Here is a 57,671-nt window from a genome sequence, read left to right as displayed (position 1 = left end):
GAGAAATTAAGGAACGGTGGAGCTGCAACTGACAGAAGAAAAGATGGTGTCCAGTTGCAGCAGTCCTGTTCTATTTTTTAGAAATGGACAATTCCTATTTCTCCAAAAGTTGCTGGATATCACCTTCTAATGCTTCCGGCTCTGTGCGCGCTGAGAATTGCTTAATGACATGACCATGACGATCAACCAGGAACTTCACGAAATTCCATTCAATATCTCCTGTGTGATAAGGAGCAGGAGTGTTCTCAACAAGATATCTGAACAGAGGATGTGCATTCTCACCTTTAACATCAATTTTTCCGAAGAGCGGGAAGCTTACTTGATAATTTAATTCACAGAAATCTTTTATTTCAGCTTCAGTACCTGGCTCTTGCCCCGCAAATTGATTACATGGGAAACCAAGAACAACGAGACCTTGGTCCTTATAGGTGCTGTAGAGTTGTTGCAGTCCTTTGTAATGTGGAGTTAAGCCACAACCGCTGGCCGTGTTCACGATAAGTAGAGTCTTACCTTTATATTCTTCAAGTGTTGTCATTTCCCCAGTAATTGTTTGAACCTCGAAATCATAAATATTTTCGTTTGATAAACTCATATTTATCCCTCCTAAAAATTTTGATAGTGTACCCTCAAAATGTCTATTATGTTGAGCAAATAACAAAATAGAAGTAAACGCTTACTAAGTAAGTTCTATTGTACTTCATTTGTTTGATGAATCTCAAATTTGAATTATTAGGGGGAAGAATATTACAGTCTACTGTTTGCATATGCTGTAGAAAACTAGATTTAAATTGATTTGACCTCTGTTTAATAACTTCCCACCTATACTTCTAAAAAACAACCAAGATTCAGGCAACGTATGAATCTGAACTCCTTTTTTTACACTCACACTTCATTGTGACACAGTACCAAAGTGAATATGCACATGTGTCCTTTCAATGAGAACTCTTTCACAAATTATGTCGAATTTTCCATCTAATAAAAAATGACAACATAAACTTCAATCAATTACAGTGGCAGATCCAATAAACACACATGTCGTTTATTTGCGGACATGATATTTCATGAAAAGAGGATACGGCTATGGTTGAACCTATTTTGCGAATCGAGAATTTGTGTACACATTTCTTTACAGATCGTGGAGAAATCCCAGCGGTTGATGGTGTGAATTTATATGTTAATCCTGGAGAGGTGTTAGGTATCGTTGGAGAGTCTGGTTGTGGTAAAAGTGTTACCTCTTTATCCGTTTTGAAACTTATCCCAGACCCACCAGGCAAAATCGTTAGGGGATCTATTTATTTCAAAGGATGTGATGTCGTCCCCCTAAAGGAGCACGAGATGAGGCGAATACGTGGGGATGCGATAGCCATGATTTTTCAGGAGCCAATGACCTCGCTAAATCCACTATTTACAGTAGGACAACAAATTGGGGAGACGGTTCGGCTTCATCGTGGGCTGAGCAAGAAAGATACAAAACTCCATACGATTGAAATGTTAGCAAAGGTAGGTATCGCCAGACCAGAAGCGATTATCAATGAATATCCCCATCAATTATCGGGAGGGATGCGGCAACGGGTCATGATAGCGATGGCTATCTCGTGTAATCCGGAGCTACTCATTGCGGATGAACCAACGACTGCGTTGGACGTCACCATACAGGCACAAATCCTAGATTTGATCCGGAAATTAAATGAAGAGAATGGTACTGCGGTGATGTTGATTACACATGATCTAGGAGTTGTTGCAGAGATGTGTGATAGGGTAGCGGTCATGTACGCCGGTAAAGTAGTAGAAGAAGGTTCAGTCCACGATATATTTAAAAATCCACTTCATCCTTATACGCAAGGATTAATTCAATCGGTCCCACGCATGAGCGAAACAAGAGACAGACTGTATTCTATTCCTGGTAACGTTCCTGTTTTGAATACAACCATGATCGGGTGTCGGTTTTCTGAGCGCTGTCCTAGCAGGATGCCTGTGTGTATAGAGCGACTTCCAGAGCTTAAAGAATACGCCTCAGAACATAGTTGTCGATGTTGGATACACGAAACCTTACAGGAGGATATCGTATGAGTGAACCCTTACTTCAAGTCGAGCATTTGCAGAAATATTATCCCATTTCCAAAGGATTTTTTAGTAAGTCTCAACAGTTTGTAAAAGCGGTCGATGATATTTCCTTTTCAGTTCTTAAAGGAGAGACGTTTGGGTTGGTAGGAGAGAGTGGTTGTGGTAAGTCAACAACGGGTCGTTCGTTACTTCGCCTTATAGAGCCTAGCTCCGGTCGAGTTGTATTTGATGGAGAAGATATTACCGCTTTATCTACAGAACAACTTCGCCAGAAACGTAGAGATATGCAAATTGTATTTCAAGATCCTTTCTCATCACTTGATCCAAGACATACCGTACAACGAATTTTGGAAGAACCGCTAATTGTGCATCGGATTGGCAATGCTGAGGAGCGGAAGAAGCACATACATCGTTTAATTGAAGTAGTTGGATTAACTAAAGTCCATCTTCAGCGCTACCCGCATCAATTTTCAGGAGGACAACGTCAGCGAATTGGCATTGCTAGAGCTTTGTCTATGCAACCGAAGCTGATTGTCGCTGATGAACCAGTCTCTGCACTAGACGTGTCGATTCAATCACAAGTGATTAATTTGATGCAGGATCTGCAGAGTGAATTCAGTCTAACCTATATTTTCATAGCTCATGATCTCAGTGTCGTCAAACATATTTGCGATAGAGTGGCTGTCATGTATTTAGGGCGAATCGTGGAGATAGCTGACAAGGAGAAGCTGTATGCTTCTCCGCAGCACCCCTATACTAAAGCGCTACTTTCCTCCGTGCCAGAGCCGGATCCTGACTTTAGACCGGAACGGATCATTTTACAAGGAGAAGTACCAAGTCCAGCTAATGCACCAGCGGGTTGTGCATTTCATACACGGTGCCTAGAGGCAATGGATATGTGCAAGATGAATCGTCCTCAATTAATAGAGACCGAATTAGGACACCAAACGGCCTGTCATTTATTTGGCGAGTGATCTGGAAATAACCTTTGGTTTAAAGCTGACCTAGGTACAGCTTCAAATAAATCTAATAAAAGGGAGTGAGCAATCAATATGAAGAGATGGAGAAGTCTTGTATTCATCTTGATCTTAGGAGCAGCGTTTGCCCTTAGCGGATGTGGTAACAAGGACAATGGCAAGAATGAAGCAGGCACCAATAAGGGTAGCACTGCTACAAAGTCGTCACAAGATACTTTAATTCTTGGTCGTGGGGGCGATTCGGCATCACTAGATGCTTCAATCGTAACCGATGGCGAGTCGTTGAAAATCGCACATCAAGTATTCGATTCTTTGCTTGAATATAAGGAGGGGACGACGGAGGTTCAAGGTTCTTTGGCAGAAAGTTGGAATGTATCTGATGATGGACTGAAGTACACTTTTAAACTTCGTCAAGGTGTCAAATTCCACGACGGTACGGAGTTTAATGCAGACGCGGTGGTTTTTAACTTTAATCGCTGGAATGATCCAAAAAGCCCATATAAATTCGAAGGTGACTCATTTGATTATTATGATTCTATGTTTGGCCCGGATGGAAAGCGAGTCATCAAAGAAGTCAAAGCAATCGACGCATCTACGGTTGAATTTACACTTAATCAACCGCAAGCCCCGTTCTTACAAAACCTAGCCATGACTTCGTTCGGGATTGGCAGTCCGAAGGCTATTGAGGATAAGAAAGAGAACTTTAAGAATGAACCTGTAGGTACAGGACCATTTGTATTCAAAGAATGGAAGCGTAATGATTCTATCACACTAGAGAAAAATTCGAGCTATTGGAAGGCAGGACTTCCTAAGCTAAACAAAGTGATTGTTCGCTCTATACCGGACAATTCGGCACGTTTCAATGCTCTGCAAAATGGAGAAATCGATCTGATGGAAGACTTGAGTCCAGATGATCTAGCTTCATTGAAAAGCAATACTGCTTTACAGTTAATCGAACGTCCATCGAATAATGTGGGATATCTTGGTTTTAACTTGAAGAAGAAACCATTTGACGATGTCAAAGTAAGACAGGCATTGAGTCATGCTGTGAACAAGCAAGCTATTATTGATGCCTTTTTCGCAGGTCAGGCAGTGTCGGCGGTCAATCCGCTGCCACCATCACTTTGGGGATATAACGACAGTATAAAGGACTATGACTACGACTTAGATAAAGCGAAACAATTACTAGCAGATGCTGGGTACCCGAATGGGCTACCAGGAGTAATAACGTTCTATGCGATGCCGGTATCTCGCCCTTATATGCCAGACGGGAAGAAAGTAGCTGAAGTTATCCAAGCGGATTTCGAGAAAATAGGAGTTAAGACCAAGATCGAATCCCCAGAATGGGCTACTTATCTGGATGATGCTCAAGCAGGTGAGAAAGACGATATATTCATGTTGGGATGGACCGGAGATAACGGTGACCCAGACAACTTCTTGTATACGCTACTAGATAAGGATGCTATTCCTTCTAATAACTATAGTTATTACGCCAATGATAAGCTTCACGAACTTTTGACTGGGGCGCAACAAGAGACGGATCAGGGCAAGCGAGCTGATTTGTATAAACAAGCGCAAGTGATCATTAAGGAAGATGCACCTTGGATACCATTAGTCCATACCACACCTCTTCTCGCGGCAAAGGCTAATTTGAAAGGTTATGTTCCAGCTCCAACAGGTACCGAGTACTACAGTAATATTTATTTTGAATAACAGGTGACACATTACGTCTGTGGCAGGTGAACCTTCTTGAAGTCTTATATATTAAAACGATTATTGATCATGGTTCCTGTTCTGATTGGAATGACGATTATTGTGTTCTCCATTATACATGCCATCCCAGGAGACCCTGCAGAGACGATTCTTGGACAAAAAGCGACGGCGCAGTCTAAGGAGGCTCTACGTGAACAACTCGGCTTGAATAACCCGTGGTATCAGCAATATTTCTCCTATATGGGTGATCTAATCAAAGGAGATCTTGGGCAGTCTATCCGTACAAAGATTCCGATTACCAAAGAGATCACGCCCTATATGGCAGCAACAGCTGAATTAACTATAGCCGCAATGTTGTTTGCAATTTTCTTTGGAGTTAATGCTGGGATTATAAGTGCTTGGAAGCAAAATTCTTGGTTCGATTACATCTCAATGCTAGTTGCACTTATTGGGGTATCGATGCCGATTTTCTGGCTCGGACTGATGGAGCAATGGATATTTGCATTAAAATTACATTGGCTCCCCTCCATTGGACGGATGGATCAAAGAAACCCAGTGGAATCCATTACTAATTTGTATGTACTCGACACGATCATCTCTGGACAATGGAATCAGTTGTGGACGGTAATCAAACATTTGATTTTACCCAGCGTTGCGCTTGGGACAATTCCGATGGCGGTCATTGCCCGAATGACTCGTTCTAGCATGCTGGAGGTTATGGGTTCTGATTTTGTCAGAACGGCCAAAGCCAAAGGTTTATCTCAGTTTATTGTTGTTTATAAACATGCACTGAAAAATGCATCTATCCCGGTGCTGACTGTAATAGGCCTCCAGACAGGCGCTTTGCTAGGTGGGGCAGTACTCACTGAAACGATCTTCGCTTGGCCAGGCGTAGGGCGATATATTTATGAAGCGATCAGTTCACGTGATTATCCGGTCATTCAATCCGGGATTCTGATTATTGCCTTTATTTTTGTCATGATCAATCTAATAGTGGATTTGTTGTATGCTGCGGTTGATCCGCGCATTCGCTATCGGTAAGGAGGGAAACCATGGCTCAATTAATGACAAATATTAATAACGGTAACCCTCTTATAACGGAGGAGAAAGTTTCTGGACCTTGGCGTGATGCGTGGAAGGCTTACCGCAAGAATAAAATTGCGATGATTGGACTTATAATGATTGTCCTGTTTATTGTTATCGCCATCTTGGCCCCTTTGATCGCACCTTATGACTACAAGGCTCAGGAGTTGAGTAGTCGCTTGAAACCACCATCTTGGGCGCATTTATTTGGAACAGATGACCTTGGACGCGATTTGCTTTCAAGGGTATTGTATGGGGCAAGAATCTCACTATGGGTAGGAGCATTTTCGGTTTTGGGCTCTATCATTATGGGGACATTACTCGGGATATTAGCGGGATATTACGGAAGATGGATCGATATGATCATCTCTCGTGTATTTGATATCTTACTTGCTTTTCCGAGTATATTATTAGCCATTGCGATTGTAGCTATATTGGGACCTTCTCTGCAAAATGCACTTTATGCTATCGCGATTATTAATATCCCGACGTATGGTCGGTTAGTGAGGGCTAGAGTGCTTAGTCTCAAGTCTGAGGAGTTTATTACCGCAGCGCGGGCGATTGGTATGAAAAACAGCGGGATCCTGATCCGTCATATCCTGCCCAATAGCTTAACGCCGATTATCGTTCAAGGTACGTTAGGTATTGCCACAGCGATCATTGAAGCGGCTGCACTTGGTTTCCTTGGACTGGGTGCCCAGCCACCTGCGCCAGAGTGGGGAAAAATGCTCTCGGACTCCCGTCAATTCATCCAAACTGCGCCGTGGACTGTTATTTTCCCAGGGGTATCGATCATGTTAACCGTACTAGCTTTTAACCTTATGGGTGATGGTCTACGTGATGCTATGGATCCACGAATGAAAAGTTAATTAGTTGTAATTGAATACCAAAAGAGCTATCCTCACAGCAAATATTCCTTTGCTGAAGGGGTGGCTTTTTTGTTTGTAGTAATTTTTCCAGTTTTAATACGTGTGATGGATTAGATATTGCTTGGATAGATTTTGGTTCAAAATGTAAAAGAAGGAGGTGTAAGTTATGAGCCAAATGGAAGAATATAAAAAGGATTTACTATCCTTAGTTGAGTGGGAGCCCTATTTAATGCTTCATTCGGGTCTACCGGGCCCCCGTGCGAACCTAACCTTGCTCTACACCGTGGTTAAAATGGGCAATAAGGAGCATTTTCAAAGGTTCTTGAATTTTCAACAAGGGAACATGAGTGGAGATTCACCAAATGACTTTATTGTGATGTGTGGAGTTGTCGGTTTAGGTAAGTTGTTAGCCCAGGGTCAAGCAGAGGTTCTGGTTCATTTGAAACAGTATGCTGCAGACTCTCGTTGGAGAATCAGAGAGAGTGTTGCGATGGCATTACAAATTTATGGTGAGCATCATATGGATCAGCTTCTATCTGAGATGATGTTGTGGAGCAGTGATGGGTTGCTTGTACAAAGAGCAGTGGCAGCGGCACTGTGTGAGCCAAAGCTGTTGAAAGATAAGGGGCACGCGGAGCAATTATTTGTTATATTAAATCGACTGACCTCATCTTTATTAGTAGAGGAGAATAGAAATCAAGAGGGTTCTCTAGTTTTGAAAAAGGCACTTGGTTACTGTTGGTCGGTAGCTATAGCTGCATACCCTACAGAAGGAAAAGTTGAATTTGAGCAGTGGATAAATTATGACAACAAGGATATTCGCTGGATGTTAAAGGAAAATCTATCTAAGAACAGATTACATAAGCTAGATATGGAATGGGTGGAGTGGTGTAAGGATAAGATGGCGTAAAATGACGAGTCTCCTATGTTTATTTCAAAAGATGAATTTAGCTGTATAAAATACAACTAACGTACCATCGGGTAACCGCGTACGCTGGGGTACTCAGGTACTCATCCCCTGGAACGTCAAACGTCCCAGTCGGGGTACTCTCCCTTCGGTCGAGACTGCGATGTAACTGCTAACGAGGTTCATGCTCCGACGAACCCCGAATTGGGGTTCTCATCCCCTGGAACGTCAAAAAGAGCCCACAAAGTGGACTCTTTTTTATTACGTCCCAGGAGGGATTCGAACCCCCGACCGACGGCTTAGAAGGCCGTTGCTCTATCCAGCTGAGCTACTGAGACATATGCAGAAATAAAAAATTCAAGCAAAAAATACTTTATCATATCTATCTGGAATAAGCAAGGGTAAATTTTCTTTTTGCATTGGTTGCTTATGTAATGGAAGCTCCTGGATGGGCGAATATGTTGGAGTAGGCGTGAATTTTCATCTGGGTAGGTGTCTATGCTATAATCTACAATTGAAATTACAGTCGAAAAAAGGGAGGTGTCCTTATCAGCAGCATTCAATCGGAAGACAAAGATAATGTCGTCTTGTTTCCCAAAACACTGGATTATTACCAGATTGAGCTTACACGGATGTTGGAAACGGAAAGATACGGAGAGGCCATTGAATTGCTCCAATTCTTATTGCATTGCCAGGGCCAGGACCCTAAGCACTACGAAGAATGGCAGGCATTACTGGAATGGCTGATGAGCGCTTTCCCAAAGTCTCTGCATACAGATGAACAAGAGCTTGCGGAAGAAGAGGAAGGCGAGGAACAGTTAGCTAGAAGACATGTGGAGGCTAAAATTGCCGAGGATAAAAACTATCCTAAAAAGTTGCTGCAGGCAGTCATGGAGAGGCCCATGTCAGAGAAAAGCTTTCTAGCGCTGGAGCAACTTGCCTTTGTGGATTTGTCGGAAATTGATGATGCCCTTCATATATGGTTGAATCGTAGTGATTTGCACCCACTGTTACAGTATCGCGTCCTACAAATATTGAACCGTAGAGGTTCCCAGGGTTTGATTAAATTTCAGCGCGGAGGCGAAGAAGTTGAAATCGAACTGGACCAGGTGCCATTGAAGCCCACAGATTTTCCATCACAGATACAAGATGTATTGGAGAGGATTGAGCAACATACAGGAATTCATAATCCGACTTTATTTTATTTTGCTCAAGAGTTATGGTACCAATTTATAATGGGTGTGTACGGTACGATGAATTATCGTTCGATGCTTAGTGAGGAAGATTCCATATTGGATGTATGGGCCGCAGCTCTGCATACGATTGTTGCGGAAACTCTTCAGGATGATCAGAGTGATGAGGAAATACGCAATTTGTACGGGATTACGGACAGTTTGCGACTACGGTACGAACAGGCTTACCGCTCCATGAAACAATTTATTTCGATTGGGATCAAGTCCTGATTTTGAGAAGAATCACTTAATCTGGTAGTTCTAGTGCTTGCTCTTGTAAAATGATGTATTGTTGATTATAATATAATGGTTATTCTGATCGTGTTATAAGGACAGCTATACTGAAACCTTGATAGCTGCTTTATCGCGATTCGGTTTCAGTATTTCAGTATAGTGAAATTTGGAGGGGAAGGCATAAAATGAAAGCAACTTGGGAAAAAATAGAAAAGAACCTTGGCGTTCTTGAGGTCGAAGTGGAAGCGGAACGCGTTTCCGTTGCACTGGATAAAGCGTTTCAAAAAGTAGCAAAGAAAGCAAACGTACCTGGATTCCGTAAAGGTAAAGTACCACGGCCAATTTTTGAAGCTCGCTACGGCGTTGAAAGCTTGTATCAAGATGCGATCGATATTTTGCTTCCTGAAGTTTATTCTGAAGCTATTGATCAAACGGAAATCTTTCCAGTTGATCGTCCAGAAGTAGACGTTGAACAGTTTGCTAAAGGCGAAACTTTCAAGTTCAAAGCAAAAGTAACTGTAAAACCTGAAGTTACACTTGGCGACTACAAAGGTATCGAAGTACCAGCACAAGCTGTAGAAGTTACCGAAGAAGAATTGAGCCAAGAGCTTGAGCGCTTGCAACAACGTCATGCTGAACTCGTTGTTATCGACGAAGAAGCATCCCAAAATGGCGATACTGTAGTAATCGACTTTGATGGTTCTGTTGACGGTGTTCCTTTTGAAGGCGGCAAAGCAGAACGTTATTCGTTGGAACTAGGAAGTAACACATTTATTCCTGGGTTCGAAGAGCAAGTAGTTGGTATGGCAACCGGAGATTTCAAGGATGTTACTGTAACTTTCCCTGAAACTTACCATGCAGAAGAACTGGCTAACAAAGAAGCTGTCTTCGCTGTTAAAGTTCATGAAATCAAACGCAAACAACTTCCTGCACTTGATGATGAGTTTGCTAAAGATGTTAGTGAATTTGATACACTTGAAGAATATAAAGAAGATTTGAAGAAACAATTGTTGTCCCGTAAAGAGAAAGAAAGCATCTCTGTTCGCGAAGGACTTATTGTTGACAAAGTAGGCGAAAACGCTGAAGTAGAAATTCCAGAAGCAATGGTACAAAGCGAAGTTCAAAACATGGTGCGTGATTTCGACAACCGTCTTCACTCCCAAGGAATGAACCTTGAAATGTTCCTTAACTTCTCGGGTCAAACGATTGAAGATCTTCAAGGTCAAATGCAAGGCGATGCTCAAAAACGTGTTCGTAACAACCTCGTATTAGAGCAAATTGCTAAAGCTGAAGGTATCGAAGCTACTCAAGAAGAAATCAACAAAGAAGTAGCTGACATGGCAGAAGCGTACAAACGCACTCCAGAAGATATCCTTAACATTCTAGCTGCTAATGGTTCATTGAACAGCTTGAATGAAGATGTAACATTGCGTAAGACGATTCAGTTCTTGCTCGAAAACAGCAAGGAAGTTCCAGCAGAAAAAGTAGAAGCTACTGAAGCTGTTGAGTCTGCTGAATAATCGTCACAAACATCAAGTATAGCGTTAAGGCACGTATATATAATGCGTGCCTTAATTTATCTCTTTTTTTGGATACATATATTTCCATATGTACCTCGGACAGGCCAAAGGGTATATATTATGTTCCGGGCGTCATAAACTGTATCATGTGAAAAATGACATGAGTCTTTGAACATGATAGAATACTTTTGTAAGCGCAGAATTTGAATAGGAAAAGAGGTTGGTCACATGAGTCTGGTGCCTATGGTTGTGGAACAAACAAATAGGGGAGAACGGTCTTACGATATATATTCGAGACTGCTCAAAGATCGCATCATCTTTCTTAGCAGCGCGATTGACGATGAAGTTGCCAATCTCGTAATTGCTCAACTGTTGTTTTTGGCAGCAGAAGATCCTGAGAAGGATATCCACTTGTATATCAATTCACCTGGTGGTTCAGTTACTGCTGGAATGGGTATATATGATACTATGCAGTATATCAAACCTGATGTTTCTACGATTTGTATGGGGATGGCTGCAAGTATGGGTTCGCTTCTGCTTACGGCAGGTGCGCCAGGTAAGCGGTTTGCACTACCAAACAGTGAGGTGATGATTCACCAACCACTCGGAGGTATAAGTGGTCAGGCATCGGATATCAAAATCCATGCAGATTGGATCATCAAAACGAGACAAAAGCTGAACCAGATATATGTGGATCGTACGGGTCAACCCCTTGATAAGATTCAGCGCGATACAGACCGCGACTTCTTCATGAGCGCGGAAGAGGCTAAAGACTACGGGATCATCGACCAAGTCATCATTAAGCCCATCAAATCATAAAGGGGTGTATACATGTTTAAATTTAACGATGAAAAAGGACAATTGAAATGTTCCTTTTGCGGTAAATCGCAAGAGCAAGTGCGCAAGCTTGTAGCCGGACCTGGCGTTTATATATGTGATGAATGTATTGAATTGTGCACGGAGATCGTGGAAGAAGAACTCGGACACGAAGAAGAGCTCGATCTCAAAGAGATTCCAAAACCGAAAGAAATTCGTGACATTCTTGATCAATATGTTATTGGGCAAGATCAGGCGAAGAAGTCTCTTTCTGTAGCGGTTTATAATCACTATAAGCGTGTAAATACAGGAAGCAAAATTGAAGACGTTGAATTGCAAAAGAGTAACATTTTGTTGCTTGGTCCAACGGGTTCAGGTAAAACGCTATTAGCTCAAACCATGGCTAAAATTTTGAACGTACCGTTTGCAATTGCAGATGCTACTTCGCTCACTGAAGCTGGTTATGTCGGTGAAGATGTAGAGAACATTCTACTGAAGCTGATTCAAGCAGCTGATTATGATGTGGAAAAAGCAGAGCGCGGAATCATTTATATCGATGAAATTGATAAAGTGGCCCGTAAGTCTGAGAATCCATCGATTACCCGTGATGTATCTGGTGAAGGTGTACAACAAGCTCTTCTCAAGATTCTAGAGGGCACTGTGGCATCCGTACCACCTCAAGGTGGTCGTAAACATCCACATCAAGAATTTATCCAAATCGATACGACGAATATTTTGTTTATTTGCGGTGGAGCATTTGATGGCTTAGAGCAAATGATCAAACGTCGGGTTGGTAAGAAAGTGATTGGCTTCAATGCGATGAGTGATGGACAAAAGGATCTGAAACCAGGCGAACACCTGTCGATGGTTCTTCCAGAAGATCTACTCAAATTTGGACTAATCCCTGAGTTTGTAGGCCGCTTGCCGGTCATTTCGACGCTAGAGCCACTAGATGAACTTACACTTGTACGGATTCTGTCTGAACCAAAGAATGCTTTGGTGAAGCAATATCAGAAATTGCTTGAACTGGACAATGTAACCTTGGAATTTGAGCCTAAGGCTCTTGAGGCGATTGCCCGTGAAGCGATTAAACGGAATACGGGTGCTCGTGGTCTTCGTGCGATCATTGAAGGCATAATGCTTGATGTGATGTATGAGGTACCTTCTCGGGAGGATATTACCGACTGCGTTATAACGGAGAAAGTCGTTATAGAGAAGACGGCTCCTGAACTGGAAACAAAGAAGAATAAGAAGCAAGAAGAGAGCGCGTAGAGCTGCCTGCACTTTACGTGACAAAATAGATGTTGAATTCTCCACCTTGGCAGGACTTAAGCCCTTGATTGGCTTTACTTGCAGGGGTGGAGCTTTGACGTTATGGGGGAGGTCTGAAATGACATTCTTGAGACAAGATACACGTCCTGTTAAAGTTGGTAATTTGACAATTGGCGGAAGCAATGAAGTGATCATTCAGAGTATGTGTACTACCAAAACGGCTGACGTGAAAGCGACAGTCGCTGAAATCCTTCGATTGGAAGAAGCGGGCTGCCAGTTGGTTCGTGTGACGGTCAACAACGAAGAAGCGGCTGCAGCGATCAAAGACATCAAGAAACAAATTCATATACCACTCGTAGCAGATATTCATTTTAATCATAAGCTTGCCTTGTTGGCCATTGAGAACGGCATTGATAAAGTTCGAATTAATCCAGGTAACATCGGCCGCCGCGAGAAAGTTGAAGCTGTAGTTAACGCATGTAAGGAAAAGGGAATCCCGATTCGTATTGGTGTTAATGCAGGTTCGCTTGAGAATCATCTGCTTGAGAAATATGGATATCCAACCCCAGAGGCGATGGTAGAGAGCGCATTATTCCATATCGGTATCCTAGAAGAGCTAGATTTCCATGATATTATTGTTTCATTGAAAGCATCTGATGTACCAATGGCAATTGAGGCTTATTCCCAGGCGGCTAAAGTTATTCCTTATCCGTTACATTTGGGGATCACAGAGGCTGGAACTTTATTCTCTGGTACAGTGAAGAGTGCTGCTGGGATTGGTGCTCTTTTATCCATGGGAATCGGATCAACGCTACGCATATCTCTCAGTGCTGACCCTGTGGAAGAAGTAAAAGTTGCTCGTGAGTTGCTTAAGACATTCGGGTTAATTACGAATGCTGCAACGCTTGTATCTTGTCCGACTTGTGGACGATTGGATATTGATCTCTTCTCCATCGCAAATGAAGTGGAGGCATACATTGCCAATCTGAAGGTACCAATCAAAGTTTCGGTGCTTGGATGTGCGGTGAATGGACCAGGCGAGGCACGTGAAGCTGATATTGGTATTGCTGGTGCTCGCGGTGAAGGTCTATTGTTCCGTTACGGAGAAATGATTCGTAAAGTGCCGGAAGATGAGCTGTTGTCTGAATTGAAGAAAGAGATCGATCATATCGTCGAGGTATTTGAAGCAACAGGAGAAATTCCCGGGCGAAGTGAACATCGAGCTGCAACACAAAGATAAAATAGATTAGGGCCACAAGCCGCACATAACGTGCAGTTTGTGGCTTTTTTTATTCTTATTTGGAAATAAAAAGAGGGAACTTTATAAAATGCGTTTTATGATGGAGTGAAACGGCAATACTACCAAGTATCAGTCGAAGTGTGGGAGGCTCAATATGATGGACATAAATGTAATCCTTATCTCCGTGCAAATGTTTTTTGCTGTGGTGATCGGCCTCTATTTCTGGAATCAGCTTCGTAGCCAGAAAGGGAACCGCACGGCGGTAGACCGAGAGTCACGCAAGGAAATGGAGAAGCTGCGCAAACTACGTGCAGTATCTTTAACCAAACCGTTGTCGGAAAGAACAAGACCATCTACATTAAATGATATTGTAGGCCAGAAAGACGGACTTCGGGCATTGAAGGCGGCACTGTGTAGCGCTAATCCTCAGCATGTCATTATTTATGGACCGCCGGGTGTAGGTAAGACCGCGGCTGCGAGAGTTGTTATGGAAGAAGCTAAGAAAAATCCGAGCTCTCCATTTAAGAACGATGCTAAGTTTATGGAGATTGATGCAACGATCGCCAGGTTCGATGAACGTGGAATCGCTGACCCGTTAATTGGATCAGTTCACGATCCCATATATCAAGGTGCGGGAGCTATGGGGGTTGCAGGTATTCCTCAACCGAAGCCAGGAGCTGTTACAAAGGCGCATGGTGGCATTTTGTTTATCGATGAGATCGGTGAACTTCATAGCATTCAAATGAACAAACTACTGAAGGTGCTAGAGGACCGCAAGGTATATTTGGAGAGTGCTTATTATAGCTCTGAGGATACTGGAACCCCGGCATATATTCATGATATTTTTCAGAATGGATTGCCAGCAGACTTTCGTCTTGTGGGTGCAACAACGCGCTCGTCGCAAGATATTCCACCTGCGTTACGATCTCGTTGTATGGAGGTTTACTTTAGACCCCTACTCCCTGAAGAAATTGCACAAATTGCAGAAGACGCTGTAAAGAGAATCGGCTTTCAGCCTTGTCCTGAGGCTATAGATGTCATTAAGAAGTTTGCAACAAATGGTCGCGAGGCCGTGAATATGGTGCAACTTGCCGCGGGATTAGCATTAACCGAGAAACGGGACCATTTATTAGCCTGTGATTTGGAATGGGTTGCGACTAGCAGCCAGCTAACGCCGAGGCCCGATCGAAAAGTACCTGAACAATCAGAAATTGGCGTAGTTAATGGTCTTGCAGTATATGGGCCGAATATGGGTACTTTACTTGAGATAGAGGCTACAGCTGTTCAGGTTGAGAAAGGTAAAGGGACCTATAATATTACCGGAGTTGTAGATGAAGAAGAAATCGGTGGAGGAAATAGGACACTTCGCAGAAAAAGTATGGCAAAAGGGTCAGTGGAGAATGTGTTGACGGTATTAAAGCGGATTGGGCTCGATATATCCGGGTACGATCTTCATATTAACTTTCCTGGTGGAACACCGATTGATGGACCTTCAGCAGGTCTTGCTATTGCCACTGCGATTGCTTCAGCAATGAAGAAGGTTCCAGTCGATTGTCGTATCGCGATGACAGGGGAAGTGGGTATTCACGGAAAAGTGAAGCCTGTTGGCGGAGTTGTAGCCAAAGTGGAAGCAGCCTTTCAGGCAGGGGCGAACACGGTGCTCATTCCAAAGGATAACTGGCAGAGCTTGTTCGAGGGTCTAGAAGGTTTGAAAGTCATTCCGGTTGAAACGGTTACTGAAGTATTCCGGCATGTATTTGGTCCAGAAGCGGCGAAGGATTTTGGTTTGTCGGTCGTGGCGGACTTGTTTGCTCCAGCACCTGCACCATTTCTCCATGCGGAATCGCCGCCTCCAAGTGGGAGTTTGTAGTTTCTTGATTGAATAGCATGAATACGATGTTGCTTACATCTTCGGGCGGCTGCATTTTGCAGCCGCTCTTCGTTGGTGTTTTAATGTAACATTTGCTAAAATAGGAATGATCTTTAACGAGAACGTTTGGGGGTGCAAAAACGATGGGAACACATAAATCCAAAGGCCGTCGTTTTCCATTGCTGCCTTTACGCGGCCTTCTCGTCTACCCGAGCATGGTTTTGCATTTAGATGTAGGGCGGGAGAAATCCGTGAAGGCACTGGAAAAGGCGATGGTTGATGACAATTTAATTCTCCTATGTTCTCAATCTGAAGTGAACATTGAAGAGCCAACGCAGGACGATATCTTCCGAATAGGGACAGTTGCAAAAGTACGTCAGATGCTGAAGCTGCCCAACGGTACGATTAGGGTACTGGTAGAAGGTATGGAGCGTGCTGAGATATTAGAGTATTTGGAGAATGAAGAATATTATGAGGTGTTTGCTCAGGAACGGCCAGAGGAAGAATCCGACGATCCTGAAGTGGATGCACTAATGCGCACTGTTCTTTCACAATTTGAATATTATATCAATTTGTCCAAGAAGGTAACTCCTGAGACGCTGGCGGCCGTGTCAGATATTGAAGAAGCGGGACGTCTTGCTGATGTGATTACGAGTCATCTATCGCTCAAAATCAAGGATAAACAGGAAATATTGGAGACGATTGATGTCAGAAAGCGGTTAGAGAAACTGCTGGATATTTTGAATAACGAGCGCGAAGTGTTGGAGCTTGAACGCAAAATCAGTCAACGCGTCAAGAAACAAATGGAGAAGACCCAGAAGGAATATTATTTGCGTGAGCAAATGAAGGCGATTCAGAAAGAGCTGGGCGAGAAGGAAGGTCGGGCGAGCGAAGTCGAAGAGCTTCGAGCGCAGCTTGAAGAGAAAGGCTTTCCTGACAAAGTGCGTGAGAAAGTTGAGAAGGAAATTGATCGACTGGAAAAAATGCCGACAAGTTCTGCTGAAGGTGGCGTTATCCGCAATTATGTCGATTGGTTGCTCAGCTTGCCTTGGAGTAATAAAACAGAAGATGACCTTGATCTCGCTAAAGCCGAACAGGTGTTGAACGAGGATCATTATGGTCTTGATGAACCTAAGGAACGGGTGCTTGAATACTTAGCCGTCCAGAAGCTGGTCAAGAAATTAAAAGGACCTATCCTCTGTCTTGTTGGACCACCAGGGGTTGGTAAAACTTCTCTTGCTCGGTCCATCGCCCGTTCGTTGAATCGGGAATTTGTCCGTATCTCTCTCGGTGGTGTACGAGATGAGGCGGAAATCCGTGGTCATCGCCGCACCTATGTTGGAGCAATGCCAGGACGTATTATCCAAGGGATGAAGAGTGCGGGTACATTGAACCCTGTCGTTTTATTGGATGAGATCGACAAGATGGCTTCTGATTTCCGTGGGGATCCATCTTCGGCACTACTTGAAGTGCTTGATCCCGAGCAGAATAATACGTTTAGCGATCATTTCATCGAAGTACCGTTTGATTTATCGAACGTTATGTTTGTTACGACTGCTAATGCGGTTCACAACATTCCTCGTCCCTTGCTGGATCGGATGGAAATGTTATATATTCCTGGCTATACGGAACTTGAGAAGCTACAGATTGCTAACCGTTACCTGCTACCTAAGCAGAAAAAGGAGCATGGTCTAGAACCGGAGCAACTTGAAATAGGTGAGGATGCACTATTACGGACGATTCGGGAGTATACTCGTGAATCAGGCGTCCGTAATCTAGAGCAACAGATCGCTGCATTATGCCGTAAAGCTGCAAGAAGCATTGTGTCTGAAAGTAAGGAGCAGATTGTAATCTCTCCTGAGAATGTGAAGGATTATCTTGGTATTCCGAAGTATCGTCATGGGGTAGCGGATCTTGAGGATCAGATTGGTACGGTAACAGGTCTCGCTTGGACTGAAGTAGGCGGAGAAACACTGGTTATTGAAGTCACGGTGGTACCTGGTACAGGCAAGTTGACCCTTACAGGTAAGCTTGGTGACGTTATGAAAGAATCAGCGCAGGCTGCGTTTAGTTATACTCGTTCCAAAGCGACTGAGCTTGGGATTGCCACTGATTTCCACGAGAAGAACGATATTCATATTCATATTCCAGAAGGTGCAATTCCGAAAGATGGGCCTTCGGCAGGGATTACGATTGCTACGGCGCTAATCTCCGCACTAACAAATCGTTATGTCTCAAAAGACGTGGCGATGACAGGCGAAATTACGCTTCGTGGTCGAGTGTTGCCGATCGGTGGACTGAAAGAAAAATCGCTTGCTGCTCATCGGGCAGGCTACAAAAAAATACTACTCCCGATGGATAACGAACGTGATCTACGGGATATCCCGGACAGTGTGAAGGAAGACGTTGTTTTCGTGCCGGTGTCTCATATGGACCAGGTATTGAAACATGCGCTTGTGGATCAATCCGGAGTGCACTAGAGAGGAATTATAAGAATGAAAGTAACAAATTCAGAATTTGTAATTAGCGCTGTGGGTCCCGACCAATATCCTGTGGATGGCTTGCCAGAGATTGCCCTGGCAGGTCGTTCCAACGTGGGTAAATCATCGCTAATTAACCGAATGATCAATCGTAAGAACTTAGCACGAACGAGTTCAACGCCAGGTAAGACACAGCATCTTAATTATTATCGGATTAATGATGAGCTGTATTTCGTCGATTTTCCCGGATACGGATATGCGAAGGTATCCAAGACAAAACGTCAGGTATGGGGAGAAATGATTGAGAAATACCTGTTAGAGCGAGAAACACTACGACTAGTAATGCTCATTGTGGATTTGCGTCACCCACCTTCCAAAGACGATGAGATGATGTACGATTGGCTGAAACACTATGATATGCCTGTATGTGTGGTGGCGACTAAGGCAGACAAAATACCTAAGTCACGTTGGCCGAAGCATTTAAAAATAATTAGAGAGTCGCTTGCGATGCGTGCGGGCGATGGATTTATCATGTTTTCATCGGAAGAAGGCCTGGGTAAAGATCAACTTTGGAGCCATATTAACCAGCATATTCGAAGTGAGGACATGAGTTTAGAAGAGAGCGAAGAATGAAAAATTGATCATGGATCACAAAGGGATTTGGAGAAGTTTCGGTAGGAAAGTGAGCATGCAGGGGGATTTTTAGAGCTAAGAACGGCTTAATCCGGTTTTTTCTGAAATATGGCTGGAATTCACGTATTAATCGCTGAGCAATTGCTTGAATGAGTAGTGTATAATATTTTTAAAGGATTGCTAAAAGAATTGAGGAGATTTTTATGGCTCAGCGGTTAGCCACAGAATATGTTAATGCCAGTTTGCGTTTGTCGGAAGATCAGATGTCGCAGTTTATTCACAAAGTGTATGATCCACATGTGCGTCAGCGAGTAAAAGTGCTGGATAACGGCGGGCAAGTGGTGGTGCTGGAGGATGACGGCGGTGAAGAAGTCCATCTGCCCTTTGATCGCAGTGACGGTAATTACGTCTGTGAATTGTCTTTCCGCTTGGAAACACCACACTTAACGAACGTCATGCGGCTCTTGTTTTCCGCTTTTAAGGGTTCAGGTATGGTCACAAGAATTTATAATGGATTCATGATGATGTATTATTATCAAGAAGGTCGAGTTCGCAAAATCGTTGAATATTCACGTGATTCTCATAAATTAGTTTATGAGTACAAAGATACGGTGGGTGAGCTTCAACGAATTTATCGTAATAACGATGTGGAACTAGAGATCGAAGCCATTCATAAAAGCATTAATGCCCTACTCGATTTGCGAATTGTCACGCAAGATTCCAATGAAGTGGTACGAATTGACGGTGAACTACGTCAGCATACTCGGCGACTTTTTGTTTTGGAAGCGTAAGAATAGATTTAGACGATTGTCACAGTTTTACTGAACTGAACATATTGTATGGAGAAAACTACCTGATGATCAGGTAGTTTTTTTAGCACCATGAGGTCAAGGTAAGTAAACCGGTTGAGTTTCCTCTTCTCTGGAAATTTTCCCATCACAATCTTTTAAAAAAAGGGTTGCATTTGTCCCTGATAGATGTTATTTTTAATCTCGTTGAAAAGAATATAGGAACCAGGATTCACTCAGGACATGGAGATGTTGCGAGAGATTTTTCCCTCGAGAAGTGAATGACGTAGGTCCTAGCGGATGAAATTTTTCAAACATTTTATTCCTAGGAAGGGGGAACCGAAAGATGGAATACTCAACTTTCGGAAGACACGTTGCTGTTGATACTTGGGGCGTAGATTTTGATGTGCTGAACAACGCGGAGCTTTTGACAGCTCATTTGGTGGAAGCAGCTGAAGCATGCGGAGCCACTGTGATGTCCATTCAATCAAAACAGTTTGAACCACAAGGAGCTACAGTACTTGTATTGCTGTCGGAGAGCCACCTCTCGATTCACACGTATCCTGAGAGAGGGTTTGCTGCAATTGATTGTTATACTTGTGGAGAGTTTGTTGATCCACAACTTGCGATCGATTACCTGGTGTCCGTATTGAAACCGGACAAAACATTCGCGAAGCAACTTATTCGCGGTTTAGGAGAACTTGAGGTTGTAACGCCCGTTATAAATCAAGTTGAACTCGTATAAAGAAGAGATTAAGCTGGATAGAATAACCATGGATACTCCATGGTTATTTTTTTATAGTATGGAAAGGACAGGTATGAGTAAGGAGTAAATAGGTTTATTCATAAATCGTTCATAAAAAGCTCACGGAAGTCTCAAAATAATAGGATTTTACTGTGATATAATTAACAATGTTTATAAGGTAATAATGCATGTACATTTTACGAGGCAGGTGAATTTCCAATGCACATCGTCGCAGTTGGGTTAAACTATCGAACGGCGCCAGTGGAGGTCAGGGAACGTTTTTCTTTTACGGATAGTGATATGCCACAAGCGTTGCAAGAGTTGAAACACACGAAGAGTGTCTTGGAAGGCGTGATCCTTGCTACCTGTAATCGTACGGAAATCTACGTGGTCGTCGATCGTCTCCATATGTGTGGATATTATATTCGAAGTTTTATGGAGAAGTGGTTCGGGGTTCCTCGCGAAGAATTCACCTCACATTTATATATGTATGAAGATAAACAGGCGATAGATCATTTGTTTCGGGTCACTTGTGGACTAGATTCAATGGTACTTGGTGAGACACAGATTCTGGGTCAGGTTCGTAGCTCCTTTTTATTATCACAAAGTCAGCAAGGAACCGGTACTTGGTTTAATAAGTTGTTTAAGCAAGCTATTACGCTAAGTAAAAGGGCACATTCTGAAACGGCGATCGGTGAGAATGCTGTATCCGTAAGTTATGCGGCTGTAGAGCTGGGCAAAAGCATCTTCGGTAGCTTTAGTGGCAAGAGAGTATTAATTCTTGGTGCTGGTAAAATGAGCGAGCTTACTGCTAAACACCTTAGTGGGGCTGGTGCACAAGAGCTTCTTGTTGCGAACCGTACTTTTGGACGCGCACAGGAACTTGCGTCTAAATTTAATGGGACTCCTTGTACATTACAAGAAGCTTATCAACGGATTCAAGATGTTGATATTCTGATTAGTTCTACGGGGTCAGAGGGGTATGTCGTTACAGCGTCTCAAGTAGCAAATAGCATGAAACAACGGCCCGATCAGCCTTTATTTATTATTGATATTGCGGTACCACGTGATATAGATCCTTCGATTAGTGAATTGCAGAATGTATTTCTGTATGATATTGATGATTTGGAGGGGATTGTGGAGAATAATCTGGAGCTGCGTCGGGCTGAATCGATCAAAATAGAGACTATGATAGCGCAAGAAATGGAATTGTTTGAGGAATGGGTTGAGACATTGGGCGTTTTGCCAGTCATTCGGGCACTACAGGAAAAGTCATCTTCCATTCACGAGAGCACAGTGGAGAGTCTATTTAACAAGCTACCTGAACTTGATGAGCGTCAGCGTAAAGTCATCCGGCGTTTGACGAAGAGTATTGTTAACCAAATGATGCATGATCCAATTAATCGAGTGAAGGAAATGGCAGGAGAAAAGGGAGGCGCTGAAGCGCTGGAGCTTTTCACCCAAATTTTTGGTTTGGAGGAGCAGCTTCATGCGGCTTCGGATTCAGAACAAGAAAATGTTGCTTCCTTGGAGTCTCAAGACGTTCGTGAAGAAGAAGGTTCTCCCCATGACAATACTCCATCGTCCTTGATCTCAGTTTCTGTATAATGTGGTGATTTACAAGTTTTTTTTGCTGAAGTGTATTACGGGAATGAATAATTTATGCCCTGAGCCTTCTGTTTGTTTTTCGGATTGCCTTCGTGGCCTGAAGAGAAATGAACAGATTGCCCAGGGCTTCTTATTTATATCCAATTGAATCAGCCATACGATGAACCATGTACATGGAAAATTGGACGAGTGTAGAGTATGCTATTAACAATATACAATTTCGATAATTACGTAATTTCGGTTGGATCGAGGAGTGAATGAAATGCCTCATTATGTTCCCGTTATGATGAATTGTGAAGGACGTCGTCTTATCATTGTAGGTGGAGGTTTAGTTGCTGAGCGCAAGGTGTCCAGCTTGCTCGGAGCTGAAGCTACGATAGTTGTAATCAGTCACAAGTTATCACCTTGGTTACAATCCTGCTTTGAGGACGGTTTGATCACATGGTTGGAACGAGGATATATGGAGGGAGATCTGGAAGGGGCAGCGTTAGTATTCGCCGCAACCGATCAGGCGATCGTTAATGAGGCAGTCGTTGTAGAGGCAACTAAGCTTGGAATTCCAGTAAATCATGCTGGGGATGGAAAGCGTGGAACTTTCATTACACCTAGTTCCGTTCGTAGGGGGAAATTAATTATTGCTGTATCTTCTTCGGGCGCTGGACCGATTGTGGCAACAAATCTGTGCAGAGAAATTGAGAAGCAGTATGGTGCAGAATATGAGACATATATTGATTTTCTAAGTATTGTAAGAATGGTTATCAAACATCGTGTATCGGATATATCAGAGCGTCATGACTTGTTCAAATTACTGGCTGAAATGGATGTCTTGACTGATATTCGGAATGGGAATTTTCATTTTTGGAGTGAAGAAGAAATCACTTCTTGGATTACTGAATACCGGAGGGAAAAATGATGAAGCGTACGATTGTGGTAGGTACTAGACAGAGCCAACTGGCGCTAACGCAAACAGGACATGTAATCGATGCATTAAAACGCCTTTGTGAGGAGCATTCTCTACCGTTTGATTTCGAAATTCGGAAGATCATTACGAAAGGCGATCGAATTCTGGATGTAACGTTGTCGAAAGTTGGAGGAAAGGGACTGTTCGTGAAAGAAATCGAACAAGCGATGCTAGATGGTGAGATTGACTTAGCGGTACATAGTATGAAGGATATGCCCTCTGAGCTTCAGGAAGGGCTTGTGAATGGTGCGACTCCTTTGCGAGTTGATCCTCGTGATGCATTGATTTCACGTCAGGATTACAGCTTGGAGACCCTTCCGCAAGGGGCAAGGGTAGGAACAAGCAGTTTGCGCCGTTGCAGTCAACTACTAGCATTCCGCCCGGATTTGGTGATTGAGCCGATCCGTGGAAATATAGATTCCCGGCTGCGCAAATTGAATGAGGAAGGTTTCGACGCTATTGTTCTCGCGGCTGCAGGATTGTTTCGAATGGGTTGGGGAGATGAAATCACTACCTTTCTTCCGGTAGAACTGTGTCTTCCAGCTGTCGGTCAAGGTGCGCTTGGAATTGAGTGTCGGGAGGAAGACCACGATGTTCGTCATCTTTTGTCACTATATAACGATAAGAATACGGAGTTAACGGTTTCAGCAGAACGTAAATTTCTTAGTGTACTGAATGGAGGCTGCCAAGTTCCCATAGGAGCTTACGCTACATTGGTGAATGATGAGGATGAGACGAATATGATTAGTTCTCCATGCATTATGCTAACGGGGATGGTAGGTTATCCAGATGGGCGAACCATTCTCAAGGAGACTCTCATTGGAAATGATCCTATCCGACTTGGGGAAGAAGTGGCATGGAAGCTTATTTCTAGAGGTGCGGGCGAAATTTTAGCTGAAGCTAGGGAGTGAAGGCTGTGACGGGGAAAGTCTTTTTAGTTGGTGCAGGACCGGGTGATGCAAGATTGATTACGATCAAGGGTATGGATTGCATAGAAAAAGGTGATGTCGTTGTTTACGATCGACTAGCTAACCCTAGTCTTTTAAAGAGGATGAAACATGGGGCTGAGAAAGTATACGTAGGAAAAAGACCGGACCGCCATACGATGAAGCAAGAGGAGATCAATCAGTTACTTGTTGATTTTGCTCTATCGGGCAAAGTTGTTGTGCGATTAAAAGGTGGCGATCCAACGATCTTTGGACGTGTCGGAGAAGAGGCAGAGCTGCTTCGCAAACACGGCATACCTTATGAAATCGTTCCAGGCATTACAGCGGCTATTTCAGTACCAGCTTATGCGGGCATCCCCGTAACACATCGCGATCTAGCGTCATCTTTGTCTATCATTACCGGTCACGAAAGCCCAGACAAACTGGATGTATCGATCAATTGGGAGAAGGTAACGAATGCAACGGGAACGTTAGTATTCATGATGGGTGTCGCAAAAATTGGTTACATAAGCAAACAATTGATTACCTATGGAAGACCGCCGGAAACCCCAGTAGCATTGGTACGCTGGGGTACACGAGCTGAGCAGGATACAATCACAGGAACGCTAGAAGACATTGAGGAAAAGGTACGAGTAGCTAATTTCCAGCCCCCTGCTGTCATTGTAGTTGGTGAGGTCGTAAATCAACGTGAGCAATTGAAATGGGCTGAGTCGATGCCACTCTTTGGCAAACGAATTCTCGTTACACGTGCAAGATCGCAGGCTAGTGAGCTCGTGAATAGGATTGAAGATTTAGGCGGAGAGCCATATGAATTTCCCGTTATCGAGACCGTCATACCCACAAATGAAGAGCGATTGTTGCACAGCAAAACTGCATTGGAGTGTCTTGCAGAATATGACTGGGTATTCTTCACCAGCGTGAATGGCGTAGAGTATTTCTTCAAGCACCTGGAGAGACTGGGAAAAGACATTCGTTCTCTACATAAGGCACGTATTGCTGCGGTTGGTCCAGCAACGAAGGAAGCGCTCAGATTGCATGGAATTGTTGCTGAAGAGTTACCTGGAAGCTATCAGGCCGAAGGGATGTTCGAAGCTTACGGTGATGAGATGGTGGCGGGGCAACAAGTACTTCTGCCAAGAGGTGATCTAGCTCGAACATGGCTTCCACAGGTGCTTCGTGAGAAAGGACTATCTGTAACAGAAGCTATTATGTACGAGACCGTACCTATTGGTGAAGAAGATGACGAGTTATTGAAGCTGATTGAGGAGGGTGGCATTCATGCGGTGACTTTCACAAGTTCCTCAACGGTGACCAACTTGATAGCTGCTCTGAAACGGATGGGAATTACCGATCCCGCTCAAGCCTTAAGTGGTGCTGAGATCGCCTGCATTGGCCCCCTCACTGCACGTACAGCGCAGGAAGCTGGCCTCAACGTAACCATATTGGCCGAAGAAGCTACGATTGATAGTCTTGTTGACTCTCTATGTGAGTGGAAGGCGAGGACTGCAAATGTAGTTGAAAATGATTGATTGTGATGGAGCTGAGGTAAAAGATTTGCTTGTGATGGAGCTGCGATAACGAAATGTTCTTACGATCGCTGTTGTCCCCCAAATTTCTTGATTTAACTATTCAAAAGGTTGAAATTCGGGGGCCAAAGGCGAACGCTTCGCTTCTTCAGAATCATTTCGCTCTCTCCGCTTTATCACAAACTATAATCCAACTTGGGCAAAATCATCACTCACATCTTCGAGTAGAGGGTAGTAGTAATTAACTTTATTTCTGCTTCACATATGAAATAACGTCTAACCAACATGAAGCGTATCCCCGAAGGGGACAGCGTCTCCGTGCACGTAATAACAGTCCAAGGAAGAAGAAGCGCATCTCCGAAGGAGACAGCTCTCCGAGCAGGTGCACAAGTAGTAGAGCGTGCCCCGAAGGGGAGAAAAGCGGGCTCTAGCACATTCCAGCCCGGTAACGCCGAAAGAAGTAGTATTCCCCATCATGTTTAAAAAGGTAATACAGGAGCACCAAAAGTAAGACGTACCCGAAGGGGGAAAAGCGTTTCCACGCACCAAAGTACAGCGCATCCCCGCAGGGGACAGCGAGTAGGAGCGCCTCTATCCCTCCCACGTTCTCGAAGCGGGTATCCAAAGGGCGGCAGTCCTTGGGGCCCTCCCTTAGGGTAAGGGAGGGTTTGGGAGGGATGAGAATCAAACTTAGGAGGTAATTACAAACTATGACTTTTCCAATTGTAAGACATCGTCGGTTGCGTCAATCGGCTGCCATTCGTGGTATGGTCCGTGAGACTGTACTTACTGTCGATGATTTCATTATGCCGATTTTTGTGACTTATGGTAGTGGAGTAAAAAATGAGATCTCTTCGATGCCGGGTGTATTTCATTTTTCACTAGATACGTTAGAAGAGGAAGTAAAAGAAATTGTAGATTTAGGGATACCAGCCGTATTGTTATTTGGTATTCCAGAGGGAAAAGATAGTATCGGTACCCCAGCTTTTATTGATAACGGAATTGTTCAGGAGGCTACACGTAAGATTAAGTCCCTATATCCCGATCTTCTGGTAGTCGCCGATACGTGTCTTTGTGAATTCACAGATCATGGACATTGCGGGATGGTTCATACGTTCGAGCGTGATGGTCATGTGTGCGGGGATGTGCTTAATGACGAATCCCTCGAGCTGCTTGTGCGTACTGCCGTATCTCAAGCACGTGCGGGTGCTGACATTATTGCTCCTTCTAATATGATGGATGGGTTCGTTCAAGCTATTCGTGCCGGATTAGATGAAGCAGGCTACAATCATATTCCGATTATGTCTTACTCTGTGAAGTACGCGTCTGCTTTTTACGGTCCATTCCGTGAGGCAGCTGATTCTGCACCGCAGTTTGGTGACCGTAAGACATATCAGATGGATCCGGCAAATGCACGGGAAGCGCTGCGGGAAGCAGAGTCTGATGTGCTTGAAGGAGCAGATATGCTGATGGTAAAACCTGCGTTAGCATTTATGGACATCATAAGGATGCTTCGGGATCAATTCGATCTCCCCCTTGTCGCTTATAATGTTAGTGGTGAATACTCCATGGTGAAAGCCGCGGCTCAGCAGGGGTGGATTAATGAACGAGCCATTGTAACGGAGATGCTGCTCGGTATGAAACGTGCAGGTGCGGATATTATTATTACTTACTTTGCTAAGGATGCTGCTCGTTGGTTGCGTGGTGGAAATTAAGAGAATATTAAGAGGTTATGCATGAATATGTAGTACATTAATTCGGATAGGGAGTGGATCTGAAGTGAGTGAAACAATCGGAAGACGTCAGGATGAACTTTCGCGGACAGCTTTTGAGGAAGCTAAGCATTATTTACCAGGAGGTGTTAATAGCCCAGTTAGGGCTTTTAAATCTGTTGGGTTAACACCGATTTATGCGGAGCATGGTGTGGGTTCACGAATATTTGATATCGATGGAAATCAATATATCGACTATGTAGGATCTTGGGGACCTCTCATTATGGGACATGCCCACCCTGAGGTAGTAGCAGCATTACAGGAGACGGCATCAAGAGGTACAAGCTTTGGCCTACCGACGCTACTTGAGACGAAGATGGCTAAATTAGTAGCGGAACGTGTACCGTCTATCGATATTGTGCGGATGGTGAATTCGGGGACAGAAGCAACGATGAGTGCGATTCGGCTTGCTCGTGGGTACACAGGACGTAATAAAATCATGAAGTTTGAAGGCTCCTACCACGGACATGCAGATAGTTTGTTGATCAAAGCAGGGTCCGGTGTAGCCACATTAGGTCTACCAGATAGTCCTGGTGTTCCTGAAGGTGTTGCAGCGAATACGATTGCGGTTCCTTACAATGATCTGGAATCGGTCCAGCTTGCATTTGAACGTTTTGGCGAAGAGATAGCTGGGGTTATTGTCGAACCAATAGCGGGTAATATGGGCGTTGTTCCACCTCTCCCAGGCTTTCTTGAAGGCCTTCGTCGGTTGACTACAGAGTATGGCAGTCTGCTAATTTTTGATGAAGTCATGACAGGATTTAGGGTACATATGAATTGTGCTCAAGGTCTTTTTGGTATTACGCCAGATCTAACTTGCCTTGGTAAAGTGATCGGTGGAGGACTACCTGTCGGCGCTTATGGCGGCAGACGTGAAATCATGGAACAAATTGCTCCTACTGGACCGATTTATCAAGCAGGTACGTTGAGTGGTAATCCGCTAGCTATGACGGCGGGATACACTACGTTGTCGTTGCTAACACCTGAAGTGTATGATCGACTGGAGCATTTGTCAGCTAAGCTTGCGAATGGTTTAGAAGCCAACGCCAAGGAACGTGGGATTCCATGTACGATTAACCGAGTTGGTTCAATGGTTTGTCCTTTCTTTACATCAGACAAGGTTATTAATTACGATACTGCTAAAAATAGTGACTTGGGTGCCTTCCGCAAATATTTTGCCGCGATTGTAGAAGAGGGTATAAACATAGCTCCATCTCAATTTGAAGGTATGTTTGTGTCTGGGGTTCATAGTGATGAAGATATCGAAATGACAATTGAGGCACATCGCCTCGCTCTGCAAAAATTGTGAGTCCACGTATAACTAGCCAGAAGCGTGGAGAATGGCTGGAACTGATGCCGGGTAAGTTGATTCCCCCAGAGAATGGAGATCGCTTTGCAGCGGCTATAATCTGGTTGAGGAATGTGCTCGGAGTTCCTCCAAAACTATTGCTGACCTTGGAGAATGAAGGTGGAATTAAGCTTGCGGGTGATCGCTTACGCCTGCATCTATTTCCGCCCAAACAATCACAATATGAACCTCATGCACATGAGCTTACTGTCCTGTACGAGGACGATTTCTGTCTCGTCGTGCATAAGCCAGTAGGAGTTAAGGTCCATCCGGATGGTGCGGATCGTAGACCTACCTTGGCTAATATGGTAGCAGCCTTATATTCGGAACGGAATGAAGCAGTTGCCCCTGCTCATATTCATCGTTTGGACGAATTTACGTCAGGGCCGGTGCTATATGCTAAAAATGAGTATGCTCATCTTAAGCTAGATGAAGCGATGTCTCGTAAAGAAATTGGACGTCGTTATGTCGCTTTTGTCCAAGGAATTGTTGATCCTACATTAACAATAATCGATCAGCCTATTGGCAAGGATCGACATCATAATCAGCGACGCCGTGTATCTCCTACGGGTAAACCCGCTGTAACACGAGTTGAAGTAGCTGAGCAATATTCTTCAGCAAGTCTTGTCAGGCTGAAGCTTGAGACCGGACGAACTCATCAGATCCGTGTCCACATGAGCTATGCAGGACATCCCCTGCTGGGAGATGATATATATGGGGGCAGTACGGCGCTAATTTCTCATCAGGCGCTTCATGGCGAGAGTCTGTCCTTCAGGCATCCGTTGACTGGAGAAATGATTCATGTGACGGATCCTTGGCCGACCGCTATGAACATTTTACGGGGGCAATTACTAGCCTCAAAAACATAGAAGCAGGATACTGAAAATTAGGCATGCACTCTTCTTTTAAGCATATAGATAAAACGAGCGATGATTTGGATCATGAAAATGTATCGATGCAAAATCATGTTTGGATATGCTGAAAGGAGGTAATTGCTCTTGGTTGATCAATCCTACGGATTGCGATTCGATATTTATGAACGTGTTCATTTATCGGATGATGTGATCGGCATTGAGGAATTGGAAGAAATTGAACTTTACCCGAAAATTCAGGTTATTCCCGGTGAAGAATATGCCGCGCTTCGCGGACATTTGCTGTTGTCGGGGCTATACCGCGGAGAGGGGGAAACTCGCGAATTAGAGCATTGGATTCCTGTGGAAATCACCATTCCACTCAGCCGGGTGAACCGGTTGGAGGATATCGCAGTGGAAATTGAGAATTTTGATATCGATCTTCTTAGTGCCCGTAGCTTGAATATTACAGGCGTTCTTTCCCTGCAAGGAATCGAGACTTCCTCATTGGTAACCGAGACTCAGGACTGGGGGGGGAGAGAATTTGTTGCCGCCCACGATACAGTACCGGAGAATCGGAATGATCAAGATTCTGCTGAGTTTACGGAAGAGTCCTCTGAGGATCGGGATCCGGACGAGCAGGCAGAAGTTTTGTCGTGGACGGAGGATTCCTCTGCTTTATTGTCACCGACATTATGGGCGGACAAGGAATATGATACTTCGGAGCTGGTAGAAGTAACCGCAGTACCAGAGTATGCTCAAGAATCTGGGAGTAATGTCTGGTTTAAGCAGGAGGTTTTTTCGCCAGTCGAAACTACCCCTCGGGTGAATGATTCTGCTGAAGCAACAGAAGTTGCGGAAATCTCGGAGGCAGAGTTAAGCTCTGTTGATATGGAGACCGAGGATGTTGTTCCCGTGGACGCCGAGGTAGATCTAGAAGTGTCAGAAGATGTACATGCGGACTTGGAAGCTGTTGCTGTATTGCAGCAAGAAGAAAAGAAAGAAATGAAAATTGCACTAGGAAGTAAGAAGAATAGTGAAGCCGAACAGGAAAATAGTTTTGGTATAACTAAGTTTTTACCTAGCAAACGTATAGTTGAGGAAGTAAATACTGTACCAGAAAAGGTAGAGGAGCAATCTGAATCTACGACAGAACCTAGGGATACCGAGGAAGTATACTGGAAAAACCTATTTATTGGTAATGTAGATGAGAAGACTCCTTTCCGTAAAGTAAAGCTTGTTATCGTACAACGAGAAGAAACACTGGATGATATCGCACAACGATACCATCTTAGCTTACGTGAGCTTCAACTTTATAACCGTTTGCCTGAACAGAATTTATCAGAAGGTCAAGTGCTTTACATTCCATAATAAGTATCCTCCTGCGCAACATATGCGCAGGTTTTTTTATTGGGACAGGGGGGACAGGCTCTTTGTCTCACTCGAAACATGATCGCAGAACAACAACACGTTCGCAGGTCGTTATATTGACTCAAAAGCCTTTCCAAGTTATGATGTTATAGATAAACTTTGAAAGACTTGGAACGGGAAGAGTAGGCAGTAAACCCTTCAGAGAGCGGAATTGTGTCGCTGAAAGATTCCGTAGGAAATAGCTGATCGAAGTCGCCCGGGAGTCGCCTGTTTGAGCTATAAATGTTAGAATGGGCCGGCAAGCAGCCGTTATCTGCATATGAGTGTCACGAATCAAAATCCGTTATCCTTGTAGAAGGCGGAAATGATGCGTGAAACAAAGGTGGTACCGCGAAAGTAAAGCCTTTCGTCCTTTGAGACGAGGGGCTTTTTGTGTTTTCTGCCTTTGTGAAGCAATGCGGAGACACCCTTTCTCAGGATAAGCTTATTTTGCTATGGTAATGCTTAAATGTAACGGAGGTTGATTAATAATGACAGAAAATCAAGAGCAACATTCATCGGCGGATATGCCAACAACGTATGATCCTAAAGCGGCCGAGCAGAAATGGTATCATTATTGGATGGAAGGTGAGTTTTTTAAAGCCGGCCAAAGACCAGATGCGAAACCCTACACGATCGTTATTCCACCGCCAAACGTAACGGGTATGCTCCATATTGGGCATGCGATGGACTTTACGTTGCAGGATATTCTGATCCGGACCAAAAGAATGCAAGGTTATGACGCACTTTGGCTCCCTGGTTCAGACCATGCGGGGATTGCGACGCAAACAAAAGTAGAGCAGAAATTACGGGAACAAGGTCTGACACGCTATGATCTAGGGCGTGAGAAGTTCCTAGAGAAAGTATGGGAATGGAAAGATCAATACGCTAATACGATTCGTGAGCAATGGGCCAAAATGGGCTTGTCTCTCGATTATTCGCGTGAGCGGTTTACACTTGACGAAGGTCTCTCACAAGCGGTTCGTGAAGTGTTCGTTAAGTTATACGAGAAAGGGCTTATTTATCGGGGCAAGTACATCATTAACTGGGATCCTGCAGCTCGTACAGCAATTTCAGATATCGAAGTTGAGTACAAAGAGGTTAACGGCCATCTGTATCATCTTCAATATCCACTCAAGGACGGAAGCGGCTTTATTACCGTAGCTACCACACGTCCAGAAACGATGCTGGGAGATACGGCTGTGGCTGTACACCCTGAGGACGAACGTTATTCCCACCTCATTGGCAAATCACTAATTCTGCCAATCATAGAGCGGGAGATTCCGATTATTGGTGACGAGTATGTAGAAAAGGAATTTGGTAGTGGCGCGGTTAAGATTACTCCGGCGCATGATCCAAATGACTTTGAAGTGGGACTTCGACATGATCTTCCTCAAATCACCGTAATGGATGAAAGCGGAACGATGAACGGAGCTGCTGGTAAATATCAAGGCTTAGATCGTAGTGAATGTCGTAAGTTGATTGTAAAGGATCTTCAGGACATGGGAGTTCTGATTAAAATTGAAGATCATGTGCATCAAGTGGGCCACAGTGAACGGTCAGGCGCTGTTGTAGAGCCCTATTTGTCAACGCAATGGTTTGTAAAAATGAAGCCGCTAGCTGAGGCTGCTATTGCAGCACAAAAAAGTGGCAAAGGTGTTAACTTCATACCAGAACGGTTTGATAAGGTATATTTGCAATGGATCGAGAATGTTCGCGATTGGTGTATTTCCCGTCAATTATGGTGGGGCCATCGTATTCCAGCCTGGTATAGTGAATCAACCGGAGAAATGGTTGTAGCTCATAGCGAGGAAGAGGCTCGTGCAAAATTAGGCAAGGATGATTTGATACAGGATAACGATGTTCTGGATACCTGGTTTAGTTCGGCTCTATGGCCGTTTTCTACCCTCGGATGGCCAGATGAGAGTAAGGAAGACTTCAAACGGTATTTCCCAACAGATGTCCTCGTTACAGGATACGACATCATTTATTTCTGGGTAGCCCGTATGATCTTTACAGCGCTTGAATTTACTGAGCAAATTCCGTTCAAAGATGTATTGATGCATGGTCTTGTTCGTGATAGTGAAGGTAAGAAAATGTCCAAGTCTCTGGGTAATGGTGTTGATCCGCTGGAGGTTATTGAGAAATACGGCGCAGATGCCATGCGCTATATGATTTCGACGGGCAGTACACCTGGTCAAGATCTTCGTTTCCGCTGGGAGCGTGTAGAGCAAGCGCGTAACTTTGCCAATAAAATATGGAATGCATCTCGCTTTGCGCTTATGAATTTGGAAGGTGTGACATACGACGACATTGACATCAGTGGTGATCTTTCTACCGCAGATCGTTGGATTTTACATCGCTTCAATGAGACAGCAGGTGAAATTACTCGTCTAATCGATGCTTATGAATTTGGTGAAACCGGACGTGTATTGTATAACTTTATTTGGGATGATCTCTGTGATTGGTACATTGAATTCGCTAAGTTGTCCTTCTATGGAGAAGATCTTGATGCTAAGAAGAAAACTCAATCTGTCCTTGCTTATGTACTCGATCGTACGTTGCGCTTGATCCATCCGTTTATGCCGTTTATTTCCGAGGAAATATGGCAGCATTTGCCGCATCACGGCGACACCATTACGTTGGCAGAATGGCCGCAGTATGATTCATCACTAGAAGCACCGGATGCTGTTCAAGAGATGAATCTTCTAATCGACATCATTCGCTCCGTACGGAACATTCGTGCTGAAGTAAATGTACCGATGAGTAAAAAAATCGAGCTATTAGTGAAGCCGGGATCTGAAGAATTACTTGATATTCTTGGACGTAATGGTCACTATATTCGCCGATTCTGCAACACTTCAGAATATGACGCATCGCTTACTATCGCTGCTCCGGATAAGGCAATGACAGCAGTCGTAACAGGGGCTGAATTATACTTGCCTCTGTCTGGTTTGATTGACATTAGCCAGGAAATTGCACGTTTGGAGAAAGAACTTGAAAATTTAAACAAAGAAGTAGAACGAGTGGAGAAAAAACTCGCTAATCAAGGTTTTGTTGCCAAAGCACCTGCCAAGGTTATTGAAGAAGAGAAGGCTAAAATGGCAGATTACGCAGATAAGCGTGATAAAGTACTCGCTCGTATTGAGGAATTGAGAAGCTAAGCTTGCGTATTTCAAATATCTATTGAAGGTGAATTACATGGGGGAAAGTACAGAAAAGGATAGTACTCCGTTACTAAACAGCTATAAAGAAGCAGTAGAATGGATTAATGGTCTGATTCCGTTTGGAATCAGACCTGGACTTGAGAGAATTGAAATTCTGCTGGAACGTTTGGGGAATCCACATCGGAAGCTTAAGTTCATTCATGTCGCAGGAACGAATGGTAAAGGCTCTTCCTGTGCCTTTTTAAGCAAGACCTTGCTAGAATGTGGTTATAGCGTAGGAACGTTTACCTCCCCTTACATCACGAAATTCACCAACCGATTCCAATATAATCTGGAGGATATCCCGGAGGGCACGCTACTTAAGCTATCGAATCGGATCGCTCCCTTTGTAAGAGAGATCGCTGATAGTGAGCAAGGTTCTCCTACGATGTTTGAGGTTAGTACGGCGATCGCGATTTTATATTTCGCGGAGGTTTGTTATCCCGATGTAGTGGTATGGGAGACTGGGCTCGGGGGTAGAATGGATGTAACTAATATTGTGACGCCGATTATTTCCTTGATTACCAATATCGGAATGGATCATACGGACGTACTTGGTGACACGATTGAATTGATTGCTAGTGAGAAAGCCGGAATTATTAAACCCGGCGTTCCGGTTATCAGTTGTGTCCAGCAGCCCGAGGCTATCGCTGTATTGAAAGATACTGCGGACAAGCAGAACTCAACATTATATCTACTGGGAGAACAGTTTCATTTCGATCGTGTTCAAACAAATGATAGATTGCAAAAGCTAACCTTCCACGGACCTTTTCGTGATATTGATTTAGAAATCACAATGCAAGGTGAGCATCAATGTAAGAATGCCGCTGGAGTTATGATGGTTCTGGAAGTGCTCAGACAGTATATGGCTTTTGTATTGGACGAGAAGGAATTGCTGGATGGTTTTCGTAGCACATTCTGGGCAGGACGTATGGAGCAGGTATCGGAACAACCACGTATCGTGCTTGATGGTGCACACAATCCAGAAGGGGCAGAGTCGCTTGTTAAGAGCATTCCAGAAACATATCGTTATCGTAAGCTGAATTTGATGATGGGAATGCTAGCCAATAAGCATCATCGCGCCTACTTGAAGCATATATTACCAATAGTGGATACACTTATTCTGACCGAGCCTGATTTTCGTAGGAAAATGGATGCACAGGCGTTATACGATCTTGTAGAAGAACTACGGGAGAGTTATGGTAAGAAAGATTTAGAGATCATCGTGGAACGTGACTGGAGAAAGGCCCTTTCGCTGCTGGAGTCACGGACGGAACGGGAAGATCTTGGGGTAGTGACGGGCACGTTGTATATGATTTCGGACGTGCGAGCAACCCTTTTGCATCAAACCGATTCTGAAAAAGGCTGGTGACTATTTTGTTGAATATTACGGAACAACATGTACATTTTATCGGTATCGGTGGATACGGAATGAGCGCTATCGCCCGCGTTATGTTGGAGATGGGCTATACTGTGACTGGCTCGGATGTAGCTGCTCAAGAACTGACAGAGAAATTAGCTGCTAAAGGGGCAAAAATCTATATCGGCCATACTGCCGAACACGTTCACGGAGCGGATTTGGTTGTATACTCAACAGCATTGCCGAAGGACAACGTAGAGCGAGTAGAGGCGGAAGAGCGAGGAATTCCGGTTATACATCGATCCCAAATGTTAGCTAGGTTATTAAATGAACGCACGGGAGTTGCTGTTGCTGGCGCGCACGGGAAGACAACAACCTCTTCCATGATCGCACTTGTGATGGAGCATTGTGGTGTTGATCCAACCTACATCATCGGTGGCGAAGTTTTGGATCTTGGAACGAATGCGAAGGCGGGACAAGGACAATGTGTTGTGGCAGAAGCAGATGAGAGTGATGGCTCTTTCTTGCAGTATCACCCTTCGCTGGGCGTTGTCACGAATATCGAAGCCGACCATTTGGAGAATTACGATGGGGACTTTGGTCGTCTGAAAGAAGCATATGTCCAATTTCTTAATCAAATTAAGCCTGAGGGTAAAGCAGTTCTTTGTGGTGATGACAGCAATATTCAAGAATTGTTGCCTAAGCTGCATTGTAAGGCGCTCACATACGGTATTGATAGTTCTTGTGATTTCTCGGCTAAGAATATCGTACTAGGTGATCGTTGTGTTACCTTCACTATGATGCATGGTGAAGAGGAACTCGGAGAAGTGGCTTTGTCCGTACCAGGGAGACATAATGTATACAACGCAATGGCTACGGTTATTGTGTGTCTCGAAGCAGGAATTCCATTTTCAGAGATTGCTGAAGCTATAGGCCATTTCCATGGAGCTAAACGACGCTTTCAAGTGCTTGGGGAACGTGATGGTATTCTAATCATTGATGATTATGCTCACCACCCAACAGAAATTGAGGCAACGATCACTGCAGCTAAATCAACGGGAAAACGCATTATCGCTGTGTTCCAACCGCAGCGTTATACGCGGACATTCTTCTTGCTGGATGCATTTAGTCGCGCATTTAGTGAGGCGGATGAAGTGATTATTACGGATATTTATTCCCCTGCCGGAGAAAAACAGATCGAGGGAATTACCTCTTCGAAACTGGTGGATTTAATTAAGGAGAATAGCAACGCGGGTGCAAGATACCTCCCTACAAAAGATGACGTTATTGCTGATCTCCAAGGCCGACTGAAGTCTGGCGACCTGGTTATTACCATGGGAGCTGGGGATATTTACAAAGTTGGGTATCAACTTGCTAAAGAGCTTTTAAATTAGATTGATATAAACAAAATATAAGCGATCCTTTCCCCAAGTTAAATTGAGGGAAGGATCGCTTTTTTTTGTAAATGGCATATAAGTTGCCCGTTGTTCATATTGTATTTCTAGAAGAATGGACAAGGAGTGTGCGGATCGTGAACAAGGCCAAGATGACATTTAGGTTTGACGGGCAAGGGCGAGAATTGGGAAGTATGCCACCAGTTGAGACTGCTAACGAGTACAGTCAAATTCCCGAACATATAGAGGACCTCTACCCCAAGTCAATACAGACGTCAGCTTCCTATCATGCCATGGAAACGATAGATCAGTGGGGGGACCCGTTTACCGATCATACAGGAGCAGGTATGACTGTATTCCCTCAAGACGAATGGAATAACGAACAGCAACATCAGGCATCAGTGGAAAATGATCCACAGGTAGAAGTTGATTGGTATGATGATTATCAGCGTGGTGATCATGGAAGTGAGGATAAGGAGTTCAAGGATGACTTTTATGTAGAAAATTATCGTTATCATCCTAGACGTACCTCTTGGTGGAAGCTGGGTGGATCACTTACTGGAGCTATTGTGACTGGTTTAATGTTTGGATTCGTGGTGTTATCCATATTTAATAAAGATTTGTCATTTCCTATTCCTGGAATCGGCGTACCTAGCCAGAATCAAGCAGGTCAGTCCGTTGACATCCCTGTACTCGGCAAAATTGATGAGGGAGAGAAAGTTGATGTTCCTCTAGTTGTGAACATGGCTCTACCTGAACAAACTTATTATTTTCTTCAATATGGCGTATTCAGCACAGCGCAAGGTGTACAGTTGGCCCAGGAGGAATTACAAGCTTCAGGAATTGCTGCGGCCAGAGATACGGTTGATGAGAAGAGAGTTTACGCTGGGGTGTCGCCTGATCGTGAACAGGCCAAGCTATTAAGTGGAGCACTCAAAGCAGTGGGAGTCAATTTGATATTACATGAGATCGCTTTGCCGCAAGTTGCCCAGTTAGAATACAGCGGCGACACGCAATCGTTAGAGCGGTACTTGTCACAAAGTGCTGATCTTGTGAGTTTACTGAGTTCCTCCTCAGCATCGTTATTGAGCCAATTGACAACTGAAACTCAGAAGGTTGATGAGATTCAGGAGCTTGGTCAAAGACACCAGCTTTGGACAGAAAGCGCTGCTGCGATTCAGGGTAAGCTATCTCAAGAGAGTGAGCAGGAAATTAATGAAATGGAGAAGGCGATGAATAGCGCAGTGGAGGCAATGGCAGGATACAATAAGAAAGAGGCCAAGACGCTACTGTGGGAAGTTCAGAATCAGATGATGCGGTTTATTCTAGCTGAGCAAAAACTAGTTACTATGGGAAATAATTAAGATTCAGTGTGTGCTAGAAGGCAGGGAATTGGAAATACTTCCCCCTGCCTTTTTTGTGTTTGTATTGGCGGTGAATTAACCTTATAATAATAAAGTGTCAAAAAATGGCGAGGATGACATTGTTATAGGATTCTATTCGCTAATTAGTCATTTTAAATTAGTATTTGTAAACATGAGGAGCGTCCTACGTCTTGGAAACAACATCTGTACGCAAAATTATTCTTGCCTCAACCTCACCCCGCAGAGCTGAATTATTATCTTCTCTACAAATTCCGTTTGATATTATGCCAAGTCATGCAGACGAGTCTACCCCGGATCATTGGACACCGGATAAGATTGTAACGGAGCTAGCAAAACGTAAAGCAACCGCTGTATACGAGTCATTGGATTTATCCAAGCGTAATGCTGTTATTATTGGGAGCGATACGATTGTTGTTAGAGATGGATTGGTTCTAGGTAAACCCCATGATGTAGAAGAAGCGGCGTCTATGCTTCGTTTATTACAGGGGAGAAGCCATTTAGTATTCACTGGGGTGGCTTGTATTGATGGACTGAATGGAACGTCACAGGTAGAGTATCGCGCTACAACTGTTACGATGAAGGCCCTTTCCGAGCAAGAAATTTTAAATTATGCGGGAAGTGGAGAAGGACTCGATAAAGCTGGAGCATATGCAATACAAGGTCTTGGCGCATCGATAGTCACAGGAATTGAGGGTTGTTACTTCAATGTAGTCGGGTTACCATTGTCGTTGTTAAGCGATATGTTAGTCCATTTTGGAATTCGTATTCTGTAGAATTACCAGGTAAGGAAGAGATAAAGCATATCCTTCCGAAATGAATTTGCTTATTAAGTCGTTACCTATGGCTTCGCAAAAACATTCGGAAAGAGGGATTGCATTGGATTCTTCACTATTTATGTTGCGTGACATTCCCCATGAGGAGCGTCCGAGAGAACGGATGATCCAATACGGGGCTGGAGCACTCAGTCACGCTGAATTACTCGCGATTTTATTAAGGACAGGAACGCGTCATGAATCAGCCATTCATATGGCCCAACGCATATTGATCGGAATCGGCGGGATTCGTGGTTTGATAGATTTTAGCCTGGAGGAACTGACCAAGCTGAAAGGAATAGGTCCGGCAAAAGCTGTACAATTGAAGGCGGGGATTGAACTCGGCCAAAGGTTGGCAAAGACACGTCTTCCCGATACCGGAACTGTTCATAGTCCACGAGATGTTGCGGATATGCTCATGGAGCAACTCCGTTATTTGCAGAAAGAACACTTTGTTTGTCTATTTTTGAATACTAAAAATCATCTCATTGCTCAAGAGACACTTTCCATAGGGAGTCTAAATGCATCGATCGTTCATCCGCGTGAAGTATTTCGCGCTGCGATCAAATGCAGTAGTGCTTCTGTCATTTGTGCCCACAACCACCCTAGCGGGGACCCAACACCGAGTCCAGAAGATATCGCGATGACGCGCCGTCTTTGCGAGGCTGGCCAAATTGTGGGGATTGATGTACTTGATCACATCGTGATCGGTGACGGAGAGTTTGTAAGTTTGAAGGAGCAGGGCTTGATGTAATATAATAGCGTAGATACAGAAGGAAAGGGAGATTACATCATGTTTGGTACGAAAGACTTAGGGATTGATTTGGGGACAGCGAATACGCTGGTATATACCCGAGGTAAAGGGATTATTGTAAGAGAACCTTCAGTAGTAGCTATTAACACAGATACGAAAAGTATTGTGGCTGTTGGGGAATCTGCTAAGAAAATGATTGGAAGAACACCTGGTAATATTCGTGCGATCCGTCCAATGAAGGATGGTGTAATCGCCGATTTCGATACGACAGCAACGATGATTAAGTATTTTATTCGTCAAGCTCAAAAGCAGCGTTCGATATTTCAACGTCATCCAAACGTTATGGTATGTGTGCCATCGGGCATTACAGCCGTAGAACAACGTGCTGTAGAGGATGCGACGAAGCAGGCTGGAGCACGCGAAGCTTATACAATTGAAGAGCCATTTGCTGCAGCGATTGGAGCAGATTTACCGGTATGGGAGCCAACAGGAAGTATGGTTGTTGATATTGGTGGCGGGACGACTGAAGTAGCTGTGATTTCCTTAGGTGGTATCGTAACAAGCAAATCTGTACGAGTAGCCGGCGATGAAATGGATGATTCGATCATCCAATATATCAAACGACAATATAATCTAATGATCGGTGAAAGAACATCCGAACAGATGAAAATGGAGATCGGTTCTGCGCTAGCGTTAGAACAGGTTGAAACGCTTGAAATTCGTGGACGGGATCTAGTTACGGGTCTTCCTAAGACGATTACCATCACATCTGATGAAATCTCTGAGGCGTTAAATGATACCGTAGGAGCTATTGTTGATGCTGTTAAAGTAACGTTGGAGAAATGTCCTCCTGAATTGGCTGCTGACATTATGGATCGAGGCATTGTGTTAACTGGTGGCGGGGCACTTCTTCGTAACCTAGATAAACTATTGTCTGGTGAAACAGGTATGCCTGTTGTTGTGGCGGATAATCCTCTGGATTGTGTGGCCATCGGTACAGGACGTGCACTCGATAACATTCACTTGTTTAAATCGAAAGGTAGTTCAGCACTTCGTTCCAAACGATAGTTCACCGTGGAAGAAGACACCCTTATGATAAAGCGGCGCCGTCCTGTTGGACGGCCATGCCGTTTTTCTCTTGTTTTATATGTATTTTTTAATTGAATGATTTGTGGAGAAAAACTGTAAGGTTGGAGGGTGCTTAAACTGTCTAAGCTACTTGGCAACAAAAGATTGTTTATTTTGCTGATCGGACTGATTCTATTTATTTCTGTTATGGGTATTACACTTGGACCACGATCGAATTTATCCTGGCCGGAGAAATTTGTTAAAGACACGGTTGGCTTTGTGCAAAACGTGTTTTACAAGCCCGCTAGTTATGTAGCGGGTTTATTTGAAGACATCTCTAACTTACATTCGATTCAGGAAGAGAACGAACAATTGAAGATCGCATTAGCCCACTATGCCAGGGATAAAGCTATATATAACGGGATTGACCAGGAGAACAAACGACTTCAGGGCTTGCTTGATTTTACAGAAGCCCAGAAGACTCAATATGATTATAAATGGACGATAGCTCAAGTTGTAAGCATCAGCGATGATCCCATTAACCGGACAATTGTCGTGAATATCGGTCTTCGTGAGGGTGTTAAAGAAGGTATGGCGGTCCATTCCGCTGAAGGTTTAGTAGGTGTTATAAGTCACGTGAGTAATTTCACCTCAACAGTGAAGCTGATCACGTCAATGGATGGAAAGGATCCTAACTCCAATGCCATCGCCGCAACAGCTCAAGGTAAAGAGAATAAAGTCTTTGGAATGATTGAGACTTATGACCCGAATAAAAATGTCTTTCTGATGACCAAAATTGAAGATCGTTCGTCCATATCAGAAGGTGATACGATCGTCTCATCGGGTATTGGTGGGGTATTCCCACGCGGGATGATCATCGGTAAGGTCACGGATATTCAGGTTGGCGAATATGGTCTTACTTATACGGCATCAGTGGAACCAGCGGCAAGTTTCATGGATTGGAAGGAACTATTTGTGGTGTTTACACCAGAGGTTGAGGAATAATGAGGGCTGTAAGTAGACGTAAATTCATACTTATCTCCTTGTTGTTTCTACTCTTTATTATCGAGGGAACAATCATTCCTTGGTTGATTCCTGGGGCGTGGCAAACTCGTGTCGTTCCAAATTTAGTTTATATAGTGATTTTGTTTTATGCGGTGTATGATAATCGACATTCGGCGCTCATGCTTGGCTTGATGTTTGGACTGCTACAGGATGTCGTCTATTATGGCGCATTGATTGGGGCCTATTCTTTTGCTATGGGTTTCTCCTGCTATATACTCGGGCTAATATTCCGTTCTCAGCGAGGGCGGGCCCCGATGCCTATGATGATGATCGTGGTGCTGATTGGAAGCATTTTACTGGATTCTATTTTATTTGGAACCTATTCGTTGTTCGAACTTACTCATCAACCCTTCACATGGGCGTTGATGAATCACATTATTCCGAACATGTTTGCTCATTTTATCTTTGCGCTAATTATCTATGTTCCGCTCCGTCGTCAGCTGGAGATCATTGCGAAGCGTCGATCCTCGGAGGATAACGCTTAATCTCTTTGGACATTTCCTCACAAGAAAGCAGGAACTAGGGTACTCCTGCTCGAATTGAATAAGAGGGAGGTACAGGCTATGACGGTTAAATCCAACCACGTTACGATCAAGGGCATCAAAGATGGCCTGGTTTTCTTATTAGATGACAGATGCGAATTCGAAAGTCTTCTGGAGGAACTACGTTATAAATTAGAGTATAGCCATCAGAACATTCTGACTGGTCCAATCATTCATGTAGATGTGAAGTTAGGTACGAGAATGATATCGGAAGAGCAGAAGGAAATGATACTCGATATATTAAAGCAAAGAGGTAATTTGCTTGTTCGCTCTGTAGAATCACCCACTTTGGACGGAGATAAAGTTGCCGAAGGGGCCATCATGACACTCAGTGGCATTGTTCGTTCGGGCCAAGTTCTTCACCATGAAGGAAATCTGCTCTTTCTGGGAGATGTGAACCCTGGAGGAACGATTACTTGTACAGGAGATATCTTTATTCTTGGGGCCTTACGGGGAATGGCACACGCTGGAGTAGATGGCAATGAGGACGCAATAATAGCGGCCTCTTATTTGGCACCAACACAACTACGAATCGCTGAGACGATTAGTCGGCCTCCAGACGAGTGGGAGAATCGGGAAACCAGTATGGAGTTTGCTTGTTTACGAGATGGGAAAATGCAGATTGATAAAATCACGAGTATTACCCGGGTACGTCCGGATTTTAACGTGTTTAAAGGGGTGTAACTAATGGGAGAAGCTATCGTTGTCACTTCAGGCAAGGGGGGCGTAGGCAAAACAACTACCTCAGCCAATATCGGCACAGCGCTTGCGCTGCTTGGCAAAAAGGTTTGTCTAGTAGACACAGATATTGGACTTCGTAATCTGGATGTGGTTATGGGACTAGAGAACCGCATTATCTATGATTTGATAGATGTAGCTGAAGGACGCTGCCGTCTAAATCAGGCCCTTGTCAAGGATAAACGATTCGATGAACTATATATGTTACCTGCTGCACAAACGAAGGATAAAAATTCAATTTCTCCAGAACAGGTCAAAGACATCATCCTTGAGCTCAAAAAAGAATATGAATATGTCATTATCGATTGTCCAGCGGGAATTGAGCAAGGATTCAAGAATGCAATTGCGGGGGCTGATCAAGCGATTGTCGTTACTACGCCAGAGCATGCTGCCGTCCGTGACGCAGACCGAGTTATCGGATTGCTTGAGAGTTCACATATTGCGTCACCGAAGCTGGTTGTGAATCGGATTAGAGTCAATATGATGAAATCAGGAGATATGCTTGATATTGAAGGTATTCTTCAGGTGCTAAACATTGATCTCATCGGAATTGTCCCAGATGATGAACTCGTAATTAAAGCAGCTAACAGTGGAGAACCAACAGTCATGAACCCAGACTCCAAAGCTGCTATTGCTTATCGAAATATCGCTCGTCGAATCCTAGGCGATACGGTACCATTGATGCTGTTGGATCAGAAGCCAGGTGTATTTAAACGATTCAAGAAGTTTTTTGGAATGTGATATTAGACTGTTAATGACTTGACCAGTCTTTTGCTTGATTAAGAACCGATGCCTTGTGCATCGGTTTTTTTGCGTTTTGCCCAGCAGAGCTTGTTCATAAACCGGCCAAGCCTCTCATAAACTTTACCATAGCATTATCGGGGGAGTAGTCGTAACAGTGATGGGGGTATCCCTGAACATGCCTTCGGTTACCGGGGAGGAATGAGAAAAATGGATGTGAAGTCAAATGTGAAGAAGCGAAGAGAAGAGCGGATAAAACAGTTAACAGCGGGTGATGTAATATCATTTGCTTCTCCTGAGCGAGGGCGTGAGAAAGTGGGAGTTAACAATACTAATCATGGTAGTTTCATGGGACAATCTAACCTTACGAAAGGTGAGGAAGCAGATCCTGAGCTACTATGGAAACGTGGTCAAGGACGTTGGCAAGATGCCTATGGATCTAGCTCCAAATCTGAACGACCAGAGAACTTTCATAGTAGAAGGTCCTCCTTTTGGAGAGCACTTTTTATCAGACTGGTCATTAGTGCCGCCTTATTCTTCGGTTTCATAGGTATTGAAAAGTACGAGCCCTCGTGGTCTCTCCCTGTTCGTACATTTGTTGCACAGTCTCTGACCCATGAGATTGATTTTGGAGCCGTGGAGACATGGTATGAGAAGACTTTCGGAGGGGCTCCCTCCTTTATTCCAATTTTTAAGCAAAGCCAAGATAAAGGTCTAAAGGTAGGATCATCGGGGGGGTTCGTAATCCCATTAAATGGGGTCATTGCTTCTCCTTTTGCTCTTAGTTTAAAAGGGGTTGAAATTACCCCAGCGGAGATTTCATCTAGTGGAGTTGGAGTTCAAAATGTAGAAACAGGACGGGTCCTAGAAGTTACTCAAGATGCATTCACTGGAAAGACTGTTACAATCCAGCATGCTGGAGGGTATACCTCCTTATACGGACATTTGGAGCAACCCTTTGTACAGAAAGGGGATTGGGTAGAAACGGGTGAGCTCATTGGAAGTCTTGTGCCTTCATCTAGCTCTTCAACATCAACTTTGTATTTTGCTTTGAAAAAGGATGATCGTTATATCGACCCTACGGATGTGATCCCGTTTGATTAAGTTTAGAGGTGTTTCGTTCTCCTTTCATCCATTTTTCGTCATCATTATGTTGACTTCGATTATGACGGGACATTTTCTGGAGCTAATCACTCTTTTTGTTATTGTATTTATACATGAACTGGGTCACGTTGTGGCTGCACGGGGATTTGGGGTAACCGTCTATTCGATTCAGATGCTTCCTTTTGGCGGAGTTGCGGTAATGGAAGATACGGGATACTTGTCTGCTGGGCGAGAGATTGTCATAGCGCTTGCGGGACCATTTCAGAATATTATGCTGATTTTCATAGCTTGGGTGCTTCATTTGTTTGGACTCTGGGACGGGCCGTTTCTGCTTTATTTTGTAGAAGCCAATATACTTATTGCGTTGTTTAATTTACTCCCGATTTTGCCACTTGATGGGGGGAAGATTAGTCAATCTCTTTGCAGTATTGCCCTTCCTTATCATGCCACACTCCTCTGGTCGATTCGGATCAGTCTGTTATTTAGTTTCTTAGTGATCGTATATTCGATTCTACCTCTTCTACTTACTCAGGGAATACTCCAATTTAATTTGTTACTTGTGGGTTTGTTCCTGTTGTACTCTAATTGGATGGATTATCGCAATATTCCTTATCGCTTCTTACGGTTTCTGATGAGTAGAGAACAAGCATTTACAAGACATCTCATTAATGGAAGTATTGTACAGCCGATATTGGCCGATAAAGCGAAACCTTTGGATAATATTTTGCGTCTATTTAAAAGGGAAAAGTATCACTTTATTTATGTGATGAATCATTTAGGAAACATTGAGGCTGTTGTCCCAGAACAGCGGGTGATCTCCGCATATTTGCGAGGCAAGCCAGGAGCTTGAAGCAATGCGCATGTTATAATGAAGGGGACAATGTATCTGATAGAACGTTAACGAAGGGTGAGATCATGAAACGGATGATTGTTCACTGCGAGTCCGGCTCCACTGAAATGGTGCTGCTTGAAGATGAGAGACTGGTGGAATACGCCGCGGAGCGTTCTCAGAAAAGAGGACTGGTAGGTAGTTTTTTTAAAGGAAAAGTTGTGAATGTGATTCCTGGAATGCAAGCTGCATTTATAGATATCGGTCAAAAAAAGAATGCATTTCTCTATATCGATGACTTGTTACATCCAAATTTGGAGAAGCAACCTAAGCCGAAACCGTCTATTGCCGACTTGCTTAGGCCAGGGCTAGAACTGATCGTTCAGGTAATTAAGGATGCGATTGGTAATAAGGGAGCTAGAGTGTCGACCCATTACTCGCTTCCTGGACGTTGGTTGGTGTATATGCCTTCTGCCGGTTATGTGGCCGTTTCCAAGAAGATCGGGCATGAAGATGAGCGGTGCCGTCTGAAAGAAATAGGCGAGGAGCTTCGCACCGATGAGGAAGGGCTTATATTGCGAACAGTAGCAGAGCATGAAGAGCGGAAAGCTATTGCGGAAGACCTAACATTGTTGCGAGATCAATGGGCATTGATTAAGGAAAAAGGTGAAAGAGGTTTTGCTCCTACAGCCTTGCATCATGACCTTAGTATGGTCCAGCGCCTAATGCGTGATGCCTATAGTCCTGAAACGGACGAGATTATTATGGATTGCCCAGAACGGGCTGATGAAGCTTCTGTATTTTTAAATTCAATGTTTCCAGGGCGGACACCACGTGTAGTTGTTTACAACGGTGAGGTTCCATTGTTTGATTCTTATGGTGTTAAACAACAATTGGATCGGGATTTTGGACGGAAAGTTTGGCTTCCTGGTGGGGGATACCTCGTATGGGACCAGACGGAGGCATTAACTGTTATCGATGTTAATACAGGAAAGTTCATAGGTGGAGAGAATTTGGAAGACACCGTATTTCAGACGAATCTGGAAGCTGCTCAGGAGATGGCCAGATTAATTCGGCTTCGGGATACGGGAGGAATTATTATTGTTGATTTCATTGATATGGAAAGCGATAGCCATCGAGCCCATGTGTTAGATAAGTTAGAGCATTGCATGCGTGGGGATCGAACGCAGCATCATATTCTTGGATGGACGAAGCTTGGTCTGCTCGAAATGACAAGGAAAAGAATGAGGGAAGAGAGTACCGTTGCGGTTGCAGAAGCGTTTCCAACATCTAGAGGCAATGGTAAGGGGAAAATTAACGGAATGAGTTGATTTTCCGGAGATCCCATGATAGTATATTAGGGTATGTGTCATAAGTAATGCTTGTGCACATGCTGTAACCGCTCCGATCGGGTATTGAAAGATCGTCCTATTTATAGGCGACACCTGAATTAGGCGAGTCTGAGACATGAGGAGGTGCAAGCAAATGTACGCAATTATCGAAACTGGCGGTAAACAATACCGTGTTCAAGAAGGCGATGTTCTTTTCATCGAAAAATTGGACGCAGAGGACGGCGCAAGCGTGACGTTCGACCGTGTATTGGCCGTATCGAAAGGTGAAGGTTTGGTAGCGGGAGCTCCATTGGTATCCGGCGCTAGTGTAACGGCGAAAGTCGAGAAACACGGTAAAGGTAAAAAGGTTGTCGTTTACAAATACAAACCTAAGAAGAACTACCACAAAAAGCAAGGTCATCGTCAACCATACACAAAAGTGACCATCGAGAAAATCCAAGCGTAAGAAGGTGACATCATGATTGTCGTCTCCATATTGCGCCGACAGGATAACGGTATCGAGGGGTTTGAAGTAGAAGGTCATGCTAATTATGCCAAGGCTGGACAAGATATTGTGTGTGCTGGCGTGTCGGCTGTTACCGTAGGTACGGTCAACTCGATTGAGGCACTTACTGGAATCATCATGGATTCCGAGATGGAGAACGGGTTCTTGAACGCGAGTCTTCCTTCCTCGGTCGTGATCCAGACAGAGGTAATGAATCAAGTCCAACTGCTTCTTGCTTCTATGGTCGTTATGCTTGAAGGTATCGAAGGATCATATGGGAAATATATTAAGATACAAGATATCATTACTTGAAGAAGGAGGTAGACAATAATGTTACAATTGGATCTTCAGTTATTTGCATCCAAGAAGGGCGTAGGTTCCACTCGAAATGGTCGTGATAGTGAATCCAAACGTCTGGGTGCAAAACGTGCAGATGGCCAAGTCGTTACTGGTGGCAGCATTCTCTTCCGTCAACGCGGAACGAAAATTCACCCAGGTACTAACGTGGGCATCGGTAAAGACGACACACTGTACGCGAAAATCGATGGCGTTGTGAAATTCGAACGTTGGGGTCGTGATCGCAAGAAAGTGAGCGTCTACCCTGTGGATACCGCTCCGGTAGCGGCTGCAGTCGAAGCTTAATAGCTTTACTGACCTAGTGAGGCGTTAGAAGCCCCCGGCACTTCAGTGCTGGGGGCTTCTTTTTTGATATATGTCGCTTGATTGAATTTTAATCGACCCTAGTTCATTATGAACGGAAATAACTGATGAAAGACTATTCACTTTGTCGCGTCTTTCTGACAAGGATTGTGATATACTGAGTAATGATGTAGGGGTAAGGGGTTCAACCAATTTGGTAGAGGAACGGGGAAAGTCATGAAACATCGGTTTACGATGCCTGCCATCGTCTTAACATTATCGTTTGTTTGTATGGTGATTATTTACTTCGTTCAATCGCCGCTTGTGGACCTTATTCTATGTATTTGCATGCTGGTCGTACTTTTTGGATATGTAGGGTACATCCAGCGGCAGGCAGCGCACGAACGTAAGGTTCTACTGGAGTCGGTTCAAAGAACGGCAACTTCAACGCTGAGTCATCATCGACATGACTGGATGAATGATCTGCAAATATTGTATGGATACATTCAATTAGGCAAGATTGATAAACTGGCTAGTTGTGTGGAAAGAATAAAGGGACGGATGGCGGTGGATAGTAAAATTTCCGGATTGGGTATACCGTCATTAGTTTTTTATTTACAGTCCTTCCGTGAGATGAATGGCTCTGTTGAGCTCGTAGTTGATATTGAAGATAATTTGAATTTAGGTAATTTACTCTCAAGTGACGACGCTGAGAAGTTGACTGAGGCCATTATTGAAACCGTACGTGCTTTTCAATTTGTGGACCGTTCGACATGGGGCGAAGTACCACAATTGAGAATGTCGTTATACCGAGAAAGTGATGAAGTACTAGTTCGGTTTGATCGTGAAGGTCCGTCTGGGAAAATGGAGACGACACTGGAACGACATATCGATGAATTAATGTCAGGCAAAAGAGTGATAGCCGAGCAGGTTGATCCGAAGCTGTCATCTATGCGGCTTCGAATGCCGTGCGGAAATATAAATGAGGTGAATGAATGTTTGTAGATAAAGCGAAGATTTATGTAAAGGGCGGTGACGGTGGCGATGGTATCGTCGCATTCCGCCGTGAGAAATACGTTCCAGAAGGTGGTCCGGCTGGTGGTGATGGAGGAAAGGGCGGAGATGTGATATTCCGTGTGGACGAGGGTCTGCGGACATTGATGGATTTCCGTTATCAACGCCATTTCAAGGGTGAGCGCGGCGTGAAAGGCCGGAACAAAAGCCAACATGGTGCTAACGCCGAAAATATGATTGTACGGATACCCCCGGGAACAATCATTATTGATGATGATACGCAAGAGGTTCTTGCTGATTTAACACGTCATGGGCAACAAATCGTAGTGGCCAAAGGTGGTCGTGGTGGTCGTGGTAATACCCGTTTTGCGACAGCAAATAATACGGCGCCGGAACTAGCTGAACATGGTGAAGAAGGCCAAGAACGCTGGATCGTGCTGGAACTGAAGGTCATGGCCGATGTTGGATTGGTTGGTTTCCCGAGTGTGGGTAAATCAACCTTGTTATCGGTCGTATCCGCGGCTCAGCCGAAGATCGGAGCGTATCATTTTACAACAATAACACCTAATCTTGGTGTGGTAGATGTTAGTGAAGGACGAAGCTTCGTTATGGCTGATTTACCTGGGCTTATCGAAGGTGCGCATGAAGGTGTTGGACTTGGACATGAGTTCCTACGCCATGTAGAGCGGACTCGTGTCATTATCCATGTTGTTGATATGTCGGGTTCAGAAGGACGAGATCCTTTTGATGATTGGCAGAAGATCAATGCTGAATTGAGACAGTATAATGCCGACCTTGAGAATCGTCCGCAGATTGTCGCAGCGAATAAGATGGATATGCCCGAATCCGAAGAAAATCTGGCGAAGTTTCGCGAGCAAGTAAGCGAGGTTCGTCCTGATCTTGAAATTCTCCCTATTTCCTCGTTAACCAGACAAGGGGTACAGGAACTGTTGTATCGAGCGGCTGACCTATTGGATGAAATTCCAGAAGCTCCAGCCATCGAAGAAGTAACTGAGATTAACGAACGCAAGATATATACATTGAACCAGAGTGAAGACGAAGGTTTCACGATCAGACGCGAGAATGATACCTTTATTGTGGAGAGCGTGAAGATTGAGCGGATGATGAAACGGATGCAACTCAATTCTCACGATGCAATTCTGAAGCTGGCCCGAACACTTCGTCACATGGGCGTGGATGAGGAACTACGTAACCGTGGAGCAAAGGATGGCACTATTGTACAAATTGGCGACTTTGAATTTGAGTTCGTTGAAGGTAGTAGCTATTACTAAATAGTACTCGCTGTGTTATTACTTCTAGAGAGCACCTAAAGGTGCTCTTTCTTGCTATTCAGAGCAAGGAAAATACAGAAATCTGCCGTAATTCAGCAAAAATCCGCAATTGTACTACCTGAAATAGGTTGCCTGAAAGTGTTATTTCCGATATAATGTCCACTATAGGAAAACAACAGTCTCTAAGGAGAGGACGATTGTGAAAGAGCGTTATTACCTAGTACGTGAGGATATTTTACCGGAAGCAGTAATTAAGACGCTTCAAGTTAAGCAACTACTGGCAAGCGGTGATGCCAAGACCGTTAATGAAGCGGTAATGCAGGTAGGGCTCAGCCGCAGTGCGTTTTATAAGTATAAAGACGGAATTCATCTCCTTAATCAAATGGAGCGTGAACGGATTGTTACGGTCTCTTTTGATTTGGAGCACCGTTCAGGTATTTTATCCAAAGTACTTGCGCTGATCGCTGGATTTGGTGGAAATGTGCTTACAATCAATCAGAGTATCCCGCTTCAAGGAAGGGCAAATGTTGTGATTTCCGTAGAAACTTCACGTCTTAGTGAAGAGTTGGATGAAATGATTGAAACGTTGCAAGGCATTCCGGGTGTAAAGCGGACTCATATTGTAGGGCAAGGCTAGATCGAAATATTAAATATGATACCCCGTAGGGGATATTGGAGGGCGAGAACAAGTGAAACCCGTAAAGGTAGGTTTATTGGGACTCGGAACAGTAGGTACCGGTGTGATTCGTATTGTGGAAGGACATCAAGAGGACCTGAGTAGTCAGGTAGGCTCCCCTATAATTATTGAACGAGTAGCGGTCAAAAGTATAGATAAGAAACGTAATATCGATATCGATCGGAGTAAATTGACGGAGGATCCTTGGGAAATTATACGTGATCCCGAGATTGATGTCGTTGTTGAAGTGATGGGTGGCATTGAATCGACCAAAGATTATATCCTTGAGGCGCTTGAACGTGGGAAGCATGTCGTTACGGCGAATAAGGATCTAATGGCGCTCTATGGATCGGAGATCTTGGCCAAAGCTCAAGAGAAACAGTGCGATGTATTTTATGAAGCGAGTGTGGCAGGAGGAATTCCGATCATTCGTACGCTGATTGAAGGATTCTCTTCCGATCGGATTATGAAGATTATGGGGATAGTCAATGGTACTACAAACTTCATTTTGAGTAAGATGAGTCAAGAAGGTGCTTCTTATGATGATGTGCTCACAGAAGCGCAACAACTTGGTTACGCTGAAAGTGATCCTACTTCTGATGTAGAAGGTTTGGATGCGGCACGCAAGATGGCGATCCTCGGTACGCTAGGTTTCCGCACAAACGTGGAGCTAACGGATGTGACCGTTCGTGGTATTTCCTCTGTTACTAAGGAAGACATTGCCTATGCCAAAAGATTAGGTTACGAAATGAAACTACTAGGTATCGCTGACCGTGATCGGGAAGACGATCAATTTAGTATTAGTGTGCAGCCGACGTTGGTCAAGAATACTCATCCGATCGCTGCGGTTAATGGTGTATATAATGCGGTTTATGTATATGGCGAAGCTGTTGGTGAGACGATGTTCTATGGCGCTGGTGCCGGCGAAATGCCGACAGCTACATCTGTAGTAGCCGATCTGGTTGCTGTAGTTAAAAATTTAAAGTTAGGTGTCAATGGTCTGAAAGCAATCGTACCTTATAAGGCTAAAAAGCTAAAAAGTGACGAGGCAATTGCATATAAGAACTTCCTGTTACTTAACGTAGCGGATAAAGCGGGTGTACTTGCAAAAATAACTCAGGTGTTTGCGGAGTATGATGTTAGTTTGGAATCGGTGGTACAATCACCAAATGCTTACACATCGGACGCTGAGATTATTATTGTTACTCATAACGCAAGTAAGGCTAGCATGGATAAGGTGCTAAAGCATTTTGAGACATTGGAAGTTATTAAACGTGTTAAGAGTGTATATCGCGTAGAAGGTTAAACTATCACCAGCTGCAAGGAGATCAATTATGATTGTAAATGAAGGTGTTCGGGTAAAAGTGCCTGCTAGCACGGCAAATCTAGGGCCGGGTTTTGATACGCTGGGCATGGCGTTATCGCTCTATGCTTGGATCGAAATGAAACCAGCTGAGAAAACGGTATTTCATTTGTATGGGGACCAGATGGCTGGAATCCCGCTGGATAAAAGTAATTTAATATATGAGGTCGCCCAGTCTGTCTTCCGTGAAGCGGGTGTGATGGTACCGGAACTTGAGATATCAATGTATAGCGATATACCGCTAACACGTGGACTCGGGAGCAGTGCTTCGGCTATCGTTGGGGCACTCTTCGCTGCAAATTGTTTGATTGGTTCGCCGCTTGATGAATCGCGATTGTTTGATATGGCAACGGCACTAGAAGGGCATCCTGATAACGTCGGTGCTTCATTATTTGGTGGGATTATAACGGCTGTTTGGGATGGCAGTCATGCAGAATATTTACGTATTGAACCACCTACGGAGTTGGATGTATTGGTTGCCATTCCAGATTTTCAACTATCTACGGCGAAAGCGCGCGAAGTACTTCCTGAAGCAGTGAGTCTCAGGGATGCAGTATATAATGTGAGTAGAACATCACTGCTTCAGGCAGCCCTTGCTTCAAATAGGTTGGATCTTATTCCATTCGCTATGCAGGATCGCCTTCATCAACCCTATCGTTCTTCTCTTATTCCGGGAATGGCCCGGATTTTGGAGGAAGCGACTGCACATGGCGCATTAGGAGTTGCTCTAAGTGGTGCTGGACCAACATTGTTAGCGCTGGTTGATCGGCGCAAACAAACAGAAGCCACATTGGAACAATTTCTCTTGGGTGTACTTAACGAGCAAGGGATTGTCGCAGAAATGCTCTGGTTAAAACCTTGCACATTAGGGGCGACGAAGCTTACTATAGAAGAGGATAAATCGTTCTTGGAGATCATTAAAGGGGAAGTTAGTGCATGAAGACGATAGCGGTATTACCAGAGGGGACAGTGTCTCATGAGGCTCTTCTTCATTTGTTTGGGGATGAACCAGTAGAACTGTTGCATTTTAAACAGATTTCTGATGTCTTTTTAGCAACTGCAAGTGGAAAGAGTCAATACAGTGTGATACCCATAGAGAATACGATCGAAGGCTCCGTTAGTCTTCATATGGATTGGTTGGTACATGAAGTTGATATTCCAATGCAGGTTGAATGGGTATACCCTTCAATTCAAAATTTAATCGGCAGACAGGCAGAATTATTATCTCCTGATGGCGATATCGATTTCTCCAAAGTGACCAAAGTATTATCACATCCTGTTGCGATGGCGCAGTGTATGCAATTTTTACGGCTGCATATGCCTCATGCTGAGCTGGAACATGTGGGAAGTACATCTGAAGCAGTAGAGTGGGTTAAGCACCATCCAGATGAAGGTTTGGCTGCTATCGGTACAACGCTGGGTGCCAAGCGACATGGACTAGATATTCTTGCGAGTAAAGTTACGGATCACGATAACAACTACACTCGTTTTGTTCTGATTGGTCCAGAGCCACTTCGTCTACCTATCAGTTCAGTTCAAGACAAGACGAGTATATTGGTGACTTTACCTGAGGATTTTCCGGGCGCGCTTCATCAGGTTGTGTCTGCATTTGCGTGGCGTAAGCTGAACTTATCGCGAATTGAGTCTCGGCCGACCAAAAAACGGTTGGGTAGCTATTACTTTTATATGGATGTGCTCGCTTCACTGGAATCAGTATTACTACAATCCGCTATGGAAGAAATCGAAGCGCTAGGATGTCAGGTGCGTATTTTGGGAAGTTATCCTAGTTATTCTTTGAGTAAATAATATTTCGGAGGTGCATTAATAATGGCAGAACAATGGATATATTTAAACGGTCAGTATGTGACCAAGGAAAATGCAGTAGTTTCGGTTTATGACCACGGTTTTTTATATGGTGACGGTATTTTTGAAGGTATTCGGATTTATAACGGTAATATTTTTAAATGCAAGGAGCATCTTGATCGGTTATATGATTCAGCAAAATCAATTATGTTGAACATTCCCTTGACATATCAAGAGATGGAAGATGCGCTAGTTGAGACTCTCCGCCGTAATGAATTGCGGGATGGATATATCCGTCTTGTTGTGTCACGTGGTGCAGGTAATTTAGGCCTCGATCCAAATCGGTGTCCCAAAGCCTCTGTTATCATTATTGTGGAACAATTGGCGATTTACTCGGAAGAAGCATACAAAACAGGTCTGAAGACGGTTTCTGTATCGACAAAACGTAATCTTCCTGATGCACTTAATCCTAAGATCAAATCACTCAACTATTTGAACAATATCTTGGTGAAGATTCAATCTAACCTATCTGGTGCGGGTGAGGCGATCATGCTCAACTCCCAAGGTTATGTTACAGAGGGCTCCGGCGATAATATTTTTATCATTAAGAACGGAGTTATTACGACACCTCCTTGTTATTTGGGTGCTCTTGAAGGAATCACGCGTCAGGCCATTATCGATATCTGCAACGAAAAAGGATACAAACTTAAGGAAGAGCCGTTCAGCTTGCACGATGTTTATATTGCTGATGAGGTATTCCTAACGGGAACGGCGGCTGAAGTTATTGCTGTGCGTGAAGTGGACGGGCGTATTATTGGTGAGGGACATGCTGGTCCTATCACATTGAAGCTCCTTGAAGAATTCCGCAGTGTGGTTGATAAGGACGGACTAAAGGTTTGGTAATTTGTTGATTGGAATAATCCTACTCATCTCTATATAAGAGGTGGGTAGGATTTTTTTGTTTTTTGGGATGTCAAAAACCGGGCTTCTGCATAGGATGTATTAATTGGGCCCCGGGCGAAGATCATGGTCCGGAGAAGAAATCTAGGAGGTCTTCCGCACGTGAAAATACACATTGTGAAATCAGGGGATACATTGTTCGATTTATCAAAAAAGTATAATGTTCCTCTACAGAAATTAATTGACGCCAATCCGCAAATCACAAATCCTGACCAGCTAAGCATTGGGATGAAGGTAAAAATTCCTTCAGCTGCGGTATCTATTGGTGGTAACGAAGGTATGACCCACAAACATGTAGTAAAGCAGGGGGATACACTGTGGAAGCTCGCTAATGCTTATGGACTCCCATTACAGTCTCTAATTGCAGCGAATCCACAGCTTAGTGATCCTAATGTACTTAAGGTGGGGGATGTTGTGAATATTCCTTCCACTTCCTCTATGGGGCAAGGGAACTCGTCCAATCAACACGGCGGGGCATCTATGCATGAGAATCCCAATAAGAAAAATACAGGGATCAAACCAGAAACTAAACCAGAGGTCAAACCGGAAGTTAAGCCAGAAAACAAGCCAAATGTCAAACCTGAAGTCAAACCAGAGAATAAACCGAATGTCAAACCCGAAGTTAAACCTGAAGTAAAGCCAGAAGTAAAACCTGAAGTAAAGCCAGAAGTAAAGCCGGAAGTAAAACCAGAAGTAAAACCGGAAGTAAAACCAGAGAACAAACCGAATATTAAACCCGAAGTTAAACCGGAAAATAAGCCGAATATCAAACCAGAGATCAAACCAGAAATGAAACCAGAAATGAAACCAGAAATGAAACCAGAAATGAAACCAGAAATGAAACCAGAAATGAAACCAGAAATGAAACCGGATATGAAGTCGGAGAACTTTGCGCCAGCTCCTAATTTTGTTGAACCGATAAAAATGGAGGAACTTCCATATTTCCCAGAACCTCAATTTCCTGATTTCATGTATCAGATGAATCAACAGCCTATGACGCTTCCAGCTCCAGTCTATCCAACGAATTGTGGATGTTCGGATTGGGGGACACAACCTAACAATAACTTATTCATTCAATATCAAATGTCTTCCGAGAATGTGACTTCTTTCTATGATATCCCACAAACTCAACAAGAAAATTCATTTATGAGTCAACCATTTGTTCATGGGGAGTATCCGGGGGTCTCTGGTTTCCCTTCTAATTCAGCTCCTGGAATGATGGATAATTGCGAACCTACAGGGTTTCCATTCCAGCCTTATTATGCTCAAAATCCATATAGTGCAAATAATCAATTGCCAATGTCTAATGTTAGCCCAAATCAGGGCTTTTGGTCGCCGAATCAGCAGTTACCTTCGTATTGTGAACCTCAGGTATATTATCAACCATCTTATTCATGTTGTGAGCCTATTCATCCCTATATGTATGCGCAAGCTAATAACGCAACAATGAACTCCCCTATGAACTATGGTGGAGTTGGAAGCTGGGGCCAGCCAAATTCACAAAATATGTCCTTGAGCGGTGTTGGTGGAATGAATCAGATGAAAGGAATGCCTGATTCAGATCGTGAAAAGTTAGAATTAAGTGAGGAATTAACAGATCAAGTTAAATCAGAGAAACCTTCATCTAAACTTAAAACGAAAAAAGAAGTCAAAATTTCATCAAACTCAACTTCAAAGAGTGGTATAAAAAAAGAAGGTAGATCCTCAGGTAATGGAGGACTTAAGAAAAATCGTCAAAACTCTAGACGTCGTAATCCGTGGATCAACAACTAGTCTATTTAAAGAAAGCGGGAATAGTCCTGCTTTCTTTTTTTGTTTTCAAATTTTTGATCCTTAAACGCTTGAACAAGTCCGTAAGATATGATATATTATCATTCCGCGTTGAAAGACATTGATATCTACTCAACGTGGAAAAAGGCAGAACGCTTAATAAACAATAAAGCTTTAAAAAGTGCTTGCCAAACTAACACCCACGTGTTATATTATAAATCCGCCCGTTAAACACAAGCTTTTGTAGCTAACCACTACGAAATACCAGGAAAAATAAAGCTTGCAAAACGGTGTTGGATGTAGTAAGATATAAGAGTTGCTGCTGAGGTAATGGACAGGCAACGGAAACGAAGTTGATCTTTGAAAACTGAACAACGAGTGAGTGAAATTCACGAAAGTGAAATTCAAAAAAATAGAGAATTATATTCTCGTCAGTTTCAAAATGAGCACAATC

General features: G+C 43.8%; 50 protein-coding genes, 1 tRNA gene and 2 other annotated features. Of the genes, 49 read left to right on the top strand and 2 right to left on the bottom strand.

The annotated features are described in order from the left end of the window. Positions 1–94 precede the first annotated feature (94 nt). Positions 95–592: a glutathione peroxidase gene (locus IEW05_RS19490; RefSeq protein WP_188541552.1), complete on the bottom strand. Its 498-nt coding sequence runs from the start codon at positions 590–592 to the stop codon at positions 95–97. A 488-nt stretch (positions 593–1,080) separates the two neighbouring features. Here IEW05_RS19490 and IEW05_RS19485 point away from each other — a divergent pair, with 488 nt between their 5' ends. The 6 genes from IEW05_RS19485 (at position 1,081) to IEW05_RS19460 (ending at position 7,616) form a co-directional block, all read left to right on the top strand. Then, positions 1,081–2,070 (top strand): ABC transporter ATP-binding protein, encoded by a 990-nt coding sequence (locus IEW05_RS19485; RefSeq protein WP_188541551.1) that lies wholly within the window; start codon positions 1,081–1,083, stop codon positions 2,068–2,070. Continuing rightward, positions 2,067–3,038 carry an ABC transporter ATP-binding protein gene (locus IEW05_RS19480; protein WP_188541550.1) on the top strand — a complete coding sequence of 324 codons (972 nt, stop codon included), beginning with the start codon at positions 2,067–2,069 and terminating at the stop codon, positions 3,036–3,038. The genes IEW05_RS19485 and IEW05_RS19480 overlap by 4 nt, the downstream gene beginning before the upstream one ends. Positions 3,039–3,116: 78 nt before the next feature. Then, a complete protein-coding gene (locus IEW05_RS19475) occupies positions 3,117–4,754 on the top strand; it encodes an ABC transporter substrate-binding protein (protein ID WP_188541549.1) in 1,638 nt (545 codons plus the stop codon). 36 nt (positions 4,755–4,790) lie between these two features. Continuing rightward, a complete protein-coding gene (locus tag IEW05_RS19470; protein ID WP_188541548.1) occupies positions 4,791–5,795 on the top strand; it encodes an ABC transporter permease in 1,005 nt (334 codons plus the stop codon). Positions 5,796–5,806: 11 nt separating this feature from the next. Then, a complete protein-coding gene (gene nikC, locus IEW05_RS19465) occupies positions 5,807–6,706 on the top strand; it encodes a nickel transporter permease (protein WP_188541547.1) in 900 nt (299 codons plus the stop codon). Positions 6,707–6,872: 166 nt separating this feature from the next. Further along, positions 6,873–7,616, top strand: coding sequence for a HEAT repeat domain-containing protein (locus IEW05_RS19460; protein WP_188541546.1), 744 nt, complete (start codon positions 6,873–6,875; stop codon positions 7,614–7,616). A 261-nt stretch (positions 7,617–7,877) separates the two neighbouring features. On the opposite strand, the gene IEW05_RS19455 is transcribed toward IEW05_RS19460, so the two are convergent. Then, positions 7,878–7,951 (bottom strand) — tRNA-Arg (locus IEW05_RS19455). 249 nt (positions 7,952–8,200) lie between these two features. Here IEW05_RS19455 and IEW05_RS19450 point away from each other — a divergent pair. The 43 genes from IEW05_RS19450 to IEW05_RS19240 all read left to right on the top strand — a co-directional run bounded on the left by IEW05_RS19450 (position 8,201) and on the right by IEW05_RS19240 (position 57,220). Next, a complete protein-coding gene (locus IEW05_RS19450; RefSeq protein ID WP_188541545.1) occupies positions 8,201–9,076 on the top strand; it encodes a hypothetical protein in 876 nt (291 codons plus the stop codon). 188 nt (positions 9,077–9,264) lie between these two features. Then, positions 9,265–10,599, top strand: coding sequence for a trigger factor (gene tig, locus IEW05_RS19445; protein ID WP_188541544.1), 1,335 nt, complete (start codon positions 9,265–9,267; stop codon positions 10,597–10,599). A gap of 228 nt (positions 10,600–10,827) precedes the next feature. Beyond that, entirely contained in the window at positions 10,828–11,418 is a 591-nt protein-coding gene (clpP, locus tag IEW05_RS19440; RefSeq protein WP_188541543.1) for an ATP-dependent Clp endopeptidase proteolytic subunit ClpP, read from the top strand. 12 nt (positions 11,419–11,430) lie between these two features. Then, a complete protein-coding gene (gene clpX / locus IEW05_RS19435) occupies positions 11,431–12,687 on the top strand; it encodes an ATP-dependent protease ATP-binding subunit ClpX (protein ID WP_188541542.1) in 1,257 nt (418 codons plus the stop codon). 118 nt (positions 12,688–12,805) lie between these two features. Continuing rightward, a complete protein-coding gene (ispG, locus tag IEW05_RS19430; RefSeq protein ID WP_188541541.1) occupies positions 12,806–13,927 on the top strand; it encodes a flavodoxin-dependent (E)-4-hydroxy-3-methylbut-2-enyl-diphosphate synthase in 1,122 nt (373 codons plus the stop codon). Between the two features lie 157 nt (positions 13,928–14,084). After that, positions 14,085–15,797 carry an ATP-dependent protease LonB gene (lonB, locus tag IEW05_RS19425; RefSeq protein WP_188541789.1) on the top strand — a complete coding sequence of 571 codons (1,713 nt, stop codon included), beginning with the start codon at positions 14,085–14,087 and terminating at the stop codon, positions 15,795–15,797. A gap of 143 nt (positions 15,798–15,940) precedes the next feature. Continuing rightward, positions 15,941–18,277, top strand: a complete 2,337-nt coding sequence (gene lon, locus IEW05_RS19420; protein WP_188541540.1) for an endopeptidase La — start codon at positions 15,941–15,943, stop codon at positions 18,275–18,277. 15 nt (positions 18,278–18,292) lie between these two features. Continuing rightward, entirely contained in the window at positions 18,293–18,910 is a 618-nt protein-coding gene (yihA, locus tag IEW05_RS19415) for a ribosome biogenesis GTP-binding protein YihA/YsxC (RefSeq protein ID WP_188541539.1), read from the top strand. A gap of 203 nt (positions 18,911–19,113) precedes the next feature. Next, positions 19,114–19,701 carry a non-ribosomal peptide synthetase module gene (locus tag IEW05_RS19410; RefSeq protein ID WP_188541538.1) on the top strand — a complete coding sequence of 196 codons (588 nt, stop codon included), beginning with the start codon at positions 19,114–19,116 and terminating at the stop codon, positions 19,699–19,701. Between the two features lie 343 nt (positions 19,702–20,044). Continuing rightward, a complete protein-coding gene (gene speD / locus IEW05_RS19405; RefSeq protein WP_188541537.1) occupies positions 20,045–20,443 on the top strand; it encodes an adenosylmethionine decarboxylase in 399 nt (132 codons plus the stop codon). A gap of 219 nt (positions 20,444–20,662) precedes the next feature. Then, the gene (gene hemA / locus IEW05_RS19400) at positions 20,663–22,051 is read left to right on the top strand and encodes a glutamyl-tRNA reductase (protein WP_188541536.1); all 1,389 of its coding nucleotides are present in this window, start codon (positions 20,663–20,665) and stop codon (positions 22,049–22,051) included. Positions 22,052–22,313: 262 nt separating this feature from the next. Then, positions 22,314–22,964, top strand: coding sequence for a precorrin-2 dehydrogenase/sirohydrochlorin ferrochelatase family protein (locus IEW05_RS19395; RefSeq protein ID WP_188541535.1), 651 nt, complete (start codon positions 22,314–22,316; stop codon positions 22,962–22,964). After that, positions 22,961–23,923 (top strand): hydroxymethylbilane synthase, encoded by a 963-nt coding sequence (hemC, locus tag IEW05_RS19390; protein WP_188541534.1) that lies wholly within the window; start codon positions 22,961–22,963, stop codon positions 23,921–23,923. The genes IEW05_RS19395 and hemC overlap by 4 nt, the downstream gene beginning before the upstream one ends. Positions 23,924–23,928: 5 nt before the next feature. Continuing rightward, the gene (gene cobA / locus IEW05_RS19385; RefSeq protein ID WP_188541533.1) at positions 23,929–25,488 is read left to right on the top strand and encodes a uroporphyrinogen-III C-methyltransferase; all 1,560 of its coding nucleotides are present in this window, start codon (positions 23,929–23,931) and stop codon (positions 25,486–25,488) included. 707 nt (positions 25,489–26,195) lie between these two features. After that, positions 26,196–27,200, top strand: a complete 1,005-nt coding sequence (hemB, locus tag IEW05_RS19380) for a porphobilinogen synthase (protein WP_188541532.1) — start codon at positions 26,196–26,198, stop codon at positions 27,198–27,200. Positions 27,201–27,264: 64 nt separating this feature from the next. Then, positions 27,265–28,566, top strand: coding sequence for a glutamate-1-semialdehyde 2,1-aminomutase (hemL, locus tag IEW05_RS19375; protein ID WP_188541531.1), 1,302 nt, complete (start codon positions 27,265–27,267; stop codon positions 28,564–28,566). Then, complete coding sequence (locus tag IEW05_RS19370; RefSeq protein WP_188541530.1) at positions 28,563–29,474, top strand: RluA family pseudouridine synthase; 912 nt, start codon at positions 28,563–28,565, stop codon at positions 29,472–29,474. Before hemL ends, IEW05_RS19370 begins: the two co-directional genes overlap by 4 nt. Positions 29,475–29,603: 129 nt before the next feature. After that, positions 29,604–30,827: a LysM peptidoglycan-binding domain-containing protein gene (locus IEW05_RS19365; protein WP_188541529.1), complete on the top strand. Its 1,224-nt coding sequence runs from the start codon at positions 29,604–29,606 to the stop codon at positions 30,825–30,827. A gap of 160 nt (positions 30,828–30,987) precedes the next feature. Further along, positions 30,988–31,244 (top strand) — a binding site (T-box leader). 113 nt (positions 31,245–31,357) lie between these two features. Beyond that, positions 31,358–34,030 carry a valine--tRNA ligase gene (locus IEW05_RS19360; protein WP_188541528.1) on the top strand — a complete coding sequence of 891 codons (2,673 nt, stop codon included), beginning with the start codon at positions 31,358–31,360 and terminating at the stop codon, positions 34,028–34,030. A gap of 37 nt (positions 34,031–34,067) precedes the next feature. Beyond that, a complete protein-coding gene (locus tag IEW05_RS19355) occupies positions 34,068–35,444 on the top strand; it encodes a bifunctional folylpolyglutamate synthase/dihydrofolate synthase (protein WP_188541527.1) in 1,377 nt (458 codons plus the stop codon). An 8-nt stretch (positions 35,445–35,452) separates the two neighbouring features. Continuing rightward, on the top strand, positions 35,453–36,826 hold the full coding sequence (murC, locus tag IEW05_RS19350) for a UDP-N-acetylmuramate--L-alanine ligase (protein ID WP_188541526.1): 1,374 nt from the start codon (positions 35,453–35,455) through the stop codon (positions 36,824–36,826). 71 nt (positions 36,827–36,897) lie between these two features. Then, positions 36,898–38,190, top strand: a complete 1,293-nt coding sequence (locus IEW05_RS19345; protein ID WP_229753556.1) for an SPOR domain-containing protein — start codon at positions 36,898–36,900, stop codon at positions 38,188–38,190. 191 nt (positions 38,191–38,381) lie between these two features. Next, positions 38,382–38,984, top strand: a complete 603-nt coding sequence (locus tag IEW05_RS19340; protein ID WP_188541525.1) for a Maf family protein — start codon at positions 38,382–38,384, stop codon at positions 38,982–38,984. A gap of 67 nt (positions 38,985–39,051) precedes the next feature. Beyond that, the gene (gene radC, locus IEW05_RS19335) at positions 39,052–39,777 is read left to right on the top strand and encodes a RadC family protein (RefSeq protein WP_188541787.1); all 726 of its coding nucleotides are present in this window, start codon (positions 39,052–39,054) and stop codon (positions 39,775–39,777) included. Between the two features lie 39 nt (positions 39,778–39,816). After that, on the top strand, positions 39,817–40,845 hold the full coding sequence (locus tag IEW05_RS19330; protein ID WP_188541524.1) for a rod shape-determining protein: 1,029 nt from the start codon (positions 39,817–39,819) through the stop codon (positions 40,843–40,845). 129 nt (positions 40,846–40,974) lie between these two features. After that, positions 40,975–41,850: a rod shape-determining protein MreC gene (gene mreC, locus IEW05_RS19325; protein WP_188541523.1), complete on the top strand. Its 876-nt coding sequence runs from the start codon at positions 40,975–40,977 to the stop codon at positions 41,848–41,850. Continuing rightward, the gene (gene mreD, locus IEW05_RS19320; RefSeq protein ID WP_188541522.1) at positions 41,850–42,395 is read left to right on the top strand and encodes a rod shape-determining protein MreD; all 546 of its coding nucleotides are present in this window, start codon (positions 41,850–41,852) and stop codon (positions 42,393–42,395) included. Before mreC ends, mreD begins: the two co-directional genes overlap by 1 nt. A 78-nt stretch (positions 42,396–42,473) precedes the next feature. Then, positions 42,474–43,136: a septum site-determining protein MinC gene (gene minC / locus IEW05_RS19315; protein WP_188541521.1), complete on the top strand. Its 663-nt coding sequence runs from the start codon at positions 42,474–42,476 to the stop codon at positions 43,134–43,136. A gap of 3 nt (positions 43,137–43,139) precedes the next feature. After that, positions 43,140–43,931: a septum site-determining protein MinD gene (gene minD, locus IEW05_RS19310; RefSeq protein WP_188541520.1), complete on the top strand. Its 792-nt coding sequence runs from the start codon at positions 43,140–43,142 to the stop codon at positions 43,929–43,931. Between the two features lie 210 nt (positions 43,932–44,141). Further along, complete coding sequence (locus IEW05_RS19305; RefSeq protein ID WP_188541519.1) at positions 44,142–45,035, top strand: M23 family metallopeptidase; 894 nt, start codon at positions 44,142–44,144, stop codon at positions 45,033–45,035. After that, entirely contained in the window at positions 45,028–45,885 is an 858-nt protein-coding gene (locus IEW05_RS19300; protein WP_188541518.1) for a M50 family metallopeptidase, read from the top strand. Before IEW05_RS19305 ends, IEW05_RS19300 begins: the two co-directional genes overlap by 8 nt. A gap of 65 nt (positions 45,886–45,950) precedes the next feature. After that, the gene (locus tag IEW05_RS19295) at positions 45,951–47,195 is read left to right on the top strand and encodes an Rne/Rng family ribonuclease (RefSeq protein WP_188541517.1); all 1,245 of its coding nucleotides are present in this window, start codon (positions 45,951–45,953) and stop codon (positions 47,193–47,195) included. Between the two features lie 56 nt (positions 47,196–47,251). Next, positions 47,252–47,336: a sequence feature (ribosomal protein L21 leader region), on the top strand. Positions 47,337–47,349: 13 nt separating this feature from the next. Next, the gene (rplU, locus tag IEW05_RS19290) at positions 47,350–47,661 is read left to right on the top strand and encodes a 50S ribosomal protein L21 (protein ID WP_188541516.1); all 312 of its coding nucleotides are present in this window, start codon (positions 47,350–47,352) and stop codon (positions 47,659–47,661) included. Positions 47,662–47,673: 12 nt separating this feature from the next. Further along, positions 47,674–48,012, top strand: a complete 339-nt coding sequence (locus IEW05_RS19285; RefSeq protein WP_188541515.1) for a ribosomal-processing cysteine protease Prp — start codon at positions 47,674–47,676, stop codon at positions 48,010–48,012. Between the two features lie 18 nt (positions 48,013–48,030). Beyond that, positions 48,031–48,342: a 50S ribosomal protein L27 gene (rpmA, locus tag IEW05_RS19280; RefSeq protein WP_188541514.1), complete on the top strand. Its 312-nt coding sequence runs from the start codon at positions 48,031–48,033 to the stop codon at positions 48,340–48,342. Between the two features lie 234 nt (positions 48,343–48,576). Continuing rightward, on the top strand, positions 48,577–49,344 hold the full coding sequence (locus tag IEW05_RS19275; RefSeq protein WP_188541513.1) for a Spo0B domain-containing protein: 768 nt from the start codon (positions 48,577–48,579) through the stop codon (positions 49,342–49,344). Next, positions 49,335–50,645, top strand: coding sequence for a GTPase ObgE (gene obgE / locus IEW05_RS19270; RefSeq protein WP_188541512.1), 1,311 nt, complete (start codon positions 49,335–49,337; stop codon positions 50,643–50,645). Before IEW05_RS19275 ends, obgE begins: the two co-directional genes overlap by 10 nt. Before the next feature lie 199 nt (positions 50,646–50,844). Beyond that, positions 50,845–51,282 (top strand): ACT domain-containing protein, encoded by a 438-nt coding sequence (locus IEW05_RS19265; RefSeq protein ID WP_188541511.1) that lies wholly within the window; start codon positions 50,845–50,847, stop codon positions 51,280–51,282. A gap of 52 nt (positions 51,283–51,334) precedes the next feature. Then, a complete protein-coding gene (locus tag IEW05_RS19260; protein ID WP_188541510.1) occupies positions 51,335–52,627 on the top strand; it encodes a homoserine dehydrogenase in 1,293 nt (430 codons plus the stop codon). Between the two features lie 28 nt (positions 52,628–52,655). Further along, a complete protein-coding gene (gene thrB / locus IEW05_RS19255; RefSeq protein WP_188541509.1) occupies positions 52,656–53,624 on the top strand; it encodes a homoserine kinase in 969 nt (322 codons plus the stop codon). Continuing rightward, complete coding sequence (gene pheA / locus IEW05_RS19250; RefSeq protein WP_188541508.1) at positions 53,621–54,490, top strand: prephenate dehydratase; 870 nt, start codon at positions 53,621–53,623, stop codon at positions 54,488–54,490. The genes thrB and pheA overlap by 4 nt, the downstream gene beginning before the upstream one ends. A 21-nt stretch (positions 54,491–54,511) precedes the next feature. Next, positions 54,512–55,390, top strand: a complete 879-nt coding sequence (gene ilvE / locus IEW05_RS19245) for a branched-chain-amino-acid transaminase (RefSeq protein ID WP_188541507.1) — start codon at positions 54,512–54,514, stop codon at positions 55,388–55,390. Between the two features lie 159 nt (positions 55,391–55,549). Beyond that, positions 55,550–57,220 (top strand): LysM peptidoglycan-binding domain-containing protein, encoded by a 1,671-nt coding sequence (locus IEW05_RS19240; protein WP_188541506.1) that lies wholly within the window; start codon positions 55,550–55,552, stop codon positions 57,218–57,220. Positions 57,221–57,671: the final 451 nt, after the last annotated feature.

The organism is Paenibacillus segetis, assembly GCF_014639155.1.
In the GTDB taxonomy this organism is placed as follows: Bacteria; Bacillota; Bacilli; order Paenibacillales; family Paenibacillaceae; genus Fontibacillus; species Fontibacillus segetis.
Note: the sequence above shows the minus strand (reverse complement) of the source record. Positions and strands in the feature narration are given on the sequence as shown.

Bases quoted from the DNA above. Each gene is read 5' to 3' on its own strand.
- IEW05_RS19490 (WP_188541552.1), bottom strand. From the start codon at position 592: ATGAGTTTATCAAACGAAAATATTTATGATTTCGAGGTTCAAACAATT.
- IEW05_RS19485 (WP_188541551.1), top strand. From the start codon at position 1,081: ATGGTTGAACCTATTTTGCGAATCGAGAATTTGTGTACACATTTCTTT.
- IEW05_RS19480 (WP_188541550.1), top strand. From the start codon at position 2,067: ATGAGTGAACCCTTACTTCAAGTCGAGCATTTGCAGAAATATTATCCC.
- IEW05_RS19475 (WP_188541549.1), top strand. From the start codon at position 3,117: ATGAAGAGATGGAGAAGTCTTGTATTCATCTTGATCTTAGGAGCAGCG.
- nikC (WP_188541547.1), top strand. From the start codon at position 5,807: ATGGCTCAATTAATGACAAATATTAATAACGGTAACCCTCTTATAACG.
- IEW05_RS19460 (WP_188541546.1), top strand. From the start codon at position 6,873: ATGAGCCAAATGGAAGAATATAAAAAGGATTTACTATCCTTAGTTGAG.
- tig (WP_188541544.1), top strand. From the start codon at position 9,265: ATGAAAGCAACTTGGGAAAAAATAGAAAAGAACCTTGGCGTTCTTGAG.
- clpP (WP_188541543.1), top strand. From the start codon at position 10,828: ATGAGTCTGGTGCCTATGGTTGTGGAACAAACAAATAGGGGAGAACGG.
- clpX (WP_188541542.1), top strand. From the start codon at position 11,431: ATGTTTAAATTTAACGATGAAAAAGGACAATTGAAATGTTCCTTTTGC.
- ispG (WP_188541541.1), top strand. From the start codon at position 12,806: ATGACATTCTTGAGACAAGATACACGTCCTGTTAAAGTTGGTAATTTG.
- lonB (WP_188541789.1), top strand. From the start codon at position 14,085: ATGGACATAAATGTAATCCTTATCTCCGTGCAAATGTTTTTTGCTGTG.
- lon (WP_188541540.1), top strand. From the start codon at position 15,941: ATGGGAACACATAAATCCAAAGGCCGTCGTTTTCCATTGCTGCCTTTA.
- yihA (WP_188541539.1), top strand. From the start codon at position 18,293: ATGAAAGTAACAAATTCAGAATTTGTAATTAGCGCTGTGGGTCCCGAC.
- IEW05_RS19410 (WP_188541538.1), top strand. From the start codon at position 19,114: ATGGCTCAGCGGTTAGCCACAGAATATGTTAATGCCAGTTTGCGTTTG.
- speD (WP_188541537.1), top strand. From the start codon at position 20,045: ATGGAATACTCAACTTTCGGAAGACACGTTGCTGTTGATACTTGGGGC.
- hemA (WP_188541536.1), top strand. From the start codon at position 20,663: ATGCACATCGTCGCAGTTGGGTTAAACTATCGAACGGCGCCAGTGGAG.
- IEW05_RS19395 (WP_188541535.1), top strand. From the start codon at position 22,314: ATGCCTCATTATGTTCCCGTTATGATGAATTGTGAAGGACGTCGTCTT.
- hemC (WP_188541534.1), top strand. From the start codon at position 22,961: ATGATGAAGCGTACGATTGTGGTAGGTACTAGACAGAGCCAACTGGCG.
- hemB (WP_188541532.1), top strand. From the start codon at position 26,196: ATGACTTTTCCAATTGTAAGACATCGTCGGTTGCGTCAATCGGCTGCC.
- IEW05_RS19360 (WP_188541528.1), top strand. From the start codon at position 31,358: ATGACAGAAAATCAAGAGCAACATTCATCGGCGGATATGCCAACAACG.
- IEW05_RS19355 (WP_188541527.1), top strand. From the start codon at position 34,068: ATGGGGGAAAGTACAGAAAAGGATAGTACTCCGTTACTAAACAGCTAT.
- IEW05_RS19345 (WP_229753556.1), top strand. From the start codon at position 36,898: ATGGCATATAAGTTGCCCGTTGTTCATATTGTATTTCTAGAAGAATGG.
- radC (WP_188541787.1), top strand. From the start codon at position 39,052: ATGGCTTCGCAAAAACATTCGGAAAGAGGGATTGCATTGGATTCTTCA.
- IEW05_RS19330 (WP_188541524.1), top strand. From the start codon at position 39,817: ATGTTTGGTACGAAAGACTTAGGGATTGATTTGGGGACAGCGAATACG.
- mreD (WP_188541522.1), top strand. From the start codon at position 41,850: ATGAGGGCTGTAAGTAGACGTAAATTCATACTTATCTCCTTGTTGTTT.
- minC (WP_188541521.1), top strand. From the start codon at position 42,474: ATGACGGTTAAATCCAACCACGTTACGATCAAGGGCATCAAAGATGGC.
- minD (WP_188541520.1), top strand. From the start codon at position 43,140: ATGGGAGAAGCTATCGTTGTCACTTCAGGCAAGGGGGGCGTAGGCAAA.
- IEW05_RS19305 (WP_188541519.1), top strand. From the start codon at position 44,142: ATGGATGTGAAGTCAAATGTGAAGAAGCGAAGAGAAGAGCGGATAAAA.
- IEW05_RS19295 (WP_188541517.1), top strand. From the start codon at position 45,951: ATGAAACGGATGATTGTTCACTGCGAGTCCGGCTCCACTGAAATGGTG.
- rplU (WP_188541516.1), top strand. From the start codon at position 47,350: ATGTACGCAATTATCGAAACTGGCGGTAAACAATACCGTGTTCAAGAA.
- IEW05_RS19285 (WP_188541515.1), top strand. From the start codon at position 47,674: ATGATTGTCGTCTCCATATTGCGCCGACAGGATAACGGTATCGAGGGG.
- rpmA (WP_188541514.1), top strand. From the start codon at position 48,031: ATGTTACAATTGGATCTTCAGTTATTTGCATCCAAGAAGGGCGTAGGT.
- IEW05_RS19275 (WP_188541513.1), top strand. From the start codon at position 48,577: ATGAAACATCGGTTTACGATGCCTGCCATCGTCTTAACATTATCGTTT.
- obgE (WP_188541512.1), top strand. From the start codon at position 49,335: ATGTTTGTAGATAAAGCGAAGATTTATGTAAAGGGCGGTGACGGTGGC.
- thrB (WP_188541509.1), top strand. From the start codon at position 52,656: ATGATTGTAAATGAAGGTGTTCGGGTAAAAGTGCCTGCTAGCACGGCA.
- pheA (WP_188541508.1), top strand. From the start codon at position 53,621: ATGAAGACGATAGCGGTATTACCAGAGGGGACAGTGTCTCATGAGGCT.
- ilvE (WP_188541507.1), top strand. From the start codon at position 54,512: ATGGCAGAACAATGGATATATTTAAACGGTCAGTATGTGACCAAGGAA.